45 protein-coding genes, 4 pseudogenes and 2 riboswitches (2 of these 51 cut by a window edge) are annotated in these 57,671 nt (G+C 71.6%); of the genes and pseudogenes, 20 read left to right on the top strand and 29 right to left on the bottom strand.

The genetic code is table 11. The features are described from left to right. Positions 1-963: the 5' portion of a helix-turn-helix transcriptional regulator gene (locus tag IE274_RS04080; protein WP_190114191.1), read on the bottom strand. Its footprint begins 96 nt before the window's first position; 963 of the gene's 1,059 nt are visible here — the first part of the coding sequence; its start codon is at positions 961-963; its stop codon lies off the left edge, out of view. A 107-nt stretch (positions 964-1,070) separates the two neighbouring features. Between IE274_RS04080 and IE274_RS04085 the strand changes: the two genes are divergently transcribed. The 3 genes from IE274_RS04085 (at position 1,071) to IE274_RS04095 (ending at position 3,769) form a co-directional block, all read left to right on the top strand. Further along, complete coding sequence (locus IE274_RS04085) at positions 1,071-1,976, top strand: LysR family transcriptional regulator (protein WP_190114192.1); 906 nt, start codon at positions 1,071-1,073, stop codon at positions 1,974-1,976. 123 nt (positions 1,977-2,099) lie between these two features. After that, positions 2,100-2,681, top strand: coding sequence for a cysteine dioxygenase family protein (locus IE274_RS04090; protein ID WP_190114193.1), 582 nt, complete (start codon positions 2,100-2,102; stop codon positions 2,679-2,681). Continuing rightward, on the top strand, positions 2,681-3,769 hold the full coding sequence (locus tag IE274_RS04095) for a YeiH family protein (RefSeq protein ID WP_190114194.1): 1,089 nt from the start codon (positions 2,681-2,683) through the stop codon (positions 3,767-3,769). The genes IE274_RS04090 and IE274_RS04095 overlap by 1 nt, the downstream gene beginning before the upstream one ends. Before the next feature lie 132 nt (positions 3,770-3,901). Here the strand turns inward: IE274_RS04095 and IE274_RS04100 are convergent, their stop codons facing one another. The 10 genes from IE274_RS04100 to IE274_RS04145 form a co-directional block, all read right to left on the bottom strand. After that, positions 3,902-4,771 (bottom strand): thioesterase family protein, encoded by an 870-nt coding sequence (locus IE274_RS04100; protein WP_190114195.1) that lies wholly within the window; start codon positions 4,769-4,771, stop codon positions 3,902-3,904. A gap of 25 nt (positions 4,772-4,796) precedes the next feature. Then, positions 4,797-5,471 carry a trimeric intracellular cation channel family protein gene (locus IE274_RS04105; RefSeq protein WP_190114196.1) on the bottom strand — a complete coding sequence of 225 codons (675 nt, stop codon included), beginning with the start codon at positions 5,469-5,471 and terminating at the stop codon, positions 4,797-4,799. Positions 5,472-5,644: 173 nt separating this feature from the next. Further along, positions 5,645-6,994, bottom strand: a complete 1,350-nt coding sequence (locus IE274_RS04110) for an ABC transporter ATP-binding protein (RefSeq protein WP_190114197.1) — start codon at positions 6,992-6,994, stop codon at positions 5,645-5,647. 11 nt (positions 6,995-7,005) lie between these two features. Beyond that, a complete protein-coding gene (locus IE274_RS04115) occupies positions 7,006-8,148 on the bottom strand; it encodes an ABC transporter ATP-binding protein (protein WP_229909198.1) in 1,143 nt (380 codons plus the stop codon). Beyond that, positions 8,145-9,146 (bottom strand): ABC transporter permease, encoded by a 1,002-nt coding sequence (locus IE274_RS04120; protein ID WP_190114198.1) that lies wholly within the window; start codon positions 9,144-9,146, stop codon positions 8,145-8,147. Before IE274_RS04120 ends, IE274_RS04115 begins: the two co-directional genes overlap by 4 nt. Before the next feature lie 163 nt (positions 9,147-9,309). Beyond that, complete coding sequence (locus IE274_RS04125; protein WP_190114199.1) at positions 9,310-11,085, bottom strand: ABC transporter substrate-binding protein; 1,776 nt, start codon at positions 11,083-11,085, stop codon at positions 9,310-9,312. Between the two features lie 103 nt (positions 11,086-11,188). Further along, positions 11,189-12,193 (bottom strand): ABC transporter permease, encoded by a 1,005-nt coding sequence (locus IE274_RS04130; RefSeq protein WP_190114200.1) that lies wholly within the window; start codon positions 12,191-12,193, stop codon positions 11,189-11,191. 368 nt (positions 12,194-12,561) lie between these two features. Then, positions 12,562-13,377 (bottom strand): enhanced serine sensitivity protein SseB C-terminal domain-containing protein, encoded by an 816-nt coding sequence (locus IE274_RS04135; RefSeq protein ID WP_372446978.1) that lies wholly within the window; start codon positions 13,375-13,377, stop codon positions 12,562-12,564. Between the two features lie 271 nt (positions 13,378-13,648). Further along, entirely contained in the window at positions 13,649-14,572 is a 924-nt protein-coding gene (locus IE274_RS04140) for an enhanced serine sensitivity protein SseB (RefSeq protein WP_190114202.1), read from the bottom strand. A 139-nt stretch (positions 14,573-14,711) separates the two neighbouring features. After that, positions 14,712-15,434, bottom strand: coding sequence for an AAA family ATPase (locus tag IE274_RS04145; protein ID WP_229909200.1), 723 nt, complete (start codon positions 15,432-15,434; stop codon positions 14,712-14,714). A gap of 123 nt (positions 15,435-15,557) precedes the next feature. Continuing rightward, positions 15,558-15,678, top strand: a riboswitch (glycine riboswitch). Continuing rightward, positions 15,679-15,809, top strand: a riboswitch (glycine riboswitch). A gap of 36 nt (positions 15,810-15,845) precedes the next feature. On the opposite strand from IE274_RS04145, the gene gcvT reads away from it, so the two are divergent. The 4 genes from gcvT to IE274_RS04165 all read left to right on the top strand — a co-directional run bounded on the left by gcvT (position 15,846) and on the right by IE274_RS04165 (position 20,341). After that, a complete protein-coding gene (gcvT, locus tag IE274_RS04150; RefSeq protein ID WP_190114203.1) occupies positions 15,846-16,985 on the top strand; it encodes a glycine cleavage system aminomethyltransferase GcvT in 1,140 nt (379 codons plus the stop codon). Between the two features lie 132 nt (positions 16,986-17,117). After that, positions 17,118-17,495 (top strand): glycine cleavage system protein GcvH, encoded by a 378-nt coding sequence (gene gcvH / locus IE274_RS04155; protein ID WP_190114204.1) that lies wholly within the window; start codon positions 17,118-17,120, stop codon positions 17,493-17,495. Positions 17,496-17,516: 21 nt separating this feature from the next. After that, positions 17,517-18,779, top strand: a complete 1,263-nt coding sequence (gene glyA, locus IE274_RS04160) for a serine hydroxymethyltransferase (protein WP_269821282.1) — start codon at positions 17,517-17,519, stop codon at positions 18,777-18,779. A 161-nt stretch (positions 18,780-18,940) separates the two neighbouring features. Beyond that, positions 18,941-20,341 (top strand): L-serine ammonia-lyase, encoded by a 1,401-nt coding sequence (locus IE274_RS04165; RefSeq protein ID WP_190114206.1) that lies wholly within the window; start codon positions 18,941-18,943, stop codon positions 20,339-20,341. Positions 20,342-20,374: 33 nt separating this feature from the next. Here IE274_RS04165 and IE274_RS04170 read toward each other — a convergent pair whose 3' ends face one another. After that, positions 20,375-21,253, bottom strand: a complete 879-nt coding sequence (locus IE274_RS04170; protein ID WP_190114207.1) for a phosphatidylinositol-specific phospholipase C — start codon at positions 21,251-21,253, stop codon at positions 20,375-20,377. 248 nt (positions 21,254-21,501) lie between these two features. On the opposite strand from IE274_RS04170, the gene IE274_RS04175 reads away from it, so the two are divergent. Next, a complete protein-coding gene (locus tag IE274_RS04175; RefSeq protein ID WP_190114208.1) occupies positions 21,502-22,053 on the top strand; it encodes a glycoside hydrolase family 25 protein in 552 nt (183 codons plus the stop codon). A 127-nt stretch (positions 22,054-22,180) separates the two neighbouring features. On the opposite strand, the pseudogene IE274_RS40300 reads toward IE274_RS04175, so the two are convergent. Continuing rightward, positions 22,181-22,495, bottom strand: a pseudogene (locus IE274_RS40300) (endonuclease domain-containing protein); the annotation flags it as partial. A gap of 361 nt (positions 22,496-22,856) precedes the next feature. Further along, positions 22,857-23,093 (bottom strand): zinc-binding dehydrogenase, encoded by a 237-nt coding sequence (locus IE274_RS04185; RefSeq protein WP_229909202.1) that lies wholly within the window; start codon positions 23,091-23,093, stop codon positions 22,857-22,859. On the opposite strand from IE274_RS04185, the pseudogene IE274_RS04190 reads away from it, so the two are divergent. Next, a pseudogene (locus tag IE274_RS04190) lies at positions 23,049-23,795 on the top strand (AraC family transcriptional regulator); the annotation flags it as partial. The gene IE274_RS04185 and the pseudogene IE274_RS04190 overlap by 45 nt on opposite strands. Positions 23,796-23,805: 10 nt before the next feature. On the opposite strand, the gene nadE reads toward IE274_RS04190, so the two are convergent. The 3 genes from nadE to IE274_RS04205 form a co-directional block, all read right to left on the bottom strand. Beyond that, positions 23,806-24,636, bottom strand: a complete 831-nt coding sequence (gene nadE / locus IE274_RS04195; RefSeq protein ID WP_307821960.1) for an NAD(+) synthase — start codon at positions 24,634-24,636, stop codon at positions 23,806-23,808. A gap of 39 nt (positions 24,637-24,675) precedes the next feature. Then, the gene (gene bla, locus IE274_RS04200; RefSeq protein ID WP_190114210.1) at positions 24,676-25,641 is read right to left on the bottom strand and encodes a class A beta-lactamase; all 966 of its coding nucleotides are present in this window, start codon (positions 25,639-25,641) and stop codon (positions 24,676-24,678) included. A 177-nt stretch (positions 25,642-25,818) separates the two neighbouring features. Next, on the bottom strand, positions 25,819-26,031 hold the full coding sequence (locus IE274_RS04205) for an EF-hand domain-containing protein (protein ID WP_190114211.1): 213 nt from the start codon (positions 26,029-26,031) through the stop codon (positions 25,819-25,821). 81 nt (positions 26,032-26,112) lie between these two features. Here IE274_RS04205 and IE274_RS04210 point away from each other — a divergent pair, with 81 nt between their 5' ends. Next, entirely contained in the window at positions 26,113-26,292 is a 180-nt protein-coding gene (locus tag IE274_RS04210) for a hypothetical protein (RefSeq protein WP_190114212.1), read from the top strand. A 388-nt stretch (positions 26,293-26,680) separates the two neighbouring features. On the opposite strand, the gene IE274_RS04215 is transcribed toward IE274_RS04210, so the two are convergent. The 6 genes from IE274_RS04215 to IE274_RS04240 form a co-directional block, all read right to left on the bottom strand. After that, the gene (locus tag IE274_RS04215; RefSeq protein ID WP_190114213.1) at positions 26,681-27,868 is read right to left on the bottom strand and encodes a YncE family protein; all 1,188 of its coding nucleotides are present in this window, start codon (positions 27,866-27,868) and stop codon (positions 26,681-26,683) included. Further along, the gene (locus IE274_RS04220; RefSeq protein WP_190114214.1) at positions 27,868-28,632 is read right to left on the bottom strand and encodes a polysaccharide deacetylase family protein; all 765 of its coding nucleotides are present in this window, start codon (positions 28,630-28,632) and stop codon (positions 27,868-27,870) included. Before IE274_RS04220 ends, IE274_RS04215 begins: the two co-directional genes overlap by 1 nt. A 408-nt stretch (positions 28,633-29,040) precedes the next feature. Next, positions 29,041-29,544 carry an ATP-binding protein gene (locus IE274_RS04225; RefSeq protein ID WP_190114215.1) on the bottom strand — a complete coding sequence of 168 codons (504 nt, stop codon included), beginning with the start codon at positions 29,542-29,544 and terminating at the stop codon, positions 29,041-29,043. 275 nt (positions 29,545-29,819) lie between these two features. Then, complete coding sequence (locus IE274_RS04230; protein WP_190114216.1) at positions 29,820-30,590, bottom strand: enoyl-CoA hydratase/isomerase family protein; 771 nt, start codon at positions 30,588-30,590, stop codon at positions 29,820-29,822. 111 nt (positions 30,591-30,701) lie between these two features. Then, entirely contained in the window at positions 30,702-31,943 is a 1,242-nt protein-coding gene (locus IE274_RS04235; protein ID WP_190114217.1) for a L,D-transpeptidase, read from the bottom strand. 172 nt (positions 31,944-32,115) lie between these two features. Then, positions 32,116-33,378, bottom strand: a complete 1,263-nt coding sequence (locus tag IE274_RS04240; RefSeq protein WP_190114218.1) for a L,D-transpeptidase — start codon at positions 33,376-33,378, stop codon at positions 32,116-32,118. A 156-nt stretch (positions 33,379-33,534) separates the two neighbouring features. On the opposite strand from IE274_RS04240, the gene glgX reads away from it, so the two are divergent. Together glgX and IE274_RS04250 are read left to right on the top strand one after the other, a co-directional pair. Continuing rightward, positions 33,535-35,916 carry a glycogen debranching protein GlgX gene (gene glgX, locus IE274_RS04245; RefSeq protein ID WP_190114219.1) on the top strand — a complete coding sequence of 794 codons (2,382 nt, stop codon included), beginning with the start codon at positions 33,535-33,537 and terminating at the stop codon, positions 35,914-35,916. A gap of 108 nt (positions 35,917-36,024) precedes the next feature. Beyond that, entirely contained in the window at positions 36,025-36,978 is a 954-nt protein-coding gene (locus tag IE274_RS04250; protein ID WP_190114220.1) for a LysR family transcriptional regulator, read from the top strand. A gap of 59 nt (positions 36,979-37,037) precedes the next feature. Here the strand turns inward: IE274_RS04250 and IE274_RS04255 are convergent, their stop codons facing one another. Next, a complete protein-coding gene (locus tag IE274_RS04255; protein WP_190114221.1) occupies positions 37,038-37,883 on the bottom strand; it encodes a hypothetical protein in 846 nt (281 codons plus the stop codon). A 260-nt stretch (positions 37,884-38,143) separates the two neighbouring features. On the opposite strand from IE274_RS04255, the gene IE274_RS04260 reads away from it, so the two are divergent. Then, positions 38,144-39,559, top strand: a complete 1,416-nt coding sequence (locus IE274_RS04260; protein WP_190114222.1) for a carbohydrate-binding protein — start codon at positions 38,144-38,146, stop codon at positions 39,557-39,559. A 199-nt stretch (positions 39,560-39,758) separates the two neighbouring features. On the opposite strand, the gene IE274_RS04265 is transcribed toward IE274_RS04260, so the two are convergent. The 4 genes and pseudogenes from IE274_RS04265 to IE274_RS04280 all read right to left on the bottom strand — a co-directional run. Beyond that, a complete protein-coding gene (locus tag IE274_RS04265) occupies positions 39,759-40,391 on the bottom strand; it encodes a response regulator (protein ID WP_190114223.1) in 633 nt (210 codons plus the stop codon). Then, the gene (locus IE274_RS04270) at positions 40,381-41,742 is read right to left on the bottom strand and encodes a sensor histidine kinase (protein WP_190114224.1); all 1,362 of its coding nucleotides are present in this window, start codon (positions 41,740-41,742) and stop codon (positions 40,381-40,383) included. The genes IE274_RS04265 and IE274_RS04270 overlap by 11 nt, the downstream gene beginning before the upstream one ends. Before the next feature lie 47 nt (positions 41,743-41,789). Continuing rightward, the gene (locus IE274_RS04275) at positions 41,790-42,632 is read right to left on the bottom strand and encodes an ABC transporter permease (RefSeq protein ID WP_190114225.1); all 843 of its coding nucleotides are present in this window, start codon (positions 42,630-42,632) and stop codon (positions 41,790-41,792) included. A gap of 155 nt (positions 42,633-42,787) precedes the next feature. Beyond that, a pseudogene (locus tag IE274_RS04280) lies at positions 42,788-43,690 on the bottom strand (ABC transporter ATP-binding protein); the annotation flags it as partial. Positions 43,691-43,965: 275 nt separating this feature from the next. On the opposite strand from IE274_RS04280, the gene IE274_RS04285 reads away from it, so the two are divergent. The 6 genes and pseudogenes from IE274_RS04285 to IE274_RS04310 all read left to right on the top strand — a co-directional run bounded on the left by IE274_RS04285 (position 43,966) and on the right by IE274_RS04310 (position 52,968). Next, positions 43,966-45,852 (top strand): ABC transporter ATP-binding protein, encoded by a 1,887-nt coding sequence (locus IE274_RS04285; protein WP_190114226.1) that lies wholly within the window; start codon positions 43,966-43,968, stop codon positions 45,850-45,852. Further along, positions 45,849-47,897 (top strand): ABC transporter ATP-binding protein, encoded by a 2,049-nt coding sequence (locus IE274_RS04290; protein WP_229909204.1) that lies wholly within the window; start codon positions 45,849-45,851, stop codon positions 47,895-47,897. Before IE274_RS04285 ends, IE274_RS04290 begins: the two co-directional genes overlap by 4 nt. Before the next feature lie 356 nt (positions 47,898-48,253). Next, positions 48,254-48,685, top strand: coding sequence for a serine hydrolase domain-containing protein (locus IE274_RS04295; RefSeq protein WP_190114227.1), 432 nt, complete (start codon positions 48,254-48,256; stop codon positions 48,683-48,685). A 23-nt stretch (positions 48,686-48,708) separates the two neighbouring features. Continuing rightward, positions 48,709-48,951, top strand: a complete 243-nt coding sequence (locus IE274_RS04300) for a hypothetical protein (RefSeq protein ID WP_190114228.1) — start codon at positions 48,709-48,711, stop codon at positions 48,949-48,951. Between the two features lie 413 nt (positions 48,952-49,364). Next, positions 49,365-51,041: pseudogene (locus tag IE274_RS04305) on the top strand (M4 family metallopeptidase); the annotation flags it as partial. 283 nt (positions 51,042-51,324) lie between these two features. Further along, entirely contained in the window at positions 51,325-52,968 is a 1,644-nt protein-coding gene (locus IE274_RS04310) for a M4 family metallopeptidase (protein WP_190114229.1), read from the top strand. An 88-nt stretch (positions 52,969-53,056) separates the two neighbouring features. Here IE274_RS04310 and glgP read toward each other — a convergent pair whose 3' ends face one another. Next, entirely contained in the window at positions 53,057-55,687 is a 2,631-nt protein-coding gene (gene glgP / locus IE274_RS04315; RefSeq protein ID WP_190114230.1) for an alpha-glucan family phosphorylase, read from the bottom strand. A gap of 200 nt (positions 55,688-55,887) precedes the next feature. Between glgP and IE274_RS04320 the strand changes: the two genes are divergently transcribed. Further along, a protein-coding gene (locus tag IE274_RS04320) for a serine/threonine-protein kinase (protein WP_190114231.1) crosses the window boundary here: on the top strand, positions 55,888-57,671 show its 5' portion. It continues 829 nt past the right edge of the window; the window shows 1,784 of its 2,613 coding nt (coding positions 1-1,784); its start codon is at positions 55,888-55,890; its stop codon lies beyond the right edge, outside the window.

Consider the following 57,671-nt stretch of genomic DNA (forward strand, 5'->3'; position numbering starts at 1 on the left):
GAACGCGAGCAGGACGCGCGCCGCCCGCTCCTCCTCCACGACGAGGCGCACGGTCACCCACTCCCCCGCGTCCTGGGCGCCCTCGGCGTCCCCGCAACCGACCCCGCCCTCGCCCCCGGCACCACGAGCCCCCTCAGCACCCCCGCCCTCCTCACCCCCCTCCTCCACGACCTCAGTGATCGCACCCCCGTGCAGCCGCAGAAACCGCCCGTAGCGATCCCGGCGCACCCGCGCCGTCACCTCGATGCCACCGACCCGCCTCTCCACCCACTCCTTCAACCCCTCCCAGACATCCGTGAGTTCCACACCGGGTCGGCGCCGCACCGGCTCGTCCGTCAGGCACGCCGAGCGCACCCGGTCGGCGCGGAAGAGTCTCGGCTCCGCGTCCCGGTCGGCCACGAGGTACCAGACGCCCGCCTTGGACACGAGGCCGTAGGGGTCGAGGGTGTAGTCCCGGGCGCCGTCGGACCCGCTGTGCACATAGCTCACCCGCACCCGCCGGTCGGCGAAGACCGCGTCCTGGAGCGTGCCCAGCTGGTCCGGGGCCAGGCCGGGGCCCGGGCCGCGCGTCCAGCGCGCGGCGTCGACGAGGATGCGGCGGCTGGTCAGCTCGGCGGCGGGCCGGTGCGGTGCGGGCAGCGCCGCCATCACCTTGCGCAGGGCCGAGCCGATGGCCGCGTCCAGGCCGAGCGCGGCGTGCGCGCCCTGCGCGGCGAGGACGAACAGGGCGCGGGACTCGTCGGCGGTCAGGCCCGTGACGTCGGTGCGGTAGCCGGGCAGCAGCGTGATGCCGCCGTGCCGCCCGCGTTCGGCGTACACCGGGACGCCCGCGGCGGACAGCGCCTCGACGTCGCGGTAGATGGTGCGGACGGACACCTCCAGGCGCTCGGCGAGTTCGGGCGCGGGCACCGTGCCCCGGGTCTGGAGCAGCAACAGGATCGAGAGCAGCCGGTCGGACTTCACCCGGCCAAGGATCGCCCACTCCCCGCAAGCGGGACGCCCGCACTCCGGATCCAGAAGCGACGGAAAAGGCCCGTCAACTGTTCCCAAATTTTGCTTATGATTCGGAGGTGTTCGACTCCCGGCACATCAGGTCCTTCCACGAAGTGGTCCGCACCGGTTCCTACTCCGCCGCGGCCCGCTCGCTCGGCTATACGCAACCCGCCATCACCCAGCAGATGAAGGCACTCGAACGGTCCGTGGGCACGGTCCTGTTCACCCGCGTCGGACGCCGGATGCGGCTGACCGAGGCGGGCGAGGCGCTGTCCCGGCACGCCGGGGTGATCCTCGGCAACATCGACGCGGCCCAGCAGCAGATGAACGCGATCACGCGGCTGCGCACCGGCAAGGTCCGGCTGTGCGCGTTCCCGAGCGCCACCGCCACGCTGATACCGGAGGCGCTGGCCGGTCTGGCCCGCCACCACCGCGGCATCCGCGTCGAACTCCAGGAGTACGAGCCGCCGGAGTCGCTGCAGCGCCTGGTGCACGGCGACGCCGACGTCACCCTCGCCTTCACCTATCCCGGCCTGCTCGAAGAGGTGCCGGACGAGGTCGTCGAAGTACCGCTGATGGAGGACCAGTTGACGGTCCTGATGCCGACCCGGCACCCGATGGCGCGGCGCCGCTCGGTGCGGCTGGCCGATCTGTCCGAGGAGCGCTGGATCGCCGGGTGCCTGCGCTGCCGGGCCAACTTCCTGCACGAGTGCGCCGAGCAGGGCTTCGCCCCGGACATCGCCTTCACCACCGACGACAACCTCGTCATCCAGAGCCTCGTCTCCGAGGGCCTCGGCATCGCGATGATGCCGGGCCTCGTCCTGAACTTCCTGTGCCACCGCTCGGTCACCGGCCGCCCCCTCGACCCGGCGTCACGGCGGCAGGTGTCGGCGTACGTCCTGCGGGAGCACCTGCGCATTCCGGCCACGGCACTGGTGCTCGACGAGTTGAAGGCGGTGGCGGCGAACCGCGTCGGCTGCTGACCCCGACCGGCCGCCGAGCGGCGCCCCGCCGTCCGTTGAATCGCCAACCCATAAGCGTTTTTTTAGGCAACGCCAAGAAACTGTCGTTGGACGTGATGGATGTGGCGGGCCGACGCTGCCGGTATGACCACCCCCACCGCGCACACCCGCACCGCGCCCGCCCGCCCCTGTACGACGTCCCGCCTCGACGCGCTGATCGCCGACATCCGCGAGGCCGTCGGCCGCGGTCTGCCCCCGGACCTGACCGCGTACCTGGTCGGCGAGCGCCTCGCGCCGCATCTCGGCGCCGCCGACCTGCTCACCGCCGAGCAGTGCGAGGGCGACCCCGACCGCTACCGCCAGCACCTGCTGCACGCCGAGACCGACGGCAGCTTCTCCGTCGTCGGCCTGGTGTGGCTGCCCGGCCAGCGCACGTCCGTGCACGACCACGTGTCGTGGTGCGTGACCGGGGTGCACGAGGGCGAGGAGCACGAGCGGCGCTACCGGCTCGTGCCCGCCGAGGACGGCACCCCCGCACACCTCGTCGCCACGGAGGACGTGGTGAACCCGCAGGGCGCGGTGTGCGGTTTCGCGCCGCCCGGAGACATCCACCGGGTGTGGAACGCGGGCTCCGGACGCGCGATATCCCTGCACGTCTACGGCGCCGACATCGGGCGGCTCGGCAGCAGCGTACGACGCGTGTACGACCTCCCGGCCGACCGCTGATGGCCCTGCTCGGACAGCGCCCGCAGCGGACGGCGCCGGCGCGGAGCACGGCGGCGGCGCCCGGGCCGCGGGCGCGCGTCACGGGCCCCTGGCCGGGCCTCGCCCTGGCGGCGGCGGGCGTCGCCGTCGCCTGGCTGACGCACCGGCTGGTGCCGGACGTGCCGATGCTGACGGTCGCGATCGTCCTCGGCCTCGCCGCCGCGCAGGTGCCGGGGTCCCGGGTGTGGGTACGCGGCTGGGCCAAGCCCGGCCTGACCTTCGCCGCGAAGCGGCTGATGCGGGTCGGCGTGGTGCTGCTCGGCCTGAAGCTGAGCCTGCGCGATGTCCTCGGGGTGGGCTGGGCGACCGTCGCGATGGTGCTCGTGGTGGTCGCGGCGACGTTCTTCGGTACGTGGTGGCTGGGCCGGAAGCTGGGCCTCCCCGGCGACCAGCCGCTCCTCATCGCCACCGGGTACTCGATCTGCGGGGCGTCCGCGATCGGCGCGGTGAGCGACGTCTCCAAGAGCGAGGAACGGGACACGGCCACGTCGGTGGCCGTGGTGACCCTCTGCGGGACCCTCGCCATCGCCGTGCTCCCCCTCCTCCAGGGCCCGCTGGGCCTCACGGACGCGGAGTTCGGCCGCTGGGTCGGCGCCAGCGTGCACGACGTGGGCCAGGTCGTCGCCACCGCCCAGACCGCCGGGGGCGACGCCCTCGGCGAGGGCGTCCTGGTCAAGCTGATGCGGGTGGCACTGCTCGCGCCGCTGGTCGCGGGCGTGGCGCTCTCGGTACGGGCCCGCCGCGCCGCCGCCGCGGACGGCACCGGCACCCCGGGGGCGGGCGAGCGGCGCCCTCCCCTGGTGCCGCTGTTCGTCGCGGGCTTCGTGGCGATGGTCGCCGTACGCAGCACGGGCCGGCTCCCGGACCCGGCCCTCGACACGGCGGCGATCGCCCAGGAACTGCTCCTCGCCGCCGCGCTGTTCGGCCTCGGCGCGGCGGTGGACCTGCGGACGCTGATACGCACCGGGGGCCGGGTGGGGCTTGTGGGGCTGTGCGCCTGGGTGGTGGTGGGTGGCGTTTCGTACGCGGGGGTCTGCCTCACCGGGTGAGGGCGGGGTGGGCGAGCGTTCGGCGGGGTGAGCGCGGTCCGGGCGGCCGGGTGGGCCCCGGCGGCCGTCCGGGCGGACGCGTGCCGCCCGGGCCGGAGGCGTCGGCCCGGGCGGACCCGCGGGCGGGGCGGGTCAGGTGAGGCGGGCGCGGGCCAGTTGGCGGGACTGGGCCACCAGCCGGTCCGCGGCGTCCCAGACCTCGGCGTCCTCCTCCAGGAAGCCGCCCGCGAGGTTGCGCGTGGTGATGGAGACGCGCAGGGGGCCCGGCACGGGCCTGGCCCGCACGTGGACGGTGAGTTCGATCGTGGGCACCCAGCCCGAAAGGCCCATCTCGAACGCCGTCGGGGGCAGCGCGTCCACCGCAAGCAGCAGCGACAGCGGATCGGCGTCCCGCCCGTCGGCGAGCCCGAACCACGCCCGCATCTCGCCCTTGCCGGACGGCTGGCCCAGCGCCCACCCGAGCGTCGACGGGTCCAGCTTCAGCCACAGCCGGTCGGCGATCGCGGACGAGCCGGGCACCGCCCGCTGCTCCGGCGGGGCGTCGTCGGCGCCGAAGCACTGGTCGACCGGGGGCAGCTCCGGGGGCTTGGCCGTCGTGCGCACGTCGTCGGGCAGGGCGTCCAGGTCCCCGTACGACGCGAGCACCCGCAGCCGCTCGACCTCGGTGCCGTCCGCCTCGAACTGCACCAGCGAGGCCTGCCCGGTGGACAGGCCGCGCCCGGTCCGCACGGTCTCGGTGCGGATGACGGCGGGGCCCGGGTCGGACGCCGTCAGATAGTGCGCGGAGATCGTGAACGGGTCGGAGTGCGGCAGCGCGTGCGCGAGGGCGCGGCCGACGACGGCGAGGAGATAGCCGCCGTTCACGGCGTTGACGATGGTCCAGCCCGCGGAGAGGTCGATGTCGTAGACGCCTGGCTCCCGCTGGGTGACCGCCGTGTCGCGGTCGAACTCGCTGTCTCCGACGGTGGCGCGCACGGTGGGCGCCGCTGCTGTGTCAGCCATGGCAGCAACGTACAACACGAAACTACTAAGCGGTAGCTTTTTCTGGTTCCTCCGTCGCCGAGGAACGGCGGTTCCACGCGCGCGGCGCCCGCCAGTGGTAGTGCATCGCGAGCAGCCGCAGCACGAACGCCGTGACGATGGCCAGCGCCGTCGTGATGCCGTTCAGCACCTCGAAGCGGATCGACAGGGCGACGATGGTGGCGCCCACGATGGCGGGGACCGCGTACAGGTCACGGTCCCAGCGGACCAGCGACGGGACCTCGTTCGCGATGATGTCGCGCAGCACGCCGCCGCCGACCGCCGTGGCCAGGCCCAGCGTCGCCGACGCGGTCAGGCCGAGCCCGTAGTCGTACGCCTTCGTGGTGCCCGTGACGCAGAACAGGCCGAGGCCCGCCGCGTCGAAGACGTTCACCGCGAACTGGGTGCGCTCGACCTGCGGGTGCAGGAAGAAGACGAGGAGGGCGGCGAGCAGCGGGGTGAGGAAGTAGCCGAGGTCCGTGAAGGCCGCCGGGGGGACCGCGCCGATCACCAGGTCCCGGAACAGGCCGCCGCCGAGGGCCGTGACCTCGGCGAGTACGGCGATGCCGAAGACGTCGAAGTTCTTGCGTACGGCGAGGAGGGCGCCCGAGATCGCGAAGACGAAGATGCCGACGATGTCCAGTGCGTGCTGGACCCCCGGACTGAACAGTTCCTGAAGCACGCCGCATTGTCCCTCGCCCCGGGCGCACCCTCGCTCGCCGGCTCCGCCGAGCGCGTCCGCAAGCGCCGGACGGGCTGTTCCCCGCCCGTCCGTCCCGGAAAGGGAGCGGACGGGCGGGAGCATTCAGCCCGTCCGGCGTTTGCGGACGAGGCCGAAGGCCGATCGGCCCGAGGTCAGTCCTTGGTGACGTCGGTCGTCCCGGCCGCGGGCTCCTGCTTCTCCTCCGCCACGGCAGCGGACTTCTTCGCCGCGGGCGCAGACTCCTTCGCAGGCGCGGACTTCTCCGCCGCAGGCGCAGACTCCTTCGCAGGCGCGGACTTCTCCGCCGCAGGCGCAGACTCCTTCGCAGGCGCGGACTTCTCCGCACCCGCACCCTCGGCGCCAGCGGCTTCCACGCCAGCGGCTTCCGCGTCAGCGGTGTCCGCCGCCGTCGCCACGGTCACGACCTCGATGGCGTCTCGCGCCACGGAGAGCAGCTTCGTGTCCTCCGGCGCCTGGTCGGGCGCGTTCTCCGGGTGGTGGCAGGCCACCTGGTGCGCCGTTTCGAGGGCGATGAACGGCGGCTCCTTGACCGCGCAGATCTCCGTGGCCTTCCAGCACCGCGTGTGGAAGCGGCACCCGCTGGGCGGGTCGATCGGCGAGGGCACGTCGCCGCGCAGCAGGATGCGCTCGCTCTTGACCCCGCGCCGCTTGGGGTCGGGCACGGGCACCGCGGACAGGAGCGCCTTGGTGTACGGGTGCATGGGCTTGGTGTACAAGTCCTTGCGGTCCGCGAGTTCGACGATCTTGCCGAGGTACATGACCGCGATGCGGTCGGACACGTGCCGGATGACCGACAGGTCGTGCGCGATGATCACGTAGGTGAGCCCGAGCTCGTCCTGCAGGTCGTCCAGGAGGTTGACCACCTGGGCCTGGATGGAGACGTCCAGGGCCGAGACCGGCTCGTCCGCCACGACCAGCTTGGGCTGCAGGGCGAGCGCCCGGGCGATGCCGATGCGCTGCCGCTGACCGCCGGAGAACTCGTGCGGGTAGCGGTTGTAGTGCTCGGGGCTGAGGCCGACCCGCTCCAGCATCCCCTGGACGGTCTTCTTGATGCCGCCCTCGGGGTTCACGCCCTGCAGCTTGAAGGGTGCCCCGACGATCGTGCCGATGGTGTGCCGGGGGTTCAGCGACGAGTACGGGTCCTGGAAGATCATCTGGACGTCGCGGCGCAGCGGCCGCATCTTCGCCGTGCCCAGGTGCGTGATGTCCGTACCCTCGAACTCCACCCGCCCGCTGGTCGGTTCAAGCAGCCGGGTGATGAGCCGGCCCATGGTCGACTTGCCGCAGCCGGACTCGCCGACGACGCCGAGGGTCTCACCGGAGCGCACGTCGAAGCTGATCCCGTCGACGGCCTGGACGGCCGCGACCTGACGCTGGAGGAGCCCCTTCTTGATGGGGAAGTGCTTCACCAGGCCGTCGACCTTGAGGAGCACGTCCCGCTCGGAGTCCGGGGCGGGTTTCGCCTGCGCGGGGATGGTCATGTCCTGGTCCTTCACAGCTTCGGCGCAATCTCTTCGGTCCAGATCCGGGTGCGCTCCTCGCGCGACATGTGGCAGGCCGAGTAGTGCCCGGAGCCGACGAGGCTCAGCTCGGGGCGCTCGGTGCGCGTGATCTGGTCCTTGGGCACGTCGGCGTACGGGCAGCGCGGGTTGAAGGCGCAGCCGCTCGGCAGGTTGATGAGGCTGGGCGGGGAGCCCTTGACCGGCACGAGGCGCTCGGTCTCCTCGCGGTCGATGCGCGGCATCGAGCCGAGCAGGCCCCAGGTGTAGGGGTGCTGGGGCTCGTAGAAGACCTGCTGCGCGGAGCCGCGCTCGACGCACCGGCCGCCGTACATCACGAGCAGCTCGTCGGCCATCTCCGCCACCACGCCCAGGTCGTGGGTGATCATGATGACCGCGGAGCCGAACTCCTTCTGCAGGTCCCGGATCAGGTCCAGGATCTGCGCCTGCACCGTCACGTCGAGGGCCGTGGTCGGCTCGTCGGCGATCAGGAGCTCGGGGTTGTTGACGAGCGCCATGGCGATCATCGCACGCTGCCGCATGCCGCCGGAGAACTCGTGCGGGTAGGAGTCGACGCGCTTGTCGGGCTGCGGGATGCCGACCCGGTCGAGCATGTCGATGGCGTGCTTGCGCGCCGCCTTCTTGTCGACGTTGTTGTGGACCCGGTACGCCTCGATGATCTGCTTGCCGATCGAGTAGTACGGGTGCAGCGCCGACAGCGGGTCCTGGAAGATCATCGCCATCTCGCGGCCGCGGAGCTTGCGCACCTCGTCCGCGGGGGCGCTGAGCAGCTCGGTGCCGTTCAGCCAGATCTCGCCGGAGAGCTGCGCCTTGCGGCGGCCGTACTGCCCGGCGGTGTGCAGGCCGAGGATGCCGAGCGAGGTGACCGACTTGCCGGAACCGGACTCGCCGACGATGCCGAGGGTGCGGCCCTTCTCCAGGCTGAAGCTGAGCCCGTCGACGGACTTGACCAGGCCGTCGTCGGTCGGGAAGTGCACCTTGAGGTCGCGCACCTCAAGGAAGGCGGAGGGAGCGGGCGAGCCGGAGACGACTTCGCCGACGGCCGTGCCGGTCTTCGACACCGTGGCCTGCGCGCCGCCCTCGGGCGCCGCTCCGCTCTTGGACAGTTCGGTCATCCCAGCCTCACTCGCGGGTCGATGACGGCGTACAGAAGGTCGACGACGAGGTTGGCCACGGCGATCGCGAGGGCCGCACACAGGGTGACGCCGAGGATCACGGGCAGGTCCTTGCTGCTGATGGCCCTGACCGCTTCCAGGCCGAGGCCCGGAAGGTTGAAGGTGGACTCGGTGAGCACGGCGCCGCCCATGAGCACGCCGAGGTCGAGTCCGAAGACGGTGAGGATCGGCGTCATCGCGGAGCGCAGCGCGTGTCTGCGGATCACGACGGCTTCGCCGAGGCCCTTGGCGCGCGCGGTGCGGATGTAGTCCTCGCCCAGCACTTCCAGCATGGTGGCGCGGGTGAGGCGGGCGTACATCGCGGCGTTCAGGAAGGCGAGCACGACCCAGGGCAGGATCAGTGTCTCGAACCAGACGTCGATGGAGTCGTCGGTACTGAGGCTGTCGGCGATCTTCACCCAGCCCAGGTTGTGGACGAAGACACCCATCGCGATCATGCCGGTGAAGAAGACGGGGAGCGAGACGCCGCCGAGGGCGGTGGTCATCGCGGCACGGTCCCAGATGGTGCCCCGCTTGAGCGCGGAGATCACACCGGTGAGGACACCGGCGCCGAGCCACAGCACACAGGCACCGGCGGCGAGCGCGGCGGTGACGGGCAGGGCGTCCTTGAGGGTCTCCCAGACGGGGGCCTCGGTACGGAAGGAGTAGCCGAAGCACGGCGCCGGGCAGTGGGTGACGTCACTGCCGTTGGCGTAGTCGCGGCCCATCGGGATGCCCTTGACGAAGTCCCAGAACTGCACGAGCAGCGGGTCGTCGAGGCCCAGTTTGGTCCGGATGCCTTCGAGCTGCTCGGCTCCGGACGCCTTGCCGGCGAAGAGGACGGCGATGTCCTGTCCCGCCCACTTGGGCAGCATGAAGAAGACGGTGAAGGTCGCGAGCAGTACGACCAGCACCATGATGATTACGGCGATCAGGCGCCGGATGAGATAAGCAAGCACTGTGCGCGGCCCGGCGGTGGCCCGGTACCCCCTCGTGAGGGGCTCCGGTCACCGCCCGGGGCCATCACCTGCCCTTCGGACTGGCGGGATGCGGCGGTGGCGTGACGGTCGGTCAAGAGCGGTCGCCGCGGCGGGATTTCACCCGCCGCGGCGGCACGCGGTGTTACTTCTTCTCGTTGATGCCGAGCGAGACGTAGTCGTACCGGCCGTTGAACGCGTCGGACATGTACGCGTTCGTCAGCCGCGGACCGCGCCAGGTGATGTTCTTCTCGTACAGGAAGGGCATCCAGTCGGCCTGGTCGAGGATCCGCTTGTCGAGCTTCTTGTAGATCTCACCGGCCTTGACCGGGTCGGTCTCGGCGATCGCCTGGTCGAAGAGCCCGTCGATCTTCTTGTCCTTGATCTGGGACTCGTTGTAGTTACCGGTCTCGGCGAGGAAGCGGCTGTCGAACAGCGGCTGCGCGTAGCCCTGGCCGGAGGGGAAGTCCGGGCCCCAGCCGCTCATCTGCATGCTGTAGCCGCGCTTCTTCACCACGGACGGCGAACCGGTGATGCTGGAGGAGTCCGCACCGTCGAGGGTCTCGACGGAGAGGTTGATGTTGACCTTCTTCAGCTGCGCCTGCAGCGCCTCGGCGGTGTCCTCCTCGCCCGGGTTGTTGTTACGGGCGGTGATCTTGGCGCTGAAGCCGTCAGGCTTGCCGCACTTCTTCAGCTCGTCCTTGGCCTTGGCCGGGTCCGGCTTGCCCTCACGCTTGAGCAGGCCGTACGGGTCGTAGTCGCTGTAGCCCGGGATCGCCTTCGGGAAGGTGCTGTTGGCGATGTCACCGGCCGCGAGCTTGCCGCCGCGGGTCTGCTGCAGGGCCGCGAAGTCCGTGCCGTAGAAGACGGCCTTGCGGCAGTGCACGTTGTCGAACGGCTTCGCGGTGTGGATCAGCGCGACGTAGCGCACGAAGGACGTGTGCATGTTGTCGATGCTGTCGCGGTGGTCCTGGATCGCGGTGACGCGGCCGGACTGGGTCATGCCGGTGCCGTTGAGGTCGACGTCGTAGTCGCCGGCCATCAGGCGCTTGTCGTTCTCCTCCAGGTTGGCGGAGATCGTCACGTCGACCTTGTCGGGAAGGGCGGCGCGGATCGGGTCCGAGGCCTTCTTCCACTTGTCGTTGCGGACCAGGACGATCTTCTTGCCCGGCTTGTACTGCGAGAACTTGTACGGGCCCGCGGAGAACGGCCGCTGGGTGTACTTGGCCTTGGTGTCCTTGGCCGCCTTCACCGGCGAGCCGGACGGCATGGCCAGGAACTGCTCGAAGTCACCGTTGGGCTTCGGCAGCTTGAAGATGATGGTCTTGTCGTCGGGCGTCTCGATCGCCTTCAGGCCGAGCTTGTCCTTGGACGAGTCCTTGTAGGGGCCCTTGTACTCGCCCTTGGGGTCGAGCGCCTTCATCAGGTACTGCGGGCCACCGGTGATGGTGTCCGTCGCCCAGATGCGCTCGATGCCGTACTTGACGTCCTTGGAGGTCAGCGGCGAGCCGTCCTCCCAGGTGACGCCGTCGCGCAGCGTGTACGTGTAGGTCTTGCCGCCGTCCGAGATCTTGCCGTTGGCCTCGGCGAGGTCCGGGACCAGCTTGGTGCCGGCCTTGCCCGCCTTGGTGTCGTACGACACCAGCTGACGGGTGTAGAAGCGCATGAAGTCCCAGGACATGCCGTAGTAGGCACGCTGCGGGTCGGCCGAGTCCAGGTCCTGCTTTCCGACCATGCGCAGGGTGCCGCCGGCCTTCTTGGACGGGTTGGCGACCTTGTTCAGGGCCGCGTTGTAGCCGGCCCCCTTGCCGTCGCCGTCACCGTCACCGTCGCCGCCGCCGCACGCGGTGGTGGTCACCAGCGCCGCGACGACGAGGGCCGCACCAGCGGTGAGCCGTCGTTTCGAGGAAACTGTGGGCATTTGTCGCAAACCTCCGAGATTCGCGGTCCCTGGCCATGAGCTGCCTGAGAACCATGGAAAGAGCCACCTGACTGCGGCAGGGGCAAGTCAGTTGGGGACTGCTTTAGCGGGTTCCCTTGGGGTCGAGCGCGTCGCGCAGACCGTCCCCGAAGAGGTTGAAGGCGAGCACCGTGATGAAGATCGTCACGCCGGGGAAAACCATGAACATCGGATCGTGCTCGTACGTCTCCAGGGCGTCGCGGAGCATCCCGCCCCAGGAGGCGGTCGGCGGCTTGACGCCGGCGCCCAGGAAGCTGAGGGCGGCCTCGGTGAGGATGTTGGTCGGGATCATCAGCGTCGCGTAGACGGTGATGGGGGCGACCAGGTTGGGCAGCAGCTCCTTGAAGAGGATGTGGCGTCGGCCGCCGCCGAGGCTGCGGGCCGCCTCGACGTACTCGCGTTCACGGAGGCTGAGCGTCTGGCCGCGGACGATCCGGCCGACGTAGGGCCAGCCGAAGAAGCCGATCACCAGGATCAGGATCGCCACCCGGACGCTCGTGCCCTGCAGGCCGAGCAGGTCGTCCGGGAGCACGGAGACCAGGGAGATGATGAAGAGCAGCTGCGGGAAGGACAGCAGCACGTCCATCACGCGGCTGATCAGCGCGTCGACCCAGCCGCCGAAGTAACCGGCGATGATGCCGAAGAGCGTGCCCAGGACCACCGCGACCACGGCGGCCAGGAACGCCACGAGCAGCGAGATCCGCGCGCCGTAGACGATCCGGCTGAACACGTCGCGGCCCTTGTTGGGCTCGACGCCGAACAGGAAGTCGCTGCTCACGCCGCCCAGCGAGCCCGTGGGCAGGTTGGTCAGCGGATCCAGCTTGTCCTGGTGGAAGTCGTTCGGCGGGTGGCCGAGGACGCTGACGATCAGGGGCGCGAAGACCGCGACCAGGACCAGGACCAGCACGGTGATACCGCCGGCCAGGGCGACCTTGTCCCGCTTCAGTCGGTTCCAGGCGATCTGCTTGAGCGACCGCCCCTCGACCTTCTTCACCCCCGCACCAGCTGCGGAAGCGACATCCTCAGTCGGTTTCGCGTCCGCAGGTGTGTCATGCAATGGCGCCGTCATCGTGGCAGGGACCCCTCTCAACCGGCGGTGACCGGCCCGCACTTGCCGCTGTAGCGACGTGATCGTCCGTCGTACACAGGGGCGAAGGCCCCTTGGAGCGGGAGTCTTCAACGGGGTCGTGATCTGTTACCAGACTTGTCGGGGAATGGATGCGCAACCGTGATGCTGATCGAGGTGTTCCGTTATCCGGACGAGGCTGAACGCCGGGCGAACGCGGGGCACTTCAGGGTCAAGGCGCCACAGGAGTCCATACCGTCACTCAGGTGCCATTAGTGGACATCGCCCGCGTCAGTGCTGCTCAGCTCGCTCCCGGGCGGCGAAATCCGGACGCTGTCCAGATCAGTGCGGTGGGGTTTGCGGTGATGTGGTCAGTACGGGGCGGGATAGCCGTATCCGCCCGCGGCGGGGGCCGGGGCCGCCTGCGCGTCGCGGTCGTAGAACGGGCGGGCGTTGGCGCGCAGCCACATCGCCACCGGGTCGTGCGGGTCGGCCATCGCGACCGTGGAGACCGGCAGGCCCTCGGGAACGGCGCCGATGGACTGCTGCATCATCGCGCGGACCGTGTCGACGGCGCCCGGTGAGGTGTCGTACACGTCCAGGCCGATGGCCAGGTACGGAGCGCCGAGGGCGGGTTGCACCCAGGCGCGGCGCAGCGAGCGGACCGTGGGGGTGCGGTGGGCGTTCTGGCTCAGCAGGGCGTAGAACTGCGGGAGCTCGATGGCCGGGTCGGTCAGGCGCAGGGGTCCCGCGGGCTGGAGGTCCAGGCCGCTGGCGATGCGCCGCAGGTCCAGCCAGGGGATGCCGACGCCGCCGCCCGGGGCATGCGGATTCAGCCACAGGCCGTAGTGGTCGGGGTAGAGGGCGCGGGCCGCGTCGAGGCCGCCGAGGACCTCGTAGCCGCGGTTCCAGCCGCTGGCGGAGAGCTCCTGGGCGGAGGTCACGCAGGGGGCGTAGCCGAGGCCGTCGACCTCCATGTTGCCGTACTGCGCGTCGGGGGAGCCCGACTGGCCGTGCCAGAGCAGCATCCACACCTGGCCGTCGGCGACGGCTCCGAGCAGCGCCTCGTACGCGTCGTAGCGCCCCGGCGCCACCTGGCGCAGCATGTGCTCGACGTTTCCCCAAGCTCGCGGGCGCGCTCGAACAGGGGAGGCCCCGTCGCCCGCGGCCGTGCCCGACGCACTCACCCGTAACCGCCCCTTCACGACTTGCCCGACGTGCTCGACCTGTCCGCACGGCCGTGCTCCGACCGAGTCAATGGAACCAGCTTACTTCTGGCATGGGGGCCTTGATCGGCCCTCACGCACCCCGCGCCCGTCAGCCCGGCCGCGTCGGCCGAGCCGCGGAAACCCCTGCCGCCGCCGCGCGGCGGGCTCCCCGCCGCCGACCCGTTCCCGTCGCCCCCGGCGGGAGGGCCGGGGGTGTTGCCGTCGGGCCGGGCGGGATCGCGGGTGCCGGTCAGTGGGACGCGTAGAACGGGCGGACGTGGGCGCGGAGCCAGTCGGAGACCGGGTCCTGGGCGGCGTCCAGGAGGACCAGGTTGACCGGCCAGGGGGGCGGGAAGGCGGTGAGGGCCCGGGCCAGGGCCTGCATGGGGGCCTCGCGGGCGTCGCCCTCCCAGGAGGAGAGTTCGACGCCGACGAACAGGGTCGGGTCCTCGCCCTCGACGCTGGCCAGGCAGCGGCGCGCCGTCAGGACCACCCCGGTCGCCTGGAACTCGCGCGACGCGGCGCCCAGGAAGTCGACCGGGTCCTCCTTCCAGTCCGGCTCGAACAGGCGTACCCGGCCGCCCGTCGTGGGGCCGTCCAGCTCCGTGCGTCCCACCTGGCACAGCGCGGCCACGGCGGGCGGCGGCAGCGGGACGGCGACGGTGCCCTCGGGGTTCAGGACGATCCCGAGCTGCGGCTGGAGCCCGCGTGCGAACTCCACCGCGGGCGCCACCGTCCAGCTCATCCGGCCGCCCGTGACCTGCTGGAACTGCTGCTCCGACGTGAAGACGGGGACGTACGCCTGGCCGTCGATCTCCAGCGTGGGCAGGTCCAGCGTGCCGCTGTCGGGGCCCCCTCCGGACGGCAGCGGGATCCACACCCGGCCGCGGCCCAGCGTCTCCACGATGCGCGCGCCCACCGCGTCCGACGGCGGCGCGCCGAGCGACGCCGCCAGGACCTCCTCCAGCTCGTTGGCCGGCCATCCCCCGTGCGGATGGGGGTGCGGGTGGGGGTCAGGATGGGGATGGGGCTGCGCCTGCGGGTGCGCGTGACCCTGCGGGGGCGGGTATCCCTGCGGGTGCTGGTTCGGCTGCGCCTGCGGGTGCTGGTTCGGGTGCGGCTGTGCCGGAATGCCTCCGGGGGTGTCCCCCGGGTACTCCCCCGGATAGTTCATCTGTCCTCGGCCTCTGCTCTGCTGCCCCGCTGCTCCGCGGCGCTCCTGTGCTGCGCGCCCGACCCTAACCGGCGGCCCCGCACCCCCGCCTACTCAGCCCCCTGAGCCCCCTCAGCCCCCTTCAGCCCCGTCAGCCCCTTCAGCCCCCGAACCCGATCTCCCGCAGCGCCCCCGCCGCCTCCCGGTCGAGCAGCACCGCCGAGCCGCAGCCCCGCGGCAGGTCGCCCCGCTCGGCGGCGCGGACCAGGTGGCCGACCGTCCTGCGGTGCCGCGCGAAGGCGTACCGCGACACCCCCCGGCCGCGCTCCCGCTGACCGTCGAGAGCGACGTCGTCGGGCACGTCGAGCAGCAGCAGGTGCAGTGTCGCGCCGCGCCGGGCAGCCGCGCGGCCCAGCCAGCGGCGCACCCACGGCTGCGTACCGCAGTCGTGGACGACGACGCCGCTGCCGGAGCGCAGCACCCGGCGCAGGCCCGCGTAGTGTCCGAGGCGGACCAGGGGGCGGTAGAGGGCGTACGGGAGCAGCCGCGGCATGCGGGCCGCCCAGCGGTCGCGGGTGTCCTGGGAGTCCACGCGTGGGCCCGCCACCGCGCGCCGCATCAGCGTGGACTTGCCGCTGCCGGGCAGCCCGGAGACGACCACGATGTCGCCCGCGGCGAACACCAGGCGGCGCGGGCCGCGCCGGGCCCGGTCTCTGAGGTCGCGCACGACGGGCCGCGGGAAGTACCCGAGGCTCTCGCGCGCCGGGGCGCCGGGCTGCGCCGGCACCACCTCGCTCCCGGGCAGCGCCACACCCGTGGTGGTCGCATAAGCACCGCTCCTGCGCACCGTGATCGGCCTCCCCATGCTGGTCACGTCACTCATCCCCAGTACTTCTCCGTCGAGTGTAAAGAGACGGTAATGCCGCACAAGTACATTCCCAGGTTGCTGCTGTCGTGAAGCGGGGGCGCGTGCAATGATGTGCGCGCCAACTCCATACCGGCCGCTTGAATCCGCGCGGGAGAGTTCCCGGAAACGCGTACCGCACTCTGACGCGGACGTCGTCCCGGGGCGCCGAAGGAGCAAGTTCCTCCCTTGAATCTCTCAGGCCCCGTACCGCGCGGGCGAGGCACATCTGAAAAGCGGGCCCCTCCCCGGCCACACCGGCCACAGGGGCGGCTCCACCCAAGGTGCAAGTCATGACCCGTCATACGCACGGGTCGTGGTGAACCTCTCAGGTTCGATGACAGATGGGGAGGATCGACCTCGCCCGTCATGCCCCGGGAGCCTGTACTCATGAGCAATACCCCACGCCACACCGCCCTCGATGCCCTGCATCGTTCGCTGGGCGCGACCATGACCGACTTCGCGGGCTGGGACATGCCGCTGCGGTACGCCAGTGAGCGCGACGAGCACAACGCGGTCCGTACCCGCGCCGGTCTCTTCGACCTCTCCCACATGGGCGAGATCACCGTCAGCGGCCCCGCGGCCGTCGACCTCCTTAACCACGCGCTCGTCGGCAACATCGGTTCCGTCGGCGTCGGCCGCGCCCGCTACACCATGATCTGTCAGGCCGACGGCGGCATCCTGGACGACCTGATCGTCTACCGGCTCCAGGACCAGGAGGCCGCCCAGGCCAAGTATCTGGTCGTGGCGAACGCCGGGAACGCCCAGGTCGTGCTCGACGCGCTGACCGAGCGGGCCGGTGGCTTCGACGCCGTGGTCCGCGACGACCGCGACGCCTACGCCCTGATCGCCGTCCAGGGACCGGAGTCCCCCGGCATCCTGAAGGCGGTCACGGACGCCGACCTCGACGGCCTGAAGTACTACGCGGGCCTGCCCGGCACCGTCGCGGGCGTCCCCGCCCTGATCGCCCGCACGGGCTACACCGGCGAGGACGGCTTCGAACTGTTCGTGGCCCCCGAGCACGCCGAGCAGCTGTGGCGCGCGCTGACCGAGGCCGGTGCCCCGGTGGGCCTGGTCCCCTGCGGCCTGTCCTGCCGGGACACGCTGCGCCTGGAGGCGGGCATGCCGCTGTACGGGAACGAGCTGACGACGGCCCTCACGCCGTTCGACGCCGGTCTGGGGCGAGTCGTCAAGTTTGACAAGACGACGCACGCGGACGACTTCGTGGGCGTCGAGGCGCTGCGGGCCGCCGCCGAGCGCGCCGAGACCGCTCCCCCGCGCAAGCTGGTCGGCCTGATCGCCGAGGGCCGCCGGGTCCCTCGCGCGGGCATGCCCGTGGTGGTCGGCGGCGAGATCGTCGGCGAGGTCACCTCCGGCGCGCCGTCCCCGACGCTCGGCAAGCCGATCGCGATGGCGTACGTCGACGCGGCGCACGCGGCCCCCGGCACGGCGGGCGTGGGCGTGGACATCCGCGGCACGCACGAGCCGTACGAGGTCGTCGCGCTGCCGTTCTACAAGCGCCAGAAGTAGTCCGGCGGCGAGGTCCGCACGCGCTGGAGGACGCCTCCCGCGTCCCGTCGGCGCCCGTGGTGACACGCGCCCGTCTCAGTCCGTAAGACCCACGTTCATCAGCACTCGCCCGCGTACAGGAGAATTCAGGCCATGAGCAACCCCCAGCAGCTGCGTTACAGCAAGGAGCACGAGTGGCTGTCGGCCACCGAGGACGGTGTGGCGACGATCGGCATCACCGAGTTCGCGGCCAACGCGCTCGGTGACGTCGTCTTCGCCCAGCTCCCGGCGGTCGGCGACACGGTGACCGCGGGCGAGTCCTGCGGTGAGCTGGAGTCGACGAAGTCGGTCAGCGATCTGTACTCGCCGGTGACCGGTGAGGTCACCGAGGCCAACCAGGACGTCGTGGACGACCCGTCCCTGGTGAACTCGGCCCCCTTCGAGGGTGGCTGGCTGTTCAAGGTGCGCATCTCGGGTGAGCCGGACGACCTGATGTCCGCCACCGAGTACGACGCCTTCACCGCCGGCTGAGCCAAGGTTTAAGGATCCCCGATGTCGCAGATGAACACGCCTCTCCACGAGCTCGACCCGGACGTCGCCGCCGCCGTCGACGCCGAGCTCGTCCGCCAGCAGTCCACCCTCGAGATGATCGCGTCGGAGAACTTCGCTCCGGTCGCCGTCATGGAGGCCCAGGGCACGGTCCTCACCAACAAGTACGCCGAGGGCTACCCGGGCCGCCGCTACTACGGCGGCTGTGAGCACGTCGACGTGGCCGAGCAGATCGCGATCGACCGGGTCAAGGACCTGTTCGGCGCCGAGTACGCCAACGTCCAGCCGCACTCCGGCGCCTCCGCCAACCAGGCCGCCCTCTTCGCGATCGCCCAGCCCGGCGACACGATCCTCGGCCTGGACCTGGCGCACGGCGGCCACCTCACCCACGGCATGCGCCTGAACTTCTCCGGCAAGCAGTTCAACGTGGTCGCCTACCACGTCGACGCGGCCGGTCTGGTCGACATGGCCGAGGTCGAGCGCCTGGCCAAGGAGAACAACCCGAAGGTGATCATCGCGGGCTGGTCCGCCTACCCGCGCCAGCTCGACTTCGCGGAGTTCCGCCGGATCGCCGACGAGGTCGGCGCGAAGCTGTGGGTCGACATGGCGCACTTCGCCGGTCTCGTCGCCGCCGGGCTGCACCCGAACCCGGTGCCCTTCGCGGACGTGGTCACCTCCACGACCCACAAGACCCTGGGCGGCCCGCGCGGCGGCGTCATCCTGGCCCGCAGCAAGGAGTTCGCGAAGAAGCTGAACTCCGCGGTCTTCCCCGGCTTCCAGGGCGGCCCCCTTGAGCACGTGATCGCGGCCAAGGCCGTGTCCTTCAAGGTCGCGGCCTCGGCGGAGTTCAAGGAGCGTCAGCAGCGCACCCTGGACGGCGCCCGCATCCTGGCCGAGCGCCTGGTGCAGGACGACGTCAAGGCCGTCGGCGTGGACGTCCTGTCCGGTGGCACGGACGTGCACCTGGTCCTGGTCGACCTGCGCGACAGCGAGCTCGACGGCCAGCAGGCCGAGGACCGCCTCCACGAGGTCGGCATCACGGTCAACCGCAACGCCATCCCGAACGACCCGCGCCCCCCGATGGTCACCTCGGGCCTGCGGATCGGCACCCCCGCCCTCGCCACCCGCGGCTTCCAGGCCGAGGACTTCCGCGAGGTCGCGGACATCATCGCCGAGGCCCTCAAGCCCGGCTTCGACACCGCGGCCCTGGCGGCCCGCGTGTCCGCTCTGGCCGCGAAGCACCCGCTGTACCCCGGCCTGAAGTAGTTTCGTACGCTTTAGTTAGTACGAACTTCCGGGGCACCGCGCACACTGGACATGAGGACAGTGCGCACGGTGCCCCGCACCACGTGCCCTCCGGCACGGCAAGCTGCCCCCGCACCACCCGGCGGACAACGGCGTCTACCACCCATCATTGGAGTTCCACCGTGGCCATCTCGGTCTTCGACCTGTTCTCGATCGGCATCGGCCCGTCCAGCTCCCACACGGTCGGCCCGATGCGCGCGGCGCGCATGTTCGCCCGCCGCCTCAAGAACGAGGGCCTGCTGGCCCACACCGCCTCGATACGCGCGGAGCTGTACGGCTCCCTGGGCGCCACCGGCCACGGCCACGGCACCCCCAAGGCCGTCCTGCTCGGCCTGGAGGGCGAGTCGCCGCGCACGGTGAACGTGGAGTCGGCGGACGGCCGCGTCGAGGAGATCAAGTCCACGGGCCGTCTGAACGTCCTCGGCATGCACGACATCGCCTTCGACTTCGACGCCGACCTGGTCCTGCACCGCCGCAAGGCCCTGCCGTACCACGCCAACGGCATGACGGTCTTCGCGTACGACGCCGACGGCGCGCTCGTCCTGGAGAAGACGTACTACTCGGTCGGCGGCGGCTTCGTGGTCGACGAGACCGTGCTTTCCCAGGAGGGGGCGGCCGGGGAGAACCCGATCGTCCCGGACGACACCGTCCTGAAGTACCCGTTCCGCACCGGCGACGAGCTGCTCCGCCTGTCCTCCGAGACCGGCCTGTCCATCTCCGCCCTGATGCTGGAGAACGAGAAGGCCTGGCGCACCGAGGACGAGATCCGCTCCGGCCTGCTCGACATCTGGCGCGTCATGCAGGCCTGCGTGTCCCGGGGCATGTCCCGCGAGGGCATCCTGCCGGGCGGCCTGAAGGTCCGCCGCCGCGCCGCTAACTCGGCCCGGCAGCTGCGCGCCGAGGGCGACCCGGGGGCCCGCGCGATGGAGTGGATCACGCTGTACGCGATGGCGGTGAACGAGGAGAACGCCGCGGGCGGCCGCGTGGTCACCGCCCCGACGAACGGCGCCGCCGGGATCATCCCCGCCGTCCTGCACTACTACATGAACTTCGTGCCTGGCGGCTCCTCCCAGGAGGAAAAGGATGAGGGCGTCGTCCGCTTCCTGCTCGCCGCGGGCGCCATCGGCATGCTCTTCAAGGAGAACGCCTCCATCTCCGGCGCCGAGGTCGGCTGCCAGGGCGAGGTCGGCTCCGCCTGCTCGATGGCCGCGGGCGCCCTCGCCGAGGTCCTCGGCGGCTCCCCGGAGCAGGTCGAGAACGCCGCCGAGATCGGCATGGAGCACAACCTCGGCCTGACCTGCGACCCGGTCGGCGGGCTCGTCCAGATCCCGTGCATCGAGCGCAACGGCATGGCGGCCGTGAAGGCCGTCACCGCCGCGAAGATGGCGATGCGCGGCGACGGCAGCCACAAGGTGTCCCTCGACAAGGTCATCAAGACCATGAAGGAGACCGGCGCCGACATGAGCGTGAAGTACAAGGAGACGGCGCGCGGCGGGCTCGCGGTCAACATCATCGAGTGCTGAGCCCGGCCGCGCCTGCCGGTGTCCGGGTGCGGTCTAGTTGTGCGCGATCAGTGACTCCACCAGTCCGGCGCGGGTGTTCGGGTAGTCCATCGGGACGATGCCGAGCCCGCGCCAGGCGCGCCCTTCCGCGCTGTCGAGCAGGGAGTGCGTCTTCGGGTTGAGGTCGTCGGCGTTCCAGCGCGGCGGGATCGCGGCCGCCGTGCTGACGAAGTTGATGTACTGCTTGCCGGGCTGGGCCGCGGCCTTCCGGAAGTGGGCCTCGACCTTGGGGAACTTGGCGGCGGGTACGGCGTTGTAGTCGTCCTGGATGTCGAAGAGGCCGCCGTCGCCCCAGCGGATGCCGCCGGGCAGGCCGCCGTTGTCGGCGATCAGCACGACCTTCCCGCGCACCTCGCCGAGGCGCGGCCAGGCGTTCCCGATGTGGAACAGGGAGCGCCAGCCGCGCCGGTCGAGGTAGTCGTCGAAGAGCGCCCGGAACGTCGCGTCGCTCTCCTGCGAGTACTCCTGCTTGACCCGCATCAGCACGGTCTCCGTGGGCTGTCCGCGCAGGAAGTCCCGGCAGGCGCCGAGCACGTCGTCGAAGTTCAGGTTCTGGTAGAACGCGCCGTGGTGGATGCTGAACGACCCCTCGAAGGCCCGGCACCGGATGTCCAGGAACCGTATGCCGGAGCCCAGTTGCTGCCCCAGCGTGGTGTTCTGGCACTCCACCCACCAGCCGCCGAAACGGGCACCGGAGTCATGGGTGCCGGGGATCGTGAGGCGCTGCAGGGGAGTTGAGGCGTCGATGCCCGCCATCCAGTTCTGCACGCCGAGAGCACGCGTGCGGCTCCTGGCGGACGCGGGGGCGGTGAGAAGGGCGGTGGCGGCGGTGGCCGTGGCGCCGGTGAGGAAGGCGCGGCGGGTCAGGGGCATGTGGGGTCCCGTATCCGTGAGTGGGGAGGGCGGACGCGCGTGTCCGTACTCCATACACGTACGGAGGCAAGGAACGCCAGTACGAGGGTGGAACCCGCCCCTCACGGGGAACGGTCAAGTAACAGTCAACCGTTGACCGTTCACACGCCGGACCTGAACCGATCACCGATCACCCCTTACGCGCCGGACCCGGCCACCCCACGGCCCCCCGGCGCCGGGCCCACTCCCCCCACTCCGCTGGAGGCCACATGCTGCGCGGCATCGACGTCAGCTCCCACCAGTCGTCCTTCTCCACCGACGGACTCTCCTTCGTCATCATCAAGGCGACGGAGGGCCGCTCCTACATCAACCCCCGCCTCACCGCCCAGACGAAACTCGCCCGCGACGGCGGCTGCGTCGTCGGCTTCTACCACTTCCTGTGGCCGGGCAACATCACCGCCCAGGCCGAGTACTTCGTGAGCAAGGCACCCGAGAGGGCCGGGGACTTCCTGGCCGTCGACTGGGAGTGGACGGGCGACCACACGGCCGCCACGAACGCGGAGAAGGACCGTTTCATCCGCGAGGTGAAGCGCCTGCGCCCGAACCATCGGACCACGTTGTACACGAACCGCGATTTTTGGTTGAACCGCGACACGACTTCGTACGCGGGCGACGGCCTATGGATCGCCGACTACGTGACCGCGGGCAAGCCCCGTATCCAGGCGAAGTGGCGCATCCACCAGTACACGTCGACGCCGCTGGACAAGAACGTGGCGGACTTCGCGAGCGAGGACGCGATGCGGGACTGGGCCACTCCTTAGCCGCCTTGGGCAAGCTGCTCCTTCCGGAGCAGCTTGGCCGACGGGTTGGCGAGATAGCTGTCGAGCAGTCGAAGGTGCGTAGCTCGGGCGGGAGCGCTTCGTACCAGGCGAGACCACAGGCGTTGCAGTTCGAGCACACGAGGCCACGTACGTATGCTCCGCAGCACCCCCGGCCGGGACAGCACGCGTGATCGTGGTCAATGTGCAGTGAGCGCCTCACCTCCTCTGCGGAAGCTCCGCAGATGGCGCGGCGCCCTCCCTGACGGCGGAGCAGCAGATCGATGAAGTCACTCGTCACGCCATAGAGAGCGAGCCGTACTCGTTCGGCGTTGCACGGCTTGCAGTACGGACGCGGGGCACCGCCCGGATTGACGAGGGAGTACTCCGAGACCGGCTTGCTCTCGCCGCATGCGAGACAGTCGACGACGCCGCGCTGGAGCATCGCCTGACAGGACGCGCTGTCTCGCTTTCTCCGTGAAGGCGCGAGAGGCCGCCCTGCACTCTGCTGGTCGTAGTGTCCTGTGTAGAGCCCTCTGGCAGAGACGGTCCGGTCACAGCCATCGAACGCACAGGGTCGGTAGCCACCCGGTGCGGAGCGGTGACGCGTGACGGGGGCCGAGGTCTTGCCTCGATGGAGCTGTGAGTAGGGAGCACGGCACAGCCCCTTTGTCAGGGGAAACCTGTCGGACGACCGGTCACACGCCCAGTCGTCCCCGCTTGCAGAACAGTTGCGCGTGTATCGATCAACGAGCCGAACGGCCTTGCGTCACCCCGGCATTGACACCGGGGTGACCGTACGATCGCTACGGCCGCACCACGATCTTCCCGACGTGGGTGTTCGTCTCCATGAGGCGGTGGGCGTCCGGCATCCGGTCGAGGCCGTCGAAGCTCCTGGCGATCTTGGGGCGCAGGGTGCCGTCCCGTAGGCCCGAGTTGAGGTAGGCGGAGGCGCGGCGGCGGGCGTCGGTGGCGTCGGTGGTGTCGGTGGTGTCGGTGACGATGGCGTTGTTGTAGCCGTGGACGGTTACGGGCCAGGTCATGGGGACGGTGGCGGGGCGGGCGTCGAGCCAGCCGTAGAGGACGTATGCGGCGTTCTCCGTGTGGACCGGTTCGAGCTGAACCCGGACGGGTCCTGGCCGCAACCTCCCGAGCGGCTGCCGGACGACGCGACGGGCGAGCCGCCCGCCGCGGTGCTCCTCTGCGGCGCCTACCGCCTCGACCGCGCCCGCGCCCACCCGCTCCTGGCCGAGCTGCCCGAGGTGATCCACCTGCCCGCCCGCGTCGGCGCCCACAGCTCGCTGCGCGCGGCCGTGGAACTGCTCGGCGCCGAGCTGGACGACCCGAAGCCGGGCTCGGACACCATCGTGTCGGCGCTGCTCGACACGCTGCTGCTGTACATCCTGCGGGCCTGGTGGCTGGGCGAACGGCAGGGCGCGGGGCATCCGACGGGCTGGGCGGCGGCGCTCGCCGACCCAGCGGTGGCGGCGGCGCTGCGGGCCGTGCACGCCGACCCCGCGCATCCGTGGACGGTGGCGGAGCTCGGCGCGCTCGGCGGGCTTTCCCGGGCCCCGTTCGCCCGCCGGTTCGCGGCGACGGTGGGCCGCCTCCTGCGCACGGAGGAAGCGCCGCTGCGCGTGGTCGCGGAACGCAGCGGTTACGCCTCGGAGTTCGCGTTCGCCAAGGCGTTCAAGCGGCAGTCCGGGGTGGCGCCGGGGCAGTACCGCAGGGGGCGGGCCGCGTAGGGGCGGGCCGTCACGGCCCGACGGGCAGCTGTCGCTTGTGGTCGGTGAGGCGGTAGCGGCGGACGATCGTGTCGAAGGCCCGCGCGTCCACCGGCTTGCCCTCCAGGAAGTCGTCGACGTCGTCGTAGGTGACGCCGAGCGCGTCCTCGTCGGCCTTGCCCGGGTCGAGGGTCTCCAGGTCGGCCGTGGGGGTCTTCCACACCAGCTCGGTGGGCGCGCCGAGGGCGTCCGCGACGGCACGCACCCGGCGCTTGGTCAGACCGGTGAGCGGGACCAGGTCGGCGGCGCCGTCGCCGAACTTGGTGAAGAACCCGGAGACCGCCTCGGCGGCGTGGTCGGTGCCGACGACCAGGCCGTCGTGCGCCCCGGCGACCGCGTACTGGGCGATCATGCGCTGCCGGGCCTTGATGTTGCCGTGCACGAAGTCCTGGTGGTGGGCGTCGCGGAAGCCGACACCGGCGGCCACGGAGGCTTCGAGGGCGGCGTCGCTGGCGGGCTTGATGTCGACGGTCAGCACGTCGTCGGCCTGGATGAAGGAGAGCGCGAGCTGCGCGTCGTGCTCGTCGGCCTGGACGCCGTACGGCAGCCGCATGGCGTGGAAGCGGGCCTCGTGCCCGGCGGCGCGGGCCCGCTCGACGGCGAGCTGGCAGAGCCGTCCGGTGGTGGTGGAGTCGACGCCGCCGCTGATGCCGAGCACGAGGGAGCGCAGGCCGGTGCCGGTCAGCCGCTCGGCGAGGAACGCGACCCGGCGCTCGATCTCGCGCTCGGCCTCGAAGACCTCGGCCACCTGGAGTTCCCGGGCGATCTCCTGCTGCAGGGCGATGGCCGCCGACTCGCTCACGTCTGGCTCCTTGTTCCGGTTCACGATGTGCCGCCCAGCCTACCGAGGGGTTTTTCCGGGCAGCACGGACGTCACGTACTCGGCGGCTTCGGCGAGCAGCGCCTGGTCGTACGGGGCGTCCTGCGCCGCCTTGCTCGTCATGATCGCGAGGAGGACGGGCGGCGCGGACTCCGGGGGCCAGAGGACGGCGATGTCGTTGAGGGTGCCGTAGTCGCCGGTGCCGGTCTTGTCGGCGATGGTCCAGCCGCGCGGCAGTCCGGCCTTGATCCGCTCGGCGCCGGTGGCGTTGCGCTTCAGGAGGTCGAGGAGGAAGGCGCGCTTCCGGGCCGCGAGCGCGTCGCCGAGGACGATCTTCCGGTACGTGCCGCCGAAGGCCCGGGGCGAGCTGGTGTCGCGGGGGTCGCCGGGGGTGGCCTCGGTGATCGCCGGTTCGATCCGGTCCATGCGCGTGACCTTGTCGCCGAGGCCGCGGGCGTACGCGGTGAGGCGGTCGGGGCCGCCGAGGTCGCGGAGCAGGAGGTTCCCGGCGGTGCCGTCGCTGAAGCGGATGGCCGCGTCGCAGAGCTGCCGGATCGTCATGCCGGTGTCGACGTGGCGCGCGGTGATCGGCGCGTGCTTCATGAGATCGGCTCTGCTGTACGTGACCCGCTGGTCGAGGTGGGACAGCGGGTTGCCGTCGAGGACCGCGGCCGCGGCCAGGGCCTTGAACGCCGAGCAGAACGCGAACCGCTCGTCCGCCCGGTGGGCGAGGGTGGCGCCGGTGCCGGTGTCGAGGGCGTAGACGCCGAGGCGGGCGTCGAACTTCCGCTCCAGGCCGGCGAATCGACGGCGGTGACGACGGCGGTCGGCCGCGGGGACGGAAGGGGAGTCCGTCGGGTCCGGGGCCGACGACGAGCCGCGCGGCGGGGCGTCGGACTCCGAGTCCTTCGAGCAGGCGGCCAACGGCACCAGCGCCGCCGCCCCCAGTAACCCGCGGCGCGTCAGGGCCGGTCGGGGCGACGTCATGGCCTTCCCTCCGTCGGAGTTCGCGAAGACAACACTTCGCGAACACAACGCTTCGCGAAGACAACGATCTGGAGCGAACGATACCTGCGGCCCGGGCACGCGAAGGGGCCGCTCCCCGGACTCCGGGTGCGGCCCCTTCGTGGGCGCGGGGGCGGCCGTGCGGCGCGCCGGCACACGCTACTTGTTCAGGCTCGCCCAGAACTCGTCGAAGGACAGCAGCTTGTCGCCGTTGGTGTCCTTGGACTTGATGATGGCCTCGGCGACCGACTCGGTGACGTTCCAGTCCCCCATCTGCGCCATGGCCGTCTTGTACTCCGTCGCCGTGATGAATCCGTCGCCGTCCGCGTCGAATCGCTCGAACGTCTTGCGTGCCTCTTCGATGTCCGCCACCGGGTCCGCCCCTTCTTCGTGTCTTACTGCCGGTGGTCAGGGTAACGGCCGGTCCGGGTGGCGCTCGCAAGGAGTACGGCCATGGTCAGCGCACCGGTGCCGGTCGACGGCGTCCTCGTCCGGCCCGTGGGCGCGGAGGCCTTGTCCTTCGGCGGTGGCGGGGTGCCCCGGGGAGGGCGCACGCGCTGGATCATTCAGTCGCGCGCCGGGATTCTTGCGATATCGCGCGTTGTTCCGGCCACGCCGCATCGCGATCTTTGAGGAGTGCCTCCGCCTGGACCGTGGCGGGGGCCTCTTCATGGAGGAGTGACGTCGTGGCCGGGTACTTCGAACCGTTGACCATGGGCAAACTGGAGCTGCCGAACCGTCTGGTGATGGCGCCGGCTGCAGTTCGTCGCGCAGCCCGTGGCCGACCTCGGTCAACGAGACGCGTCTGCAATATCTCCATCTCGGCGCGTTCCGTCATCATCTCGGCGCGTTCCGTCATCCGACTGATCCCCCCTGATCAAACCGCCGATGTACGCGATTGCGCCGCATCGTTCACACCCGCTGAACGACGGCCACCCGTCGGCGCCCCTTCCCCGGCGGCGCGGCCCCCGAACTCGCCCTCCCCCCCCACGGCGTGGACGGCGTTCACCGCGCATGCCGCTCAGCGGAAGATGCCGGTGTGACCCAGTGAGTAACGGCCCGGCTGCGGATACACGGCCAGGCCGTGCGGGCCCCCGCCCACGGGGATGCGGGCCACCTGGACACCGGTCCGGGTGTCGATCGCGTAGACCTCCGAGTCGTACCGGCCGGAGAGCCACAGCGTGTGGCCGTCGGCCGAGACCCCGCCCATGTCAGGGCTCCCGCCGTCCGGCAGGCGCCACTTCTTCGTGAGCTTGTCCTGGCGGAAGTCGAAGACGGAGACCGTGCCCTCGCCCCGGTTCGACACGTACATCTCGCGGGAGTCGCGGCTGACGTACAGGCCGTGGCAGCCCTTGCCGGTCGGCAGGAGCTCGGGCTTGCCGAAGGTGTCGCCGTCGAGGACCCACATGCCGTCGGCCATCATGTCGGCGACGTAGAACTTCTTGCCGTCGGGGGACATCTTCACGTCCTGCGGCATGGCTCCGTCGAAGGGCAGCTTCTGCTGCCCGACGACCTTCATCTTCTCGGTGTCGACCTTCAGCAGCTCCCCGCTGAACTCGCAGGAGACGATGAAGTAGCGCCCGTCGAGGGAGAAGTCGGCGTGGTTGACGCCGTAGCAGCTGACCGGCTCGGTCTTGACGCGCTTCATGCTGTGCGGGTCGCGGAAGACGAGTTCCCGGTCGAGCGAGGCCATGACGACGGCGTACTTGCCGTTGGGCGTGAAGTAGAGGTTGTAGGGGTCGTGGACCTCCACCGGCTTGCCCGCCTTGCCGGACTGGGGGTCGATCGGCGTGAGGGTGTGGCCGCGGTTGTTGTTGACCCAGAGCGTCTTCATGTCCCAGGAGGGCACGACGTGCTGGGGCTGGACCCCCACGGGGATGGTGTCGATGACCTTGTACGTCGCCGGGTCGATGACCGAGACCGTGTTGGAGTTGGTGTTGGGGACATAGACCCGGGACGGGAAGTCCTTGACCACCGGGGAGAGCTTGTTCGGCCGGTCGGCGGCGTAGACGTCCTTGGGGTCGAGGACGGGCGGCATGCCGGGCAGGCCGTGGATCTTCTTCGGCTCGGCCGGTTTGACGGGGGCCTTGGTCGCGAGGGCCTTGTTCTCACGGCCCCCGCGCTCGGTGCCGCAGCCCGCGAGGGCGGTGAGGACGGCCGTGCTCGCGAGCAGGGCGGCGACGCGCGTGGCCAGGGTCAGGTTTCGCATCAGGTGAGCAGCTCCGTGGTCGTGACGGCGCGCAGGCCGCGGCGGTCGAGTTCGTCCAGGACGGCGGGGAGCGCGGCGACCGTGTCCGCGTACCCGAAGTGCAGGCTCACCAAGGAGCCCGGACGGACCTCGGCGGCGATCTTGCGGGTGACGGCCGGGGCGCCGGGCGAGGTGAAGTCGAGGGAGTCGACGTCGTAGGAGAGGACGTGCGGGTAGCCCGCGCGCCGGGCCAGACGGGCGACGAGCGGGGTGGCGCGCTCGGCCCGCGAGGGGCGGAACCAGTTGCCGATGCCGCCGGTGAGGCGACGCAGGCGGTCCGCGCAGCCGGTGATCTCGGCGTAGGCCTCGGCTTCGGGGAGGCTGTTGATGGTGCGGTGGCGCAGGGTGTGGTTGCCCAGGTCGTGGCCACCGTCGAGGATCCGTCGGGCCAGAGCGGGGTGTTCGTCGAGCCAGGTGCCGACGGCGAGGACGGTGACGCGGGCGCCCGCGCGTTCGGCTTCGGCGAGCAGGGCGCGGGCGGTGGCGGGGTCGCCCTGGCCGTGGAAGGTGAGGGCGACCTCGGGGCGGCCGCGGGGGCTGTGGGCGATCTGGGCGGGCAGGCCGGGGAAGGCCCGGGGGCCCGGCGCGGGCGCCCGGTGCGGCTGTCTCGCGGGGCGCGGCCCACGGCTGCTTCCCGCCGTGGCGCAGCCCGCGAGGGGGGTGAGGGCGAGCCCAGTGCCGATGCGCAGCGCGCCGCGCCGGTCGGTCGAAGTCACGCGACCCATTTATAGGGCGGCGACCTCCGAAAGCCGCTGATCGACATGAGGAGCGGTCCAGACCAAGGAGTTCCGCTCGGGCTCGCGATGACCCCCCACAGGTGCCGTTTAGCCATCGTTTACAAGGTGCGTGCTCTATCTCACCAAGGATTCACCTTTAAACTGTCACGATATGACCGTGAATGCCCGCATTGGGACTTTTGGATCGGAGGCCCCCGTCTGCCATAGTCGACGGAGCGACCCTCTTTGACCCGAGCTACGTCGCCTTACGGGCTGCGGACCACACCCACACACGGTCCCGGCCTCGCTTGAAGGCCCCCGACAGCGCCGCCACCCACGGCCCCGGGGGCTTTCGCGTATCTCGACGGACCTTCGCTTGCCCCGAGGGGCTCACGCGCACCCGGACGGGCGCGATCGCTAGCGGTCGGTGATCCGCATCTCGAACCACGTCGTCTTGCCGCGCGGCAGCAGATCCACGCCCCAGCGGTCGGCGAGCTTGTCGACGAGGAACAGGCCCCGGCCGCTGATGTCGAGCTCATGGACGGGCATCAGACACGGCAGTCCGCGCGAGGGGTCGCGCACCTCGACCCGGATCCAGCCGCGCCGCCGCAGCGTGCGCAGACCGAAGACGCGGGCGCCGGTGTGCCGCACGGCGTTGCCGACGAGCTCGGACACCAGCAGGACGACGTCCTCGGTGAGCTTGGGGGTCAGTCCCCAGTGGCGCAGGACGACCACCTGCGCGAGGCGGCGGGCGATGGCTGCGGACTCCGGGCGCGAGGGCAGCGGGACCTCGGCTTCGGTCGGGTTGCCGAACAACTCCAGTGCCTTCAGGCCGTGTTCGTCCTCCACTGCCGGAGACCAGCGCGCCGCGGTCACACCTGCGTGCCGCTGCGGCTGTTCGATGCCCTCCTGCCCCGCCATGCCCCCCATCATGGCCGCCCCGCGACCGCGTTGGGGCCGTTCCGACGGAATAAGCCCCCCGGAAGCTTCCATTCCGGGGGGCCGTCCAGGCATATGCCAACGGCAGTTCGGGCCCTGCCGCACCCGCTCTCACCTGCGATGACTTCTTGCTCATGGGTGATCACAGAGTGCCCATCAGGGCACCGCCTTAAGGTTGTCTTAAGCCTGCCATAAACCGCCCCTTCGGGGGACACTTTGGCTGACGGGCCTTCAACTGGCCTGACTCCGGCCTGACTTCAGCGGAACTTCGCCTTGCCGGGGCCGTCCTCCACGAAGCTGCGCATGCCCCGCTCGCGGTCCTCGGTGGCGAACAGGCCCGCGAACCACGTGCGTTCGATGGCGAGGCCGGTGTCGATGTCCGCCTCCAGGCCCGCGTCCACACTCTCCTTGGCGGCCCGCAGCGCGAACGCGGGACCCTGCGCCAGCTTGGCGGCCCACGCGTGCGCCTGCTCGTACACCTCGGCGGCGGGCACCACCCGGTCCACCAGGCCGATGGCCAGGGCCTCGTCGGCCTTGACCATGCGGCCGGTGAAGATCAGGTCCTTCGCCTTGGCCGGGCCGACCAGGCGCGGCAGGCGCTGGGTGCCGCCCGCGCCCGGGATCAGGCCGAGCAGGATCTCGGGCTGGCCCAGCTTGGCGTTGTCGGCGGCCATGCGGAAGTCCGCGCACAGGGCCAGTTCGCAGCCGCCGCCGAGGGCGTACCCGGTGACGGCGGCCACGACCGGCTTGGGAATGCGGGCGATGGCGGTGAAGGAGTCCTGCAGGGCCCGGGACCGCACGATCATCGCCGCGTGGTCCATGTCCTGCATCTCCTTGATGTCCGCGCCCGCCGCGAACACCTTCTCGCCGCCGTAGAGGACGACGGCCCGTACGTCGTCGCGGGCGGTCGCCTCCGCCGCGAGGTCCTTCAGGCCGTCCTGGAGCTCGATGTCCAGGGCGTTCATCGGGGGCCGGTCGAGACGGATCGTCCCGACGCCCGCGGCGACTTCGAGATGCACAGTTGTCATGCGGGGCACGTTAGCGGGCGTTCACGGGGAAAGGCCCGGTGCACTGCGTCACAGTGCGCCGGGCCTTTCCGAAAACCGTCAGGAGTCGAAGCCGACCCGTTGGGACAGGCGCTAGGACTTCCACTTCTCCCAGGACATGTTCCAGCCGTTGTAGCCGTTGTCCGGCGCGATGATCTTGTCGTTCGAGTTCTTCACCACGACGACGTCACCGACCATCGAGTGGTTGAAGAACCAGGCGGACGGCACCTGCTTGTCGTAGCCGCCGCGCACGTCGCGCAGGCCGATGCAGCCGTGCGAGGCGTTGTAGTTGCCGAAGGCGTCGCCGCCCCAGTAGTTGCCGTGGATGAACGTGCCCGACGTGGACAGGCGCTGCGCGTGCGGCACGTCCTTGATGTCGTACTCGCCGCCGTAGCCGACGGTCTCGCCGTTCATGCGGGTCACCTCGAGGCGCTCGCTGATGACCATCTGGCCGTTCCACGTCTCGTAGCCGGGCTTGCCGGTGGTGACGGGGATCTTCTTGAAGACCTTGCCGTCGCGCACGACGGTCATCTTCTTGGTCTTGACGTCGACGGTGGAGACCTGGCTGCGGCCGATCTCGAAGGTGAGGGTCTTGGACTGCTTGCCGTAGACCCCCGGGCGGCCCTCGACGCCGTCGAGGTTCATCTTCACGGTGACCTTGGTGCCGGGCTTCCAGTACTTCTCCGGGCGGAAGTCCAGGCGGTCGTTGCCGAACCAGTGGCCCTCGACCGGCACGGACGGCTCGGTCTTGATCTCGATGGCCTTCTCGACTGCCGCCGGCGACGTGATGCCGCGCGAGAAGTTCACCGAGAACGGCATCCCGACGCCGACCTTGGTGCCGTCCTCCGGGTTGAACTGGCCGACGAAGGTGTTCTTCGGCACCAGGGTCGTGAACGCCGAGTCCTTGGCGGACGCACGGCCCTCGGAGTCCTTGGCGATCGCGTGGACCTTGTACTTGGTGCCGGCCGCGAGATGCCGCTCGGGCGCCCACTTCGCGCCATCGGCCACGATCTTCCCGGGGACGGCCTTGCCCTTGGGGTCCTTGACCGTCACCTCGGACAGCTTGCCCTTGGCCGCGGATATCCTCAGCGCGCCGCTGGTGGCCACGGCGTCCGCGCCGTCCTTGGGGGCGATGGTGACGACGGCCTGCGAGGGCTTGTTGTCGTCCGCCTTGCCCTTGCCGCCGTCCCCGTCGCCGGAGTCCCCGCCACCGCCGCACGCGGTCACGAGCAGCAGCGTCGCCCCGGACGCCGCCGCGAACAGTGTCTTGGCGCCCCGCCGCCGCCCGCGCTTTCGCGCGTGGGCCGACGCCCCCGATATCGGTCGCCCGTTCAAAGCGTTCTCCCCTCGCACGGCCCGATCAGGCCCGCACTCCAGTGCCCCGCGCGGTGGTCGAGAATGAGCCGACTCGCGCACTGCGCTAGATAATCACAGGCCCCGAAGCGATGACTCCCCGCCAATGTCACCGTTCCGTTCCAACTGCGTTCACGGTGCGGACCTGTGGCCGTCAGGGGCGGCCCGAGCGGGGCCTCTTGTCGTCCTTTTCCCTATCTGCGGCTTTCTTTCCCGTCTTCCATTCCGTCCAGTCCATGTTCCAGCCGCCGAGTCCGTTGTCGGGAGCGACTTTCTTGTCGTTGCTGTTGACGACCTCGACGACGTCACCGATGAGGCTGCGGTCGAAGAACCAGCCCGCGGGCGTCCGCGAACTGCCGCCCTTCACGTCGCGCAGGCCCACGCAGCCGTGGCTGACGTTGGTGTTGCCGGGGGCGTTCGGCGCCCAGTAGTTGCCGTGCAGGAAGGTGCCGGAGGTGGTCAGGCGCATGGCGTGCGGCACGTCCGGGATGTCGTACTCGCCGCCGAAGCCGACGGTGCGGCTGTTCATGCGGGTCACCTCGAGCATCTCGGTGACGACCATCTTGCCGTTGTACGTCGTGGTCTTCGGGGCGCCCGCGGTGATCGGGACCGTGGAGAGCAGCTCGCCGTCGCGGCGTACCGCCATGGTGTGCGCGGCGGCGTCGACCAGGCTGACCTGGCTGCGGCCGATGGTGAAGGAGAACGTCTTGTCCTGCAGGCCGTAGACGCCGGGGGCGGCCTTCACGTCGCGCAGGTCCAGGTCCACGGTGACCTCGGTGCCGGGCCGCCAGTACTTCTGCGGGCGGAAGTCGAGGCGGGTGGCGCCGAACCAGTGCGGCCGGATCTCCACGTCCGGTGCCGCGCTGACCCGGACGGCGCGCTGGACGGCCTCCTTGTCGACGACCTCGCGGTTGAACTCCAGGGACACGATCATGCCGGTGCCGACCGTGGCGCGGTTCTCCGGCGTGACGTACCCGATGAAGCGCTCGTCGGGGACGAACGTGGTGAACGTGGTGTGCCGCGCGGTGCGCCGCCCGTGGCCGTCCAGGGCGACCGCGTCCACCGTGTACTTGGCGGCGAGCGCGAGCGGCCCGTCGTCCACCGGGCGCCACGTCGAGCGGTCCTTGCCGATGCGCCCGGGCACCTCGGCCTCCTGTGCGTCCTGGGACCGCACCACCCGCACGGACTCCAGGCGCCCGTCCGGCACCCGCACTTCGAGGCGCTCCCCGGCGCGCACGTTCTTGTCGCCGTCGCCGGGCGTGACCCGGATCGCGTCGGCGGGCCGCGGCGGCTTGCCCAGCATCCCGTCGAACTCCGAGCCGGAGCAGCCCGTGGCTCCGAGTACCAGTCCTGCCCATGCCACCGCTGCGGCCAGCGCGGCCCCTGCGCGCCGAGCGCGCCTCGTTGCCTGTCTCACGTGGGTCCCAACGACCGTGCCCGCCCGGGGAAACGTGAGTGCGACGCACCGGCTGGGCAGAACAGACAGCAAGGACGTTGTGCGGGCAGCCGCGGCCGGGACGCCGCACGCCCTGATCGCGCGCGTCGACCGGCCGGAGCCGCGGGAGGCGAGCAGGTGTCGAGCGCAGCCGAGCAGGAGGCAGTCCAGCGGGCGCGGGTCCACGGCCGGCCGGAGGACGGCCGGACCACCGCCGCCGGGTCGAACGGCGGGCGCGGGGCGCGGGCCCGGCAGGCACCCGCGCGAACCGTGTGGCCGGGGGCGCCGACGCCGCTGGGCGCGCGGTTCCGGGTGGGGCCCGACGGGGTCGCGGGCACCAACTTCGCGCTGTGGGCGGGCGGGGCGGAGGCCGTCGAGCTGTGTCTGTTCGACACCGACGACACCGACGACAGCACGGACAGGGCGGACGGCACGGGTGGCGGCGGGAGCGGTCGTACCGTCGAGACCCGCTGTCCGCTCACGGAGCTGACGCACGAGATCTGGCACGGCTTCCTGCCGGGTGTCCTTCCGGGGCAGCGGTACGGCTTCCGGGTGCACGGCCGCTGGGACCCGTGGACGGGCGCCCGGTTCAACGCGGCGAAGCTGCTGCTCGACCCGTACGCCCGCGCGGTCGACGCGGGCGCGGGCGACGACTACGGCGCGCTGCCGCCGGAGGTGTACGGCCATGTCCGGGACTGGCCGCAGCAGCACGTCGCCGACACCGTGCGCGACGACCGCGACTCGGCCCCGTACGTGCCCAAGGGCGTGGTGGTGCACGACGACGCGCCCGACGACGAGTGGTGCGACGACCGGCGCCCGAAGACGCCCTGGGCGGACTCGGTCATCTACGAACTCCATGTCCGCGGCTTCACCCGGCTGCACCCGGGCGTCCCGGAGCACCTGCGCGGTACGTACGCGGGGCTCGCGCACCCGGCCGCGATCGACCATCTCGTACGCCTCGGGGTGACGGCCGTCGAGCTGCTTCCCGTGCACCAGTTCGCGCACGAGGACCACCTGCTGCGCCGGGGCCTCAGGAACTACTGGGGCTACAACTCGATTGGGTACTTCGCGCCGCACGCGGCCTACGCGGCGTCCGGCACCCGCGGCCAGCAGGTCGGCGAGTTCCGGCGGATGGTGCGGGCGCTGCACGAGGCCGGGATCGAGGTGATCCTCGACGTCGTCTACAACCACACGGCAGAGGCGGGCGAGCTGGGGCCGATGCTGTCCCTGAAGGGCATCGACAACCGCGGCTACTACCGGCTCCAGGGCGACGCGCGCCGGTACGCCGACTACACCGGGTGCGGCAACACCCTGCACGTCGTCCAGCCGCACGTGCTCCGCCTGATCACCGACTCGCTGCGGTACTGGGTGACGGAGATGGGCGTGGACGGCTTCCGCTTCGACCTCGCGGCGGCGCTCGCGCGCTCCTTCCACGACGTCGACATGCTCTCGCCGTTCCTCGCGGTCATCGCGCAGGACCCGGTGCTTCGGCGCGTGAAGCTGATCGCCGAGCCGTGGGACGTGGGGTCCGGCGGCTATCAGGTGGGGGCGTTCCCACCTCTGTGGACGGAGTGGAACGACCGTTACAGGGGCGCGGTCCGGGACTTCTGGCGCGGCGCCCTGCCGGATGTACGGGATCTGGGGTACCGCCTGTCCGGGTCGAGCGACCTGTACGCGTGGGGCGGGCGGCGGCCGTACGCGTCGGTGAACTTCGTGACGGCCCACGACGGCTTCACGCTCCGCGACCTGGTGACGTACGAACGCAAGCACAACGAGGCCAACGGCGAGGGGAACAGGGACGGTGCGGACGACAACCGGTCCTGGAACTGCGGGGTCGAGGGCGAGACGGACGACCCGGACGTGGCCGCGCTGCGGCGGCGGCAGCTGCGGAACCTGATGACCACGCTGCTGTTGTCCACGGGCGTGCCGATGCTCGTCGCGGGCGACGAGATGGGGCGCACACAGGGCGGCAGCAACAACGCGTACTGCCAGGACAACGAGATCAGCTGGGTGGACTGGGAGCAGCGCGCGGAGCCCGGCTGGCGGGAGCTGCTCGCGCTGACGTCGCGGCTCATCGCCCTGCGGCACCGGCATCCGGTGCTGCGGCGGCGGTCCTTCTTCTCCGGCCGGGCGCACTCGGCGGACGGGCTGCGGGACCTGGCGTGGTTCACGGCGCGCGGCACGGAGATGACGGAGGCCGACTGGTACGCGCCCGCGGCGACGCTCGGCATGTATCTGTCGGGGCGCGACATACCGGGCCGGGACGCGCACGGGGTGCCGGTCACGGACGACAGCTTCCTCGCCGTGCTGCACACCGCGGAGCGGCCCGTGGACTTCGTACTGCCGGGGCCGCCGTGGGCTGCCGCCTATGAGGTCCTGGTCGACACCTCGCTAGAGGAGCAGGGAGAGGCGCCGGGGGCGTTGCTGGCGGCGGGGACGGCGGTGCGGGTGGACGCGCGGTCGGTGTTGCTGCTGCGGGCGGTGCCCGGCGATGCGGAGGCGGGAGCAGGAGCGGGGTGAGCGGGTGGGGTGACAGGGCCATGTCGGGGAGCCCCTGCGGGACTTGATGGGCTTTCAGGTCCGTACCAAGGTATTGCCGATGGCGCGGACGCGGACGAAGCTCACCGCATGGACCTGGAGTTGCGGCACCTGAAGACGATCCGGGCGATCGCCGACGCGGGCAGCCTCACCAAGGCGGCCACCGCCCTGGGCCTCGCGCAGCCCGCGCTCAGCACCCAGCTGAAGCGGATCGAACGGGCCCTGGGCGGGGAGCTGTTCGAGCGCGGGAGGTCGGGGGTGCGGGCCACCGCGCTCGGTGAGTTCGTGCTCGCCCGGGCGCGCATCGTGCTGCCCGCGGTGACCGGGCTCCAGGAGGAGGCCGAGCGGTTCACACGTGGCTGGCAGGATCAGCGCGGTTTCCGGCTCGGGGGTACGCACGGGCCGCTGCTCGGCGGGCTCGTCGACCGGCTGGCCGCGGCGCATCCCGATCAGCCCGTGTCCACGTACACCTCCTGGTCGGAGCGGGAGATCGCCGCCCAGGTGGCGGCCGCCCGGCTGGACTTCGCCCTGGTCGGGACGTGCGGGGCCAGCACACCGCCGGAGAGTGAGCGACTGGTGTGGCGGGAGGTGGCTCGGGATCCGGTGTTCGTCATGCTGGCCACGGGGCATCGGCTTGCGGGGGCCACGGAGGTCGAGCTGGGCGGGCTTGCGGGCGAGGCCTGGACGGACGTGCCCGGGGACGGGTGCTTCGGGGACTGCTTCACCGCCGCGTGCGCGCGGGCCGGGTTCGCGCCGTCTTCGGTGTACGAGACCGATACCGCGTCGTGCGTGCATTTGGTGCAGGTGGGGCGGGCTGTGGGGTTGTGCCGGGCCACGTTTCCGCCTACCGGGGGGATCGTCACTCGGCCGCTTGCGGGGGCGCCGTTGTACTGGCGGCATCTGCTGGGGTGGCATCCGGAGACCTACGCGCATGACACGGCCGCGGAGGTGCTGGCGCATGCGCGGGCCGCGCACGCGGAGGCCGCGGCTCGCAGTGAGAGCTATTCGGCTTGGCTGGCTCTGCCGGGGGCGGAGGTGGGTTAGCCCTGGCGGGGCGCTCGGGTGGTGCCGGGCTCGGGCGCAGGCAATCCCTGAGCGCACGGTCAGCCGGTCCACGCCTTCAAGGACTCGGCGGTCAGATCGCCCCGGGGCCCGACCGCTTCGGCCACCCCGAGGCACTCGCTGTCGCGGAAGACACCCAGTTCGTAGGACACGGAATCGGCATCGACGGAGCGCACGACGACACCTATCTCGTAACGGCCGGGATAGGTCACCTCGCCGAGGTAGTGCACTCGGTACGACTGCGGGGGCAGGTCCGGCACCGGATCGGTTTCGGCCGTTCCCGCCGCGTGCCGCACGAACGCGGCGATCGCCTCGTCGTAATAGGTGGCCAGGGCTATGTAGTTGACGTGTTGGTTGGAGTCGACATCCCCAATGCGCGCGAGCAGCGGGGCGAAGTACCGATAGTGGTCCCGCTGGCCGCGTTCCGGGCCCGGCCGGGCCGAGGGTGCGGCGCTCGACTCAGGCAACGCCAGCTCACCGAGGTCCTCGACCAGCTCGTCCGGAAGCGGGAGGGCGCCGCTTGCGCCGACGAGCACGATGGTGGCATTCCCGCTCGCCACACGGCCGCCGTCGATGAAGGCGGCCTGCTCGTAGGTGAACGACGATCGTCCGATGCGGCGCACACCGGTGTGGACCTGGGCCCGGGCGCCTGCCCGGCCGACGGGACGAAGACGCTCGACGTGCTGGTTCACAAAGAATATCTGGAACGGAACGAACCCGCCGGAGGCCACCAGTCGTTCGAAGCGGCGCAGGCGCAGCCGTATCCGGGCATCCTCCAGCCAGCGGGCCACGCCGATCGCGTCGGCCGAGCCGTCGCGGCCCAGATCGGCCTGGCGAACCAGGACGTCGGACTGCACGGGGAATGTGGAACCGTCAGCATCGGGCATGGGTCTCAACCTCTCGATGGGCGCTAGGGGCCGACGATACCGATGGCCCGATCCTCACCGGCTCGGGCATCCCACGCCCGCCGGCCCAACGGCAGCGGCTCCTCCTGTCCCCACCGTCCATAACGTCGGCGTAGGGGGGCAACTGGCATCTATTTACCGGCTGTTGACCCTTCTACGGTGTGGTCGACCGGAGAACGCGCGGGTCCCGCTTCCCCGCTTTCAGGGATCCGCCGCTCCCCGTCCACACCGAGGAGACCCCCATGCAGCTCAGACATGCCTCCCCGACTCACGACAGTTGTAAAGCGCTCCGCCGCGCGCAGGCGGCGGGTGCCGCGCTGGCCGCCGCTGGTGCGCTCGTGCTCGCCGGGCTGCCCGGCTCGGCGGTCGCGCAGTCCGACTCCCCGTCCCCCTCCCCCACTCCCCGTGACGCCGCGGCTGCCGCCGCCGTGGGTCAGACGTCGCCCGAGGTCCTGAAGGCGATGCAGCGTGATCTGCGGCTGACCGCAGGGCAGGCCAAGGCGCGGCTGGCCAACGAGGCGGAGGCGGGGGCCGCGGGCGGCGCCCTGCGGTCCGCGCTCGGCCGGGACTTCGCGGGCGCCTGGGTGAGCGGCGCCACCTCGGCCTCGTTCACCGTCGCCACCACCGACGCCCGGGACGTCGCGGCCATCGAGGCCGAGGGCGCCCGCGCCCTGGTGGTACGCCACTCACTCGGCCAACTGGACGCCGCCAAGGCCAAGTTGGACCGGGCCGCGAAGAGCACCCGGACCGCCGACGCGCCCGTGTGGTACGTCGATGTGAAGTCCAACGCGATCGTGGTGAACGCCGTCAAGGCCTCCGCCGCGCACCAGCTGGTCAAGGCGGCGAAGGTCGATCGCGGGCTCGTCCAGGTACAGAGGACCGCCGAACGGCCGCGGCCCTTCTACGACATCGTGGGCGGCGAGGCGTACTACATGGGCAGCGGTGGCCGCTGCTCCGTGGGCTTCTCCATCACACAGGGCGCCACGCAGGGTTTCGCCACGGCGGGTCACTGCGGACGTGCGGGCACGACCACGCGCGGCGTGAACCAGCAGGCCCAGGGCACGTTCCGGGCCTCGATCTTCCCGGGCCGGGACATGGCGTGGGTGGCCGCCAACGCGCAGTGGACGTCGACGCCCTACGTCAAGGGCTCCGGCGGTCAGCGCGTGAGCGTCGCCGGTTCGACGCAGTCGCCGGTGGGCGGTTCGATCTGCCGCTCCGGATCGACGACCGGCTGGCACTGCGGCACGATCTCGCAGCACAACACCAGCGTCACCTACCCCGAGGGCACCATCAGCGGTGTGACCCGTACGACCGTGTGCGCGGAGCCCGGTGACTCCGGCGGCTCGTACATCTCAGGCAGCCAGGCGCAGGGCGTGACGTCCGGTGGTTCGGGCAACTGCCGCTCCGGCGGCACCACGTTCCACCAGCCGATCAACCCGCTGCTTCAGCAATACCAGCTGACGCTGAAGACGACGGGCGGCGGCCAGGACCCGGGCCCCGGCCCCGGTGACCCGTCCGGCACCTGGGCGGCCGGCTCCGTGTACGCGGCCGGTGACACCGTCACCTACGACGGCGCCACCTACCGCTGCCTCCAGCCGCACCAGTCCCAGCCCGGCTGGGAGCCCCCGAACACTCCCGCCCTGTGGGAGGCCGCCTGACCCTGCCCGGGCCCGCCCTGACCGGGCGGGCCCGTCCGGTCCCGGGCGGCACCACTGGCCCGCCCGGGTCCCGGACGGCACCACTGCTCATCCGCGCTGGTGGGAGCGTGGATGCGGACCCATGGCCGTCAGGCCGCGACTCCGGGGGGAGACGTGGCTGCAAGGATCGGATTCCGGCCTCGGCCGACCGCGTGGACGGTCAGTCGAGGATGCCGCGGCGATAGGCCGTTGCCACTGCCGCGGCCCGGTCCTTGACGTCCAACTTGCCGTAGATATGGGTGAGGTGGGTCTTGACCGTGGCCTCGCTGATGAACAGCCCCTTCGCGATGTCGCGGTTGGACGTGCCCCTGGCGACGAGCACGAGCACTTCCCGTTCTCGGGTGCTCAGCTGCTCGTCGTCAGGGGCACGTACGCGTCGTACCAGGCGCGACGCGACGGCCGGGGACAGCACGGTGCGGCCCTCGGCGGCGGCGCGGACGGCGCCGAACAGCTCGTCGCGCGGGGCGTCTTTGAGCAGATAGCCCGTCGCGCCCGCCTCGATGGCGGGCAGCGTGTCGGTGTCCGTGTCGTACGTGGTGAGCACCAGGACGCGGGCCCTGGCTCCGCGTCGGGTCAGCTCGGCGATGGCGTCGACACCGCCGCCGCCCGGCATCCGCAGGTCCATGAGGACGACGTCCGGGTCGAGCCGGGCCGTCAGCTCGACGGCCCCCACGCCGTCGGCCGCCTCGCCGAGAACCTCGAAGCCGGGCGCCGACTCGAACATGCCCCGCAGTCCGTCGCGCACGACCGGGTGGTCGTCCACGACGACGAGGGTGATCGTTTCAATGTTCATCGCCCACCAACGGTACGCGCGCCGATACCGCCGTACCGCCGCCCGACTCCGACTCCACGCTGAGGGCGCCCGCGATGCGCTCGGCGCGGGCCCGCATGCCCCTGAGCCCGAAGCCGCCGGTGCGGGTGCGGGCGGGCAGGGCGAGCGGGTCGAAGCCGCGGCCGTCGTCGCGGACGTCGAGGGCGACCTCGCCCGCCATGTACGACAGGGTGACGCCGACGCGGGTCGGCGCCGCGTGCCGGGCGGCGTTGGACAGGGCCTCCTCGACGATGCGCAGCAGGGTCGCCTCCACCTCCTCGTGGAGGGGCTTGCCGGTGCCAGTGACCGTGAAGTCGGCGCGCACGCCCGTCCGATCGCCCCACTCCCTGACCGTCTTGCGCAGGGCCTTGGGCAGGCTGTCGTGCTCCAGGGCGACCGGGGCGAGGTTGTGCACGGAGCGGCGGGCCTCGCCGAGGCTGTGCCGGGCCAGGGCGGTGGCCCGGTCCAGGTGCTCGCGGGCGAGCTCCTGGTCGGGGGTGTTCGCGACGACCTGGAGCTGGGCGATGATGCCGGTCAGGCCCTGCGCGATGGTGTCGTGGATCTCGGCGGCCAGGCGTCTGCGCTCGTCGGCGACGCCCGCTTCGCGTGCTTGGAGCAGGAGTTGGGCGTGCAGCGCGGCGTTCTCGTCCATGGCCTGCTGCAGCGCGGCGTTGGCGGCCTCCAACTGGTCGATGGTCCGCTCCTGGAACCGGGTGCGCTCCTCCTCCTTGTTCGCGATGTGGGCGAAGACCGTGATCAGCCCGACGTTGGCCCCGAGCATCGCCCCGAACACCACCCAGCCGATCCGCCCGTGCGGCGGCAGCCCACCCGCCTGCGCCCCCGCCATGGTCACGGCCGTCGCGAACAGCCCGGCCGGGACCAGCCGGCGCGTGAGCAGCCGCTCCGACCCGAAGTACCCCGTGACGGCGTAGAACACGAAGAACGGGTTCAGCCACGCCAGCGTGAACGCGAGCCCCCAGCGCACGAAGTAGTACGCGGTGCCCGACCGGGACGGCCCCGGCCGAGAGCGCGCGGCCCCGATCCACCTGACCTGGAGGACCACGGCGACGCCGACGAGGACCACCGCCACGGTCCACTCCCCCCGCCCCATCCCGACGACAGCGCTGGTGGCCGCGGAGAGCAGGGTGCCGAAGGCGAGGAGGGCGAGGGGACCCCAGCGGTGGAACAGCTCCCAGCGTTCGGTGACGAGGGTGGCGGGGGTGGGGATGGTGGAGGTGGCGAGGGTGGCGCCGGGGATGGTGGGAGTACCCGGCGTGCCCGGCGTGCCCGGCGCTGCGGGTGCGGGGTCGTTCGGCGTGCTGGGTCGTGCCATGGGCCCAGTCTCGTCCACCCGGCCCACAGCGCCCGCCGCGCGGTCGGTCACTCCCAGCGGAACCATCGCGCCGCCGCCGTGGTGAGCACCGCCGTCCACAGGACCAGGACGCCCAGGTGGGCCGGGCCGGGCCAGTCGCCGGACGCCGCCTGGTTGAGGGCCTCCGCGGCCGCGCCGAACGGCAGGGCCTCGACGACCTGGGCGAGGGTGTCCGGCATCGCCTGCACCGGCAGCCAGACGCCCGCGCTGAACATCATCGGGAAGAACACCGCCGAACCGACCGCCGTCGCCGCCTTGGAGGTGCGCGACAGCGCCGACACCAGGGCGCCCAGCGCCAGCGCGGAGGCGACGGCAAGGACCAGGGCGACCGCGTACCCGAATATCTGCCGGGGCAGCGGCACGTCGAAGACCGCCCGGCCCACCGCCAGGGAGAGCAGCGCCGAGCCGAGCGCGGCCGCGCCGTGCAGTCCCATCTGCGCGCCGAGCACCGCCGTGGGCCGCACGGGCGTGGCCGACATCCGGCGCAGGATCCCCCGCTCGCGGTACCCCGTGATCACCGGCGGCATCGCCTGGACCCCGGCCATGATCATGGACAGCAGCACGGTCACGGGCACATACGCGTCGACCAGCCGGATGCCGCCCAGGTCGTCCTGTGCCTCCCGGAAGGACGGGACGGACCCGAGGACCACCAGGAGCACCGTGGGGAAGGCGAGGACCCAGAAGAGGGAGCCCGGTTCCCGCCGGAACAGCCGCACTTCGGCCTTGAGGACGGCTCGGGCGGCACCGGGGGTGCGGGCCGGGGCGGAGTGCGGGCCGGGGGCGGAGGCAGGGGTGGTGGGGCCGGTGGCCGGCGGGCTGGTGGCGTCGGCTGAGGCGGCTGGAGTGGTCATGCCGGGGCTCCGTGGTGTCCGGGGCGGGTGGGTGCGGGGGCGTCGGTGGGGTCGTGGCTGTCGGTGGGCGGGTGGCCGCCGGTGGGTGCGTGGCCGCCGGGGTGGCCCTCGGACCGGGCCGTCGGGTGGTCCTCTGTGGGCGTGGGCGTGGGCGTGGACGTGGTCGTCAGGTCCAGGAACGCGTCGTCCAACGTGGCTTCGGTGACGCGGAGTTGGTGGGCCGTGATCCGGTGTCGGGCCAGCAGGGTGAGGAGGGCGTCGACGGTGGCGTCGGTGCCGTTGAGGGTGAGGCGGCCGTCCTTCTCCGTGGCGGAGCTGAGCCGGGGCAGCGCGGCCAGGTCGGCGGGGGTGAGCGGCACCGACGGCGTGAAGGAGATGACCGTGGAGCCCGCGGAGCGGCCGATGAGACCTGCCGGGGTGTCGAGCGCGGCCACCCGGCCCCGGTCGATCACCGCTATGCGGTCGCACAACCGCTGGGCCTCCTCCATGAAGTGGGTGACGAGCAGGACCGTGACACCGCTGTCCCGCACTTCCTCGATCAGTTGCCAGGTGTCCCGGCGTGCCCGCGGGTCGAGGCCGGTGGTCAGCTCGTCGAGGACGACGACGCGGGGACTGCCGATCAGGGCGAGGGCGATGAACAGGCGCTGCTTCTGGCCGCCGGAGAGCTTGGCGAAGCGGGTGTTCAGCTTGTCGGTGAGGCCGAGGCGCTCGGCGAGCGGGCGCCAGTCGGCCGGGCGGGTGTAGAACGCGGCGTACAGCTCGAGTGCCTCGCGGACCGTGAGCTTCGGCTGCAGTTCGCTCTCCTGGAGCTGCGCGCCGAGGACGCGGGTGACCTGGGCGTGGTCCGCCACCGGGTCGAGTCCGGCGACGCGCACCGCGCCCACGTCGGGCACGCGCAGGCCCTCGACGCATTCGACGGTGGTCGTCTTGCCCGCGCCGTTGGGCCCGAGGACGCCGAAGATCTCGCCCTGCTCGACGGCGAAGGTGACGCCGTCGACGACGGCTCGGCCGCCGTAGACCTTGCGCAGGTCCCTGACTTCGATGATGGGAGGAGGCATGGACCAAGCCTCGCCGTCACGGCCCCCGGCCCACATCGTCCATCCCGCTGCGACCGCCATCAACCGATCGGTTGATGGACCCCTACGACCCCCCGGCGGCCCCCGAACGCACCACGGCAACGGCCGCCGAATCACTGCGGCAGCGGCCCCGAATCACCCCAGCAACAGCCCGCGAATCACCTCAGCAGCGGCCCGCGACCTAGGACCAGCGGACGACCCCGACCGGGCCGAAACTCGGTGGGCGCTGTCAGTGGTGAAACGTAGGCTCACTGCTGATGTCCACGACACATGCACCTGCCCAGGACCCCGGCGGACGCTCCGCCGTCAGGACGCTCAGACGGCTCTGGCCGTATGTGCGCCCCGTACGAACACGCCTGTTCAGCGCGGCGTTCATCGCCGTCGTGGCGTCCTGTACGGGCCTGCTGTTCCCGCTCGTCCTGAAGTGGATGGTGGACGGCCCCGTGGCCGACCGGGACACGGGTGGCGTCTGGCTCGGGGCGCTGCTCCTGCTGGGGCTCGGCGTCGTGGAGGCGGTGCTGTTCGGCTTCCGGCGCTGGCTCGTCGCACGGCCGCTCGCGGGGGTGGAGGCGGAGATGCGGGCGGACCTGTTCCGCCATCTGCAGCGCGTGCCCGTCGCCTTCCACGACCGGTGGGCCTCCGGCCAGTTGCTCTCGCGCGGCACCACCGATCTGATGATGGTGCGCATGTTCCTCGCGTTCCCGCTGACGTTCCTGCTGGTCAACGGCGCGACGATCGTGGTCGGCATGGCCATTCTGCTCGCCCAGGACTGGACGCTCGGCCTGGTGCTGCTCGCCCCCGTGGTGCCGATGGTGGTCTTCCTCTCGTACTCCGAGGAGCGGTACGCCGCCGTGGCGCGGCGCGCGCAGGACCAGGTGGGCGACCTGACGACGGTCGTCGAGGAGAGCGTGCTCGGCATCCGGATCATCAAGGGCTTCGGGCGCCACCGCAGCCAGGCCCGGGCGTTCCGCGAGCTGTCGGGCACGCTGCGCGGCACGGAGCTGGTCAAGGCCCGGCTGCTCGCGGCGATCTACGCCGTGATCATGACGCTGCCGGAGCTGGCGATCGGGGCCGCGCTCGTCCTCGGCTCGGTCCAGGTGGCCGACGGCGGGCTCTCCACGGGCACGCTGGTGGCGTTCCTGTCGACGGCGCTCGCGCTGCGCTGGCCGGTGGAGTCGATCGGCTTCCTGCTCGCGATGAGCCAGGAGGCGGCGACGGCCACGGAGCGGTACTTCGAGGTCATGGACGCGGAGCCGGAGTCGGACGTGCGGGCGGAAGCGGGCTCGGGTTCGGGTTCGGGTTCGGGTTCGGGTTCGGGCCCAGCCTCGGCTTCGGCTTCGGCTTCGGCTGCGGCTTCGGGCAAGGCGCGCGCGGTCGCCGCCGTCCCGGCGCCCCGTACCCCCGCCGACGGCATCCGCTTCGAAGCCGTCGAGTTCCGCTACCCCGACGCCCCCGACGACACCCCGCCCGTCCTGGACCGCATCGACCTGCACATCCGCACCGGCGAGACACTGGCCCTCGTCGGCGCCACCGGCAGCGGCAAGACCACGCTGACGGCCCTCGTGCCCCGGCTGCACGAGCTGACGGGCGGGCGCATCACGCTCGACGGCGAGGACATCGCGGCGATGCCGCGCGCACGCGTGCGCACGCTGGTGTCCATGGCCTTCGAGGAGCCCACGCTGTTCTCCGCGTCCGTGGGCGAGAACGTGCTCATGGGGGCCGACGGGGGCGCGGGCGCGGAGGAGTTGGGGCGGGCTCTCGCGGTCGCGCAGGCCGAGTTCGTGCACGGGCTGCCGAAGGGGGCGGACACGCAGGTCGGCGAGCAGGGGCTGAGCCTGTCCGGCGGGCAGCGGCAGCGGCTCGCGCTGGCCCGCGCGGTGGTGGGCAAGCCGCGCTTCCTCGTCCTCGACGACCCGCTGTCCGCGCTGGACGTCCACACGGAGGCGCTGGTGGAGGCGGCGCTGCGGCGGGTCCTGAAGGACACCACGGCGCTGGTGGTGGCGCACCGCCCGTCGACGGTGCTCCTGGCGGACCGGGTCGCGCTGCTGTCCGGCGGCCGGATCACGGCCGTGGGCACGCACCAGGAACTGCTGCGGGAGAACGCCGAGTACGCATGGCTGATGTCTGGGGGGACGGACGAATGAGCACGGTCGGCGACAAGAGCCGCAGGGGCGACGAGAGAACCGGGCCGGACGACGGGCCCTCGGGTCCCCCCGCCAAGGAAGCCATCACCCACGAAGCAAGCTCCCATGGAGCCATCACCCAAGAAGGCAGCCCCTACGAAGGCAGCCCCTACGAAGGCACCACCCACAAAGACAGCGACCGCAAAGACAGCGTCCACGAAAGCACCGCCTACGACGGCACCGCCCAAGAAGCCCTGGACGACGCCTTCGACAACGACACCCTGCCCGCTCCCCCGGGCGCGACCGGCACCCTCCTGCGCTCCCTGCTCGCGCCCCGCCGCGCCCGAGTCGTCGTGGCCGCCCTGCTGCTCCTCGTCCAGCAGGCCGTCATCCAGGCCGGGCCGCTGCTGGTCGCGTACGCCATTGACCGTGCCGTGCCCGCGTTCCGCGCGGACGACCACGGCCCGCTGATCGCGGTCGGCGTGGCCTATCTGGTGTGCGCGGCGGCCGCGGGGGCGTTCCAGTACGCCTTCATCGTGGCGTCCGCCCGCGTGAACCAGGACGTGCTGCTCGATCTGCGGGGGCGGATCTTCCGGCACGCGCAGGCGCTCAGCGTGGACTTCCACGAGCGGTACACGTCGGGGCGGCTGATCTCCCGCGCCACCACGGATGTGGAGTCGCTGCGGGAGCTGCTCAACGAGGGCCTGCAGGAACTGCTCACGGTGGTGCTGTCGTTCGTCACCATCTCGGCGATGCTGCTCTGGCTCGACCTGGGCCTCGGCGCGGTCGCCGTCCTGTCGTTCGTGCCCCTGTACGCGCTGATCCGGCTCTACCAGCACCGCGCGGGGAAGGTGTTCCGCGTCCGCTCGACCGCGGTCGCCGCCGTCATCGTGAAGTTCACGGAGACAATGAACGGCATCCGTCCGGTGCGCGCGTTCCGCCGCGAGAAGGCCAACGAGGAGCAGTTCGCGGCGCTCAACCACCGGCACGAGCGCACCAACGGCGACGCGCTCCTGGAGATGGCGCGGTACGTGGTCGGCTCGCGGCTCGTCGCGAACACGGCCGTCGCGGGGATCGTGCTGTGGGGCGCGTACCGCGTCGCGCAGGACACGCTCGCGCTCGGTGTGCTCGCCGCGGCGGTGCTGTACCTGCGGCGGCTGTACGACCCGATCGACCGGCTCGGCATGTTCCTCAACTCGTACCAGTCGGCGGCGGCTTCCCTGGAGAAGATCGCGGGGCTGCTCGCGCAGACGCCGTCCGTGCCGGAGCCCGCGCCCGGCACCGAGAAGCAACTGCCGCCGCTCGCCTCCGAGCACCCGGGCCGCACCGTCGAGTTCGACGGCACGCGCTTCGCGTACCGCACGGGCGGTGAGGTCCTGCCGCACTTCGACCTGACGCTGCCCGCCGGACAGACCGTCGCCGTCGTCGGCTCGACCGGCGCGGGCAAGTCGACGCTGGCGAAGCTGCTCGCCCGCTTCTACGACCCGACGGACGGGCGCGTCCTGCTGGACGGCGTCGACCTGCGCGACCTCGCCAACGCCGAGCTGCGGCGGGGCGTCGTGATGGTCACCCAGGAGGCGTTCCTGTTCTCCGGCACGGTCGCCGAGAACATCGCGATCGGGCGCCCCGACGCGACCCGCGAGGACATCGAGCGCGCCGCGAAGGCCATCGGCGCCCACGACTTCATCACCTCCCTGCCCGACGGCTACGACACGGACGTACGCAAGCGCGGCGGCCGCATCTCGGCGGGCCAGCGCCAGCTCGTCGCGTTCGCCCGCGCCCTGCTCGCCGACCCCGCCGTGCTGATCCTCGACGAGGCCACCAGCTCCCTGGACATCCCCGGCGAGCGCGCCGTGCAGCGGGCGATGGACACGGTCCTGCGCGGCCGCACCGCCGTCGTGATCGCCCACCGCCTGTCCACGGTGGAGATCGCCGACCGGGTCCTCGTGATGGAGCACGGCCGGATCGTGGAGGACGGCCCGCCCGCCGAACTCATCGCGGGGACGGGGTCGTTCGCGGAGCTGCACCGGGCTTGGCGGGACAGCGTGGTGGGGAGCGGGGCGTAGCGGCTCCGCCGGGGTGGTCCCGGGGGGCCGGGAGGTGCGGTTGTCGCGCGTGGTGCGCATCCGGCGCATCTTCCCGGTGGCGGCCTCGAAGGCGCGGACCTCGCCCGCACCGCTGCGGCACACCAGGCCGCCCTTCGCCGCCCTTCGCCGCCCTTCGCCGCCAGGACGGGGATGCCGGTGCCCTGCGCCGCCCAGCGGACGCGGCCGATCGCCGCCCCCTTGGGAATCCCTGATGGGTTAGCCACAGCCCGACTTGGGGGCCTGCTGGCTCACCCCGACCACCCGCCGCCGGAAATGCTGGGAGACGGCACCCGAGCCGCAGCACCCCCGCCCCAGCCATCCCCCGAGGAGTCGCCGTGCACGAGCGCGTACCGAACCGGTCCCGTTCCCTCAGCCGCCCCCGGCGCGGTCACCGCGGGGCCGTGCCGACCGCGCTCGCCGTGGCCACCGGCGTCCTGGCGGCCGGAGCGCTCGCGGCACCCGTGGCGACCGCGGCCCCCTCAGCGACCGCCAGGACCTCCGCCCCCGGACCGCGGTCCGCGGCCTCCGCCCCCGAGCCCGACCGCGTACAGCGCACCCTCGACAAGCTCGTCCACGACGACGGCCTGCCCGCCGCGCTGGCCGCCGTCAGAAGGCTCGACGGACCGAACAGGAACTACACCGCGGGCGTCGGCGACGTGGCCACCGGCGCGAAGGTGCCGAGGAACGGGCAGGTGCGGATCGGCAGCAACACCAAGAGCCCGGGCCCCGGCCCCCACACCCCCACACCGTCCTGGACACCGAACTGAACCTCCTCGTCGAAACCGGCCACTTGCCCCCCCCCGCCGCCCGCCCCGGCGCCGACTTCGTCATCTGGACGGCCGTCCACGGCCTCGCCACCCTCCTCGCCGACGGCCTCATCACCGTCGACGACCCCCAGGCCGCCGATCGCCAGACGGAGCGCGTCGTCCGCGCCGTCCTCACCGGGCTGCGGCAGGAGCCCGAGGCCACCGAGCCCTGGCCGAAGGTGCGTTCGGCCCACACCGAGCGCACGGCCGGGCGGCCCCGCGCCTGAGCGCACCCGCACCGGAGCCGCCCTCGGCCACCCCCTCCGCGCCACCGTCCGCACCCTCGTCCGCACCCTCGTCCGCGCCCCGCGAGAAACCGCATACCGGACTCAAAAATTCGGGCACCGAACGGAATCCAGCCAAAGTACGTTCACCGACCTGACATGTCCCTGTCTCGAATGGCACTCTTCCCCTCACCAGTCGCACGCGCGCTCACGCGTGGGCGGCTCCCGCGCACGATGTCGTGCGCGTCGCACAGCACCACGGCCGACACCACGGCTCACCGCACCGTGCACCACCGTTCACCGCACCGTGCACCACAGCTCATCGCACCACGTACTGCCTGCTCCGCCCCGGACGGTCACCGCCGCCCGGTCGCCCCCTGGCCGCTCCACCGGCGGCCGCGCAGAAGGAGTCCGTGTTGAGCAACTCCCCCACACCCCGCAGACGTTCCGCTCGCAGGCGGGCCACCGCCATCGGCACCTTCACGGCCGTCGCCGCCCTCCTCGGCATGGCCGTGCAGGCGGGTACCGCCACCGCCGACGGCCCGGCCACCGGCTCCAAGGTCGACACCGGATCGCTGCCCGCGAAGCTCTCCCCCTCGCAGCGCGCCGAGCTGCTCCGCGACGCGGACGCGACGAAGGCCGCGACCGCCGACACCCTCGGCCTCAGTGCCAAGGAGAAGCTCGTCGTCCGTGATGTCATCAAGGACCGCGACGGCACCACGCACACCCGCTACGAGCGCACCTACGCCGGACTCCCCGTCCTCGGCGGCGACATGGTGGTCGCCACCGACAAGGCGGGCAAGGTGACGGACGTCAACCGCGCCTCCAAGGCCCGCCTCGCCGGGACCGACACCGGGGCGGAGGTGAAGCCCGCCGCCGCCGAGAAGCAGGCGCTGGGTGCCGCCAAGTCCCAGAAGTCCACGAAGACCAAGGCGGCCGAGCCGCGCAAGGTCGTCTGGCTCGCCGACAGCACGACCGGCTCCCCCGTCATCGCGTACGAGACCGTGGTCGGCGGGCTGCAGAAGGACGGCACGCCGAACGAGCTGCACGTCGTCACGGACGCGGCCACCGGCAAGAAGCTCCGCCAGTGGCAGGGCGTGCACAACGGCACCGGCAACACGCAGTACAGCGGCCAGGTGCAGCTCACCACGCAGCAGTCGGGCTCGCAGTACACGCTCACCGACACGGCGCGCGGCAACCACCAGACGCGCAATCTGAACCGCGGCACGTCCGGCTCCGGCACGCTGTTCACCGGCCCCGACGACGTCTGGGGCAACGGCCAGGCCGCCAACGCGGAGACCGCCGGCGCGGACGCCCACTACGGCGCGGCGCTGACGTGGGACTACTACAAGAACGTGCACGGCCGCAACGGCATCAAGAACGACGGCCGGGGCGCCACCTCCCGCGTGCACTACGGCAACAACTACGTCAACGCGTTCTGGCAGGACTCCTGCTTCTGCATGACGTACGGGGACGGCTCGGGCAACGCCAAGCCGCTGACGTCCATCGACGTCGCCGCGCACGAGATGACCCACGGCGTCACCTCGGCCACCGGCAACATGCAGTACAGCCGCGAGCCGGGCGGTCTCAACGAGGCGACCAGCGACATCTTCGCCGCCGCCGTCGAGTTCAACGCCAAGAACCCCTCGGACGTCGGCGACTACCTCGTCGGCGAGAAGATCGACATCCGGGGCAACGGCACGCCGCTGCGCTACATGGACAAGCCCTCCAAGGACGGCCGTTCGCTCGACAACTGGAGCAGCAGCGCGGGCAACGTCGACGTGCACTACTCGTCGGGCATCGCCAACCACTTCTTCTACCTGCTCAGCGAGGGCAGCGGGAAGAAGGTCGTGAACGGCGTCTCCTACGACTCGCCGACGTACGACAACAAGCCCGTGACCGGAATTGGTATCGACAAGGCCGCCAAGATCTGGTTCAGGGCACTCACCACGAAGTTCAACACGACCACCAACTACGCGGCGGCGCGCACCGGCACCCTCACCGCCACGAGCGAGCTGTACGGCGGCACGGGCAGCGCCGAGTACAAGGCCGTGGCCAACGCGTGGGCCGCGGTCAACGTCGGCACCCGGCCGTGATCACGACGCCGTAGCCACGGCTCCGTGAGGCAACGCCGTCCCGGACAGCCTCATTTCCGCCAACTGTCCGGGACGGTGGCTCTCTTCATCCGCTGTTCGCATTGCGGACCTTGACCTTCGGCCAACGAACTTCTTTTGGCCAACATTCAATCAAGGTCCTGACATGTACCTGGCCCAAATGGCACGCTTCCCCCGCACGGCACACCAGTACCTCCGCACAGCACTTATCGGCCCGGGTGGTCCCCCATGCCACCCGGGCTCCCCCACACAAGGAGCTTGCGTGACCCCCCACATATCGAGGAAGCGTTCCACCCTGGTCATCGCCACCGCAGTCGCCGCCGGAGCGCTGCTCACCGCCGGACTGACCACCGGCGCCTCCGCACAGCCGGACGTCAACGACAACGCCGCCGAGGTGTCGTCCGCCGCCCCCATGCGGCTGTCCGCCTCCGTGCGCACCGGCCTGATCCAGGACGCCGAGGCGAAGACGGCGGCCACCGCCGCGAGGATCGGCCTCGGCGCCAAGGAGAAGCTGGTCGTCAAGGACGTCGTCAAGGACCGCGACGGCACCACGCACACCCGCTACGAGCGCACCTACGCGGGCCTGCCCGTGCTCGGCGGCGACCTGGTCGTGCACACCGCCAAGAGCGGTGCCGTCAAGGGCGTCAGCAAGGCCACCAAGGCGTCCGTGAAGGTCAAGTCGATCAGCGCGAAGCTCGCGCCGAAGGCGGTCGCGAAGGCCGCCGAGTCGACGGCGGCGAAGACCGGCGAGACGAAGAAGGCGGACGCCAACGCGCCGCGCAAGGTCGTCTGGGCGGCCGAGGGCAAGCCGACCCTGGCCTTCGAGACGGTCGTCACCGGCACGCAGAAGGACGGCACGCCCAGCGAGCTGCACGTCATCACCGACGCGGCCACCGGCAAGAAGCTGTTCCAGTACCAGGCCATCGAGAACGGCAAGGGCCACAGCCAGTACAGCGGCGACGTCGAGGTCGGCTCCACCAAGGCGGGCAGCGGCTTCGAGCTGACCGACGGCGGGCGCGGCGACCACAAGACGCTCGACCTCAACCACGGCTCCAGCGGCGGCAAGCTGTACACCGACGAGGACGACACCTGGGGCACCGGCAAGCCGGCCGACACCCAGACCGCGGCCGTCGACGCCGCCTACGGCGCCGGTCTCACCTGGGACTACTACAAGGACGTGCACGGCCGCAGCGGCATCAAGGGCGACGGCAAGGGCGCCACGTCCCGCGTGCACTACGGCAACAACTACGTCAACGCGTTCTGGCAGGACTCCTGCTTCTGCATGACGTACGGCGACGGCGACGGCAACGCCAAGCCGCTCACGTCGATCGACGTGGCCGCCCACGAGATGACGCACGGCGTCACCTCGGCCACCGGCAACATGGAGTACAGCGGCGAGTCCGGCGGCCTCAACGAGGCCACCAGCGACATCTTCGCCGCCGCCGTCGAGTTCAAGGCCGACAACGCCCAGGACAAGGGCGACTACCTCGTCGGCGAGAAGATCGACATCAACGGCGACGGCACCCCGCTGCGCTACATGGACAAGCCCTCCCAGGACGGCTCGTCGCTCGACTACTGGGACGAGAACGCCGGCAACGTCGACGTGCACTACTCGTCCGGCATCGCCAACCACTTCTTCTACCTGCTGAGCGAGGGCAGCGGCGCGAAGGAGATCAACGGCGTCAAGTACGACAGCCCGACCAAGGACGGCTCCAAGGTCGAGGGTATCGGGCGCGACAAGGCCGAGAAGATCTGGTTCAAGGCCCTGTCGACGTACTTCACCACCACGACGGACTACGCCCAGGCCCGCAAGGACACGGTGAAGGCCGCCGCCGATCTGTACGGCGCCGACTCCGCCGAGCAGAAGGCCGTCGAGGCCGCGTGGACGGGTGTGAACGTCAAGTAACCGGCCCTCGGGGCCAGTAGAGCCGGGCGGCATCCGGGGGACCAACCCCTCCGGGTGCCGCCCGTTCCATGCGCGCGGTGCCGACCGCTCACCGCATCAGGACCCCCGCCCCCTCCCCCGTCCCCTCCGAGGGCAGCGCCACCAGGCCCAGTTCCGCGCCGTCGGCGAGCAGGCGGTGGGCGGGCAGGACGCGGACGGTGTAGCCGAAGGGGCCGGTGCGGTCCAGGGCCAGGGGGCCCTCGTAGAGGAGCCGGCCCTCGCTGTCGGGGCCGCTCGCGGGCTTCAGCGGCACCGGGGTGGCGTCCGCGATGTGGTCCTCCGGGTCCACGCGGCCCGCGATTGCCTGCACGTCGACGTCGTCGGGCGCCAGGTCGCCGAGTTGGACGCGCACGCGCAGCGCGAGCGTCGTGCCGAGCTCGGCGGTGGCGCCCACCGCCGACGCCTCCACGTGGTCCACGGCGACCCCCGGCCACGCGCCGCGCACGCGGGACTTCCAGGCGGCGAGGGCGGTGGCGGCGTCCGGCGCGAGCATGCGGTGGGCGCGGGCGGCGGGGACGTACAGGCGCTCCACGTACTCGCGCACCATGCGGCCCGCGAGGACCTTCGGGCCGAGCCGGGTCAGGGTCCTGCGGACCATCTCGATCCAGCGGTCGGGCAGGCCGCCGGGGCCGTGTTCGTAGAAGCGGGGCGTGATGCGGCGCTCCAGGAGGTCGTAGAGCGCGGCGGCCTCCAGGTCGTCGCGGCGGTGGTCGTCGGTGGCGGCGCCGTCGGCGGTGGGGATGGCCCAGCCGAAGTCGGGCTCGAACCACTCGTCCCACCAGCCGTCCAGGACGGACAGGTTGAGGCAGCCGTTGAGGGCGGCCTTCATGCCGGAGGTGCCGCAGGCCTCCAAGGGGCGCAGCGGGTTGTTGAGCCAGACGTCGCAGCCCGCGTACAGCTTCTGCGCCATCGCCATGCCGTAGTCCGGCAGGAACACGGTCCGGTGGCGCACGCGCGGGTCGTCAGTGAAGCGCACCAGGTCCTGGATGAGCCGCTTGCCGCCGTCGTCGGCGGGGTGGGCCTTGCCCGCGACGACGATCTGCACGGGCCGCTCGGGGTGGGTGAGCAGCTCCATGAGCCGGTCCTGGTCGCGGAGCATCAGCGTCAGCCGTTTGTACGAGGGGACGCGGCGGGCGAAGCCGATGGTGAGGACGTCGGGGTCGAGGACCTCGTCGATCCAGCCGAGTTCGGCGGTGGCGGCGCCGCGCTGCCGCCAGGAGAGGTGCAGGCGTCGCCGTACCTCGTCGACGAGCTGGGCGCGCAGTTCGCGGCGGAGCAGCCAGATGTCGCCGTCCGGGATGTCGGCGACGGCGTCCCAGCGTTCGGAGCCGCCGACGGACAGGGCGCGGTCGGTGCGGTCCTGGCCGATCCGGCGGGCGCCGAGCCGGATCACCTCGGGGGCGACCCAGGTGGGGGCGTGCACGCCGTTGGTGACGGAGGTGATGGGCACCTCCTCGGGGTCGAAGCCGGGCCACAGGCCCTGGAACATCTCCCGGCTGACCTTGCCGTGCAGCGTGGACACGCCGTTGGCGCAGCGGCCGAGGCGCAGCCCCATGACGGCCATGTTGAAGAGGTTGGGCTCGCCGCCGGGGTAGGTCTCCATGCCGAGGCGCAAGATCAACTCGACGTCGATGCCGGGCAGTTCGGCGGCGGGGCCGAAGTGGTGGGCGACGAGTTCGCGGTCGAAGCGGTCGATGCCCGCGGGCACGGGGGTGTGGGTGGTGAAGACGGTGCCGCCGCGCACGGACTCCAGGGCGGCGTCGAAGTCGAGTCCGTCGGCGACGCGTTCGTGGATGCGTTCCAGGCCGAGGAATCCGGCGTGGCCCTCGTTGGTGTGGAACACCTCGGGTTCGGCGTGCCCGGTACGGCGGCAGTAGGCGCGGACGGCCCGCACGCCGCCGATGCCGAGCAGCATCTCCTGGAGCAGCCGGTGTTCGCTGCCGCCGCCGTAGAGCCGGTCGGTCACGTCGCGCGCGGCCGGGTCGTTCTCCTCGACGTCCGAGTCGAGCAGGAGCAGCGGTACGCGGCCGACCTGCGCCTGCCAGACGTGGGCGCGCAGGGACCGGCCGCCGGGCAGGGCGAGCCGCACCTGGGCCGGGGTGCCGTCGGTCTCGCGCAGGAGCATGAGGGGCAGTTCGTTGGGGTCGAGCACGGGGTAGTGCTCCTGCTGCCAGCCGTCGCGGGTCAGGGACTGCCGGAAGTAGCCGTGCCGGTAGAGCAGTCCGACGCCGATCAGCGGAACACCGAGGTCGCTGGCGGCCTTCAAATGATCACCGGCGAGGATGCCGAGCCCACCGGAGTACTGCGGCAGGGCGGCGGTGACGCCGAACTCGGGCGAGAAGTAGGCGATGGCGGCGGGCAGTTCGCCGCCGGGCTCGTCCTGCCGCTCCTGGTACCAGCGCTCCCCGGTGACGTACTCGCGCAGGTCGTCGGCGGCCTCGCGCAGCCGCCGCAGATAGCCGTCGTCGGTGGCGAGGGCGGTGAGCCGCGCGGACGGCACCGAGCCGAGCAGCCGCACGGGGTCGCCGCCCGCGGCCTCCCACAGGGCCGGGTCGATGTCGCGGAACAGGTCGCGGGTCCCTGGGTGCCAGGACCAGCGCAGATTGCGGGCGAGCTCGGCGAGCGGGCCGAGCGGGGCAGGGAGTACGGGACGTACGGTGAATCGACGGATGGCTTTCACGGGGCACCTCTGTCGGAAAGGCGTACGTGACGTTGTCGGCGTATCGACGGTAGCGGTGCGAGGGCTCGGCAACCACGGCGCACGGGGTGCGCCCGAGGCGCCCCACATTGACGTGGACCTGTCGCACAAGAGGTGCTGCCGTAGGGATAACGTGACCCCCGGTCACGAGAGTTCACGCGGTCACAGGGGGTACGGGGCGGATGATCGGCCAGCTTCGGGAGTCGTCACCACGCCGGATAGGTCCGTACGAGACGCTGGCACGGCTCGGCGCGGGCGGCATGGGCGAGGTGTTCCTGGCCCGGCCGCGGGAGCTGTCCGGGTACGGGCCCGGGGACCTGGTCGCCGTCAAGGCCATCCGGAACGAACTGGCGACGGACGCGGTGTTCCAGCGCCGCTTCCGGCGGGAGGCCGAGGTCGCCGCCTCGATCCGCAACCCGTACGTGGCCCGCCTGGTCGGCAGCGACACCGACGGCGAACAGCCCTGGCTGGCCACGGAGTACGTGGTCGGCCCCACCCTCGCCGAGGCCGTCCGCGGCCACGGGCCGCTGCCCGCGGGCGCCGTCGCCTCCCTCGGCGAAGGCATGGCCCGCGCCCTGACCGGGGTGCACGCGGCGGGCGCGCTGCACCGCGACCTCAAGCCCGCCAACATCCTGCTCGCCCTCGACGGGCCCAAGATGATCGACTTCGGTGTGGCCCGGGTCCAGGCGGCGTCCACCATGACGTCGACGGGGCTGCTCGTGGGCACGCCGGGCTTCATGTCGCCCGAGCACGTGGCGGGCGGCAGACATGTGGTGGCGGCCTCCGACGTCTTCTGCCTCGCCTCCGTGCTCACGTACGCGGTGACCGGCCGCGACCCCTTCGGGGACGGCCCGGTGGCCGCCGTCCTCTACCGCGTCTCGCAGGCCGAGACCGACCTCGGCGGCATGCCCGACGAGCTGCGCTCCCTGCTCGCGGCCTGCCTCGTGCGCGACCCGGACGAGCGGCCCGCTCCGGCCGACCTCGTCGAACGCTTCGGCGCCCTGCGGGCGGCGGCGACCGCACCGGAGTGGCCCGAGCCCGTCCGCGCGCAGATCGCCGAGGCACGCCGGGACGTGGAGCAACTGTGCGCCTCGGGGCGGCCGTTGCTGCCGGTGCCGGTGTGGCCGGAGGCGGAGGCGGGGGCCGGGCATCCGGAGACCGCTCAGGACGGGCCCGCGACGGCGCCGGGGCAGGCGGGGGCCGAGGCTGGACAGACGGGACAGGTGGGACAGGCGGGGCCGGGTGCCGGGCGCGGTCCTGGCGGCCCCGGCGGCGCCCACCAGTTGCCGACGATGAGCGGCTCCCCGCCGCCCGTGCCGGGGGACGCCGCCGGTCCCGCCCGCTCCCGGCGCCGCCGCGCCGTCCTCGGCATCGTCGCCGTCGCGATGGTGGCGGCGGCGCTCGGCGGGGCGCTCGCGGCGTGGGGGCCGGGTTCGTCGGACGGGGGCGAGGGCGGTGGCGGGAGCACCAAGGGCCCGGGGAGCAGCGCGCGGCGCGGCTGGGTCGAGCCCGGCCCGAAGGACCCCGCGGCCATCAGGAAGCTGATCGCGCGGGCCGAGGTGAGCGCCGGCGGCACGTCGGACGCGTCGGGGGCCGTGCCGCAGATCGCGACCCAGCGCCCCAAGGGCTGGAAGGCCTGGCGCGGCAAGCTCAGCCACGCGCCGATGGGCTGCTCCGCCGACACCCGCGCCCTGGTGTGCCTGCTCACGAACGGCACGTACGAGGCCGTGCGCACGAGCGACGGCAAGCGGCTGTGGACGTCCGGGAAAGTCGACCCGGAGGGCGGCATGGACGAGGCGTACTACGGGCCGAGCGGGTCCTTCTTCATGCCCGGCGACCGCCTCGAACCGGCCGTCAGGGGCGGCAGGGCGGCCATCGCCCGCGACGGCGTCCTGCACCTGCGCGACTCCACGACGGGCAAGGTGCTCTGGAAGGCCGAACCCCCGGACGAGCGGCGCGTGTTCAG

The organism is Streptomyces flavofungini, assembly GCF_014650815.1.
GTDB lineage: Bacteria > Actinomycetota > Actinomycetes > Streptomycetales > Streptomycetaceae > Streptomyces > Streptomyces flavofungini.

What these genes read in the sequence shown, in the direction of transcription:
- IE274_RS04230 (WP_190114216.1), bottom strand. Translation starts at nt 30,590, where the DNA reads ATGACAACTGTGCATCTCGAAGTCGCCGCGGGCGTCGGGACGATCCGT.
- IE274_RS04115 (WP_229909198.1), bottom strand. Translation starts at nt 8,148, where the DNA reads ATGACCGAACTGTCCAAGAGCGGAGCGGCGCCCGAGGGCGGCGCGCAG.
- IE274_RS04185 (WP_229909202.1), bottom strand. Translation starts at nt 23,093, where the DNA reads ATGACCTGGCCCGTAACCGTCCACGGCTACAACAACGCCATCGTCACC.
- gcvH (WP_190114204.1), top strand. Translation starts at nt 17,118, where the DNA reads ATGAGCAACCCCCAGCAGCTGCGTTACAGCAAGGAGCACGAGTGGCTG.
- IE274_RS04095 (WP_190114194.1), top strand. Translation starts at nt 2,681, where the DNA reads ATGGCCCTGCTCGGACAGCGCCCGCAGCGGACGGCGCCGGCGCGGAGC.
- IE274_RS04145 (WP_229909200.1), bottom strand. Translation starts at nt 15,434, where the DNA reads ATGAGTGACGTGACCAGCATGGGGAGGCCGATCACGGTGCGCAGGAGC.
- IE274_RS04255 (WP_190114221.1), bottom strand. Translation starts at nt 37,883, where the DNA reads ATGCCCGATGCTGACGGTTCCACATTCCCCGTGCAGTCCGACGTCCTG.
- IE274_RS04270 (WP_190114224.1), bottom strand. Translation starts at nt 41,742, where the DNA reads ATGGCACGACCCAGCACGCCGAACGACCCCGCACCCGCAGCGCCGGGC.
- IE274_RS04220 (WP_190114214.1), bottom strand. Translation starts at nt 28,632, where the DNA reads ATGGGTCGCGTGACTTCGACCGACCGGCGCGGCGCGCTGCGCATCGGC.
- IE274_RS04210 (WP_190114212.1), top strand. Translation starts at nt 26,113, where the DNA reads ATGGTCAGCGCACCGGTGCCGGTCGACGGCGTCCTCGTCCGGCCCGTG.
- IE274_RS04100 (WP_190114195.1), bottom strand. Translation starts at nt 4,771, where the DNA reads ATGGCTGACACAGCAGCGGCGCCCACCGTGCGCGCCACCGTCGGAGAC.
- IE274_RS04140 (WP_190114202.1), bottom strand. Translation starts at nt 14,572, where the DNA reads ATGAACTATCCGGGGGAGTACCCGGGGGACACCCCCGGAGGCATTCCG.
- IE274_RS04110 (WP_190114197.1), bottom strand. Translation starts at nt 6,994, where the DNA reads ATGACCATCCCCGCGCAGGCGAAACCCGCCCCGGACTCCGAGCGGGAC.
- IE274_RS04215 (WP_190114213.1), bottom strand. Translation starts at nt 27,868, where the DNA reads ATGCGAAACCTGACCCTGGCCACGCGCGTCGCCGCCCTGCTCGCGAGC.
- IE274_RS04260 (WP_190114222.1), top strand. Translation starts at nt 38,144, where the DNA reads ATGCAGCTCAGACATGCCTCCCCGACTCACGACAGTTGTAAAGCGCTC.
- IE274_RS04175 (WP_190114208.1), top strand. Translation starts at nt 21,502, where the DNA reads ATGCTGCGCGGCATCGACGTCAGCTCCCACCAGTCGTCCTTCTCCACC.
- IE274_RS04285 (WP_190114226.1), top strand. Translation starts at nt 43,966, where the DNA reads ATGTCCACGACACATGCACCTGCCCAGGACCCCGGCGGACGCTCCGCC.
- IE274_RS04265 (WP_190114223.1), bottom strand. Translation starts at nt 40,391, where the DNA reads ATGAACATTGAAACGATCACCCTCGTCGTCGTGGACGACCACCCGGTC.
- IE274_RS04225 (WP_190114215.1), bottom strand. Translation starts at nt 29,544, where the DNA reads ATGGCGGGGCAGGAGGGCATCGAACAGCCGCAGCGGCACGCAGGTGTG.
- gcvT (WP_190114203.1), top strand. Translation starts at nt 15,846, where the DNA reads ATGAGCAATACCCCACGCCACACCGCCCTCGATGCCCTGCATCGTTCG.
- IE274_RS04290 (WP_229909204.1), top strand. Translation starts at nt 45,849, where the DNA reads ATGAGCACGGTCGGCGACAAGAGCCGCAGGGGCGACGAGAGAACCGGG.
- glyA (WP_269821282.1), top strand. Translation starts at nt 17,517, where the DNA reads ATGTCGCAGATGAACACGCCTCTCCACGAGCTCGACCCGGACGTCGCC.
- bla (WP_190114210.1), bottom strand. Translation starts at nt 25,641, where the DNA reads ATGACGTCGCCCCGACCGGCCCTGACGCGCCGCGGGTTACTGGGGGCG.
- IE274_RS04250 (WP_190114220.1), top strand. Translation starts at nt 36,025, where the DNA reads ATGGACCTGGAGTTGCGGCACCTGAAGACGATCCGGGCGATCGCCGAC.
- IE274_RS04090 (WP_190114193.1), top strand. Translation starts at nt 2,100, where the DNA reads ATGACCACCCCCACCGCGCACACCCGCACCGCGCCCGCCCGCCCCTGT.
- IE274_RS04130 (WP_190114200.1), bottom strand. Translation starts at nt 12,193, where the DNA reads ATGACGGCGCCATTGCATGACACACCTGCGGACGCGAAACCGACTGAG.
- IE274_RS04275 (WP_190114225.1), bottom strand. Translation starts at nt 42,632, where the DNA reads ATGACCACTCCAGCCGCCTCAGCCGACGCCACCAGCCCGCCGGCCACC.
- IE274_RS04170 (WP_190114207.1), bottom strand. Translation starts at nt 21,253, where the DNA reads ATGCCCCTGACCCGCCGCGCCTTCCTCACCGGCGCCACGGCCACCGCC.
- IE274_RS04125 (WP_190114199.1), bottom strand. Translation starts at nt 11,085, where the DNA reads ATGCCCACAGTTTCCTCGAAACGACGGCTCACCGCTGGTGCGGCCCTC.